This is a genomic window from Virgibacillus sediminis, from assembly GCF_042643265.1.
Classification (GTDB): domain Bacteria; phylum Bacillota; class Bacilli; order Bacillales; family Amphibacillaceae; genus Virgibacillus_O; species Virgibacillus_O sediminis.
Genome location: NZ_JBHRRZ010000033.1, coordinates 1 through 55,924, shown reverse-complemented (window position 1 = coordinate 55,924; position 55,924 = coordinate 1). Strand labels below are relative to the sequence as shown.

Annotated in this window: 51 protein-coding genes and 2 pseudogenes; 42 read left to right on the top strand and 11 right to left on the bottom strand. The window is 42.3% G+C overall.

Going from position 1 to position 55,924, the window contains the following annotated elements:
• Positions 1–188: 188 nt before the first annotated feature.
• A complete protein-coding gene (locus tag ACFODW_RS12965; RefSeq protein ID WP_390307118.1) occupies positions 189–1,091 on the bottom strand; it encodes a glycine betaine ABC transporter substrate-binding protein in 903 nt (300 codons plus the stop codon).
• A 371-nt stretch (positions 1,092–1,462) separates the two neighbouring features.
• On the opposite strand from ACFODW_RS12965, the gene ACFODW_RS12960 reads away from it, so the two are divergent.
• The 3 genes from ACFODW_RS12960 (at position 1,463) to ACFODW_RS12950 (ending at position 2,847) form a co-directional block, all read left to right on the top strand.
• Positions 1,463–1,939 carry a hypothetical protein gene (locus ACFODW_RS12960; RefSeq protein WP_390307116.1) on the top strand — a complete coding sequence of 159 codons (477 nt, stop codon included), beginning with the start codon at positions 1,463–1,465 and terminating at the stop codon, positions 1,937–1,939.
• Between the two features lie 162 nt (positions 1,940–2,101).
• Complete coding sequence (locus ACFODW_RS12955) at positions 2,102–2,293, top strand: DUF6366 family protein (protein WP_390307114.1); 192 nt, start codon at positions 2,102–2,104, stop codon at positions 2,291–2,293.
• A 119-nt stretch (positions 2,294–2,412) separates the two neighbouring features.
• Positions 2,413–2,847, top strand: coding sequence for a hypothetical protein (locus tag ACFODW_RS12950; protein WP_390307112.1), 435 nt, complete (start codon positions 2,413–2,415; stop codon positions 2,845–2,847).
• A 170-nt stretch (positions 2,848–3,017) separates the two neighbouring features.
• Here ACFODW_RS12950 and ACFODW_RS12945 read toward each other — a convergent pair whose 3' ends face one another.
• Positions 3,018–3,407 carry a hypothetical protein gene (locus ACFODW_RS12945; RefSeq protein ID WP_390307110.1) on the bottom strand — a complete coding sequence of 130 codons (390 nt, stop codon included), beginning with the start codon at positions 3,405–3,407 and terminating at the stop codon, positions 3,018–3,020.
• 362 nt (positions 3,408–3,769) lie between these two features.
• On the opposite strand from ACFODW_RS12945, the gene ACFODW_RS12940 reads away from it, so the two are divergent.
• Positions 3,770–5,173 carry an alkaline phosphatase gene (locus tag ACFODW_RS12940; protein WP_390307108.1) on the top strand — a complete coding sequence of 468 codons (1,404 nt, stop codon included), beginning with the start codon at positions 3,770–3,772 and terminating at the stop codon, positions 5,171–5,173.
• A 250-nt stretch (positions 5,174–5,423) separates the two neighbouring features.
• Here the strand turns inward: ACFODW_RS12940 and ACFODW_RS12935 are convergent, their stop codons facing one another.
• Positions 5,424–6,491, bottom strand: a complete 1,068-nt coding sequence (locus tag ACFODW_RS12935; RefSeq protein WP_390307106.1) for an NAD(P)-dependent alcohol dehydrogenase — start codon at positions 6,489–6,491, stop codon at positions 5,424–5,426.
• Between the two features lie 533 nt (positions 6,492–7,024).
• On the opposite strand from ACFODW_RS12935, the gene ACFODW_RS12930 reads away from it, so the two are divergent.
• From ACFODW_RS12930 to ACFODW_RS12910, 5 genes are all read left to right on the top strand, one after another.
• A complete protein-coding gene (locus tag ACFODW_RS12930; RefSeq protein WP_390307104.1) occupies positions 7,025–7,378 on the top strand; it encodes a lmo0954 family membrane protein in 354 nt (117 codons plus the stop codon).
• A gap of 19 nt (positions 7,379–7,397) precedes the next feature.
• Positions 7,398–8,033 (top strand): PspA/IM30 family protein, encoded by a 636-nt coding sequence (locus ACFODW_RS12925; RefSeq protein WP_390307101.1) that lies wholly within the window; start codon positions 7,398–7,400, stop codon positions 8,031–8,033.
• A 65-nt stretch (positions 8,034–8,098) separates the two neighbouring features.
• Positions 8,099–8,830 (top strand): cell wall-active antibiotics response protein LiaF, encoded by a 732-nt coding sequence (gene liaF, locus ACFODW_RS12920; RefSeq protein ID WP_390307099.1) that lies wholly within the window; start codon positions 8,099–8,101, stop codon positions 8,828–8,830.
• On the top strand, positions 8,827–9,867 hold the full coding sequence (locus tag ACFODW_RS12915) for a sensor histidine kinase (RefSeq protein ID WP_390307096.1): 1,041 nt from the start codon (positions 8,827–8,829) through the stop codon (positions 9,865–9,867). Before liaF ends, ACFODW_RS12915 begins: the two co-directional genes overlap by 4 nt.
• Positions 9,860–10,492: a response regulator gene (locus ACFODW_RS12910; protein ID WP_390307094.1), complete on the top strand. Its 633-nt coding sequence runs from the start codon at positions 9,860–9,862 to the stop codon at positions 10,490–10,492. Before ACFODW_RS12915 ends, ACFODW_RS12910 begins: the two co-directional genes overlap by 8 nt.
• A gap of 382 nt (positions 10,493–10,874) precedes the next feature.
• Here the strand turns inward: ACFODW_RS12910 and ACFODW_RS12905 are convergent, their stop codons facing one another.
• Positions 10,875–11,945: a C40 family peptidase gene (locus ACFODW_RS12905; RefSeq protein WP_390307092.1), complete on the bottom strand. Its 1,071-nt coding sequence runs from the start codon at positions 11,943–11,945 to the stop codon at positions 10,875–10,877.
• Positions 11,946–13,123: 1,178 nt separating this feature from the next.
• Between ACFODW_RS12905 and ACFODW_RS12900 the strand changes: the two genes are divergently transcribed.
• Together ACFODW_RS12900 and ACFODW_RS12895 are read left to right on the top strand one after the other, a co-directional pair.
• A complete protein-coding gene (locus ACFODW_RS12900) occupies positions 13,124–13,783 on the top strand; it encodes a response regulator (RefSeq protein WP_390307090.1) in 660 nt (219 codons plus the stop codon).
• A gap of 139 nt (positions 13,784–13,922) precedes the next feature.
• Positions 13,923–14,585: a helix-turn-helix transcriptional regulator gene (locus tag ACFODW_RS12895; RefSeq protein ID WP_390307088.1), complete on the top strand. Its 663-nt coding sequence runs from the start codon at positions 13,923–13,925 to the stop codon at positions 14,583–14,585.
• Positions 14,586–15,237: 652 nt separating this feature from the next.
• Here the strand turns inward: ACFODW_RS12895 and ACFODW_RS12890 are convergent.
• On the bottom strand, positions 15,238–15,738 hold the full coding sequence (locus tag ACFODW_RS12890) for a hypothetical protein (RefSeq protein ID WP_390307086.1): 501 nt from the start codon (positions 15,736–15,738) through the stop codon (positions 15,238–15,240).
• A gap of 475 nt (positions 15,739–16,213) precedes the next feature.
• Between ACFODW_RS12890 and ACFODW_RS12885 the strand changes: the two genes are divergently transcribed.
• From ACFODW_RS12885 to ACFODW_RS12835, 11 genes and pseudogenes are all read left to right on the top strand, one after another.
• Positions 16,214–17,194: a hypothetical protein gene (locus ACFODW_RS12885; RefSeq protein ID WP_390307084.1), complete on the top strand. Its 981-nt coding sequence runs from the start codon at positions 16,214–16,216 to the stop codon at positions 17,192–17,194.
• A gap of 442 nt (positions 17,195–17,636) precedes the next feature.
• Complete coding sequence (locus ACFODW_RS12880) at positions 17,637–18,668, top strand: hypothetical protein (RefSeq protein ID WP_390307082.1); 1,032 nt, start codon at positions 17,637–17,639, stop codon at positions 18,666–18,668.
• A 62-nt stretch (positions 18,669–18,730) separates the two neighbouring features.
• Positions 18,731–18,976 (top strand): hypothetical protein, encoded by a 246-nt coding sequence (locus ACFODW_RS12875; protein WP_390307080.1) that lies wholly within the window; start codon positions 18,731–18,733, stop codon positions 18,974–18,976.
• A 387-nt stretch (positions 18,977–19,363) separates the two neighbouring features.
• Positions 19,364–21,250, top strand: coding sequence for a XylR N-terminal domain-containing protein (locus ACFODW_RS12870; protein WP_390307078.1), 1,887 nt, complete (start codon positions 19,364–19,366; stop codon positions 21,248–21,250).
• A gap of 326 nt (positions 21,251–21,576) precedes the next feature.
• Positions 21,577–22,782, top strand: coding sequence for an acyl-CoA dehydrogenase (locus tag ACFODW_RS12865; RefSeq protein WP_390307075.1), 1,206 nt, complete (start codon positions 21,577–21,579; stop codon positions 22,780–22,782).
• 51 nt (positions 22,783–22,833) lie between these two features.
• The gene (locus ACFODW_RS12860) at positions 22,834–23,808 is read left to right on the top strand and encodes a catechol 2,3-dioxygenase (RefSeq protein WP_390307073.1); all 975 of its coding nucleotides are present in this window, start codon (positions 22,834–22,836) and stop codon (positions 23,806–23,808) included.
• A 76-nt stretch (positions 23,809–23,884) separates the two neighbouring features.
• Positions 23,885–24,550 carry an alpha/beta hydrolase gene (locus ACFODW_RS12855; RefSeq protein ID WP_390307071.1) on the top strand — a complete coding sequence of 222 codons (666 nt, stop codon included), beginning with the start codon at positions 23,885–23,887 and terminating at the stop codon, positions 24,548–24,550.
• Between the two features lie 16 nt (positions 24,551–24,566).
• On the top strand, positions 24,567–25,391 hold the full coding sequence (locus tag ACFODW_RS12850; protein WP_390307069.1) for an alpha/beta fold hydrolase: 825 nt from the start codon (positions 24,567–24,569) through the stop codon (positions 25,389–25,391).
• 31 nt (positions 25,392–25,422) lie between these two features.
• Positions 25,423–25,836 carry a flavin reductase family protein gene (locus ACFODW_RS12845; protein ID WP_390307067.1) on the top strand — a complete coding sequence of 138 codons (414 nt, stop codon included), beginning with the start codon at positions 25,423–25,425 and terminating at the stop codon, positions 25,834–25,836.
• A gap of 188 nt (positions 25,837–26,024) precedes the next feature.
• Positions 26,025–26,581: pseudogene (locus tag ACFODW_RS12840) on the top strand (FAD synthetase family protein).
• 3 nt (positions 26,582–26,584) lie between these two features.
• Positions 26,585–26,758: a hypothetical protein gene (locus ACFODW_RS12835; RefSeq protein ID WP_390307065.1), complete on the top strand. Its 174-nt coding sequence runs from the start codon at positions 26,585–26,587 to the stop codon at positions 26,756–26,758.
• A gap of 462 nt (positions 26,759–27,220) precedes the next feature.
• Here ACFODW_RS12835 and ACFODW_RS12830 read toward each other — a convergent pair whose 3' ends face one another.
• Positions 27,221–27,721 carry a toxin-antitoxin system TumE family protein gene (locus tag ACFODW_RS12830; protein WP_390307063.1) on the bottom strand — a complete coding sequence of 167 codons (501 nt, stop codon included), beginning with the start codon at positions 27,719–27,721 and terminating at the stop codon, positions 27,221–27,223.
• Positions 27,714–28,472 (bottom strand): DNA-binding protein, encoded by a 759-nt coding sequence (locus tag ACFODW_RS12825; RefSeq protein ID WP_390307061.1) that lies wholly within the window; start codon positions 28,470–28,472, stop codon positions 27,714–27,716. The genes ACFODW_RS12830 and ACFODW_RS12825 overlap by 8 nt, the downstream gene beginning before the upstream one ends.
• 618 nt (positions 28,473–29,090) lie before the next feature.
• Between ACFODW_RS12825 and ACFODW_RS12820 the strand changes: the two genes are divergently transcribed.
• From ACFODW_RS12820 to ACFODW_RS12810, 3 genes are all read left to right on the top strand, one after another.
• The gene (locus ACFODW_RS12820; protein WP_390307059.1) at positions 29,091–30,830 is read left to right on the top strand and encodes an ATP-dependent nuclease; all 1,740 of its coding nucleotides are present in this window, start codon (positions 29,091–29,093) and stop codon (positions 30,828–30,830) included.
• A 950-nt stretch (positions 30,831–31,780) separates the two neighbouring features.
• Positions 31,781–32,950, top strand: coding sequence for an amidohydrolase (locus ACFODW_RS12815; protein ID WP_390307121.1), 1,170 nt, complete (start codon positions 31,781–31,783; stop codon positions 32,948–32,950).
• 65 nt (positions 32,951–33,015) lie between these two features.
• Positions 33,016–34,188 (top strand): hypothetical protein, encoded by a 1,173-nt coding sequence (locus ACFODW_RS12810; RefSeq protein WP_390307057.1) that lies wholly within the window; start codon positions 33,016–33,018, stop codon positions 34,186–34,188.
• A gap of 265 nt (positions 34,189–34,453) precedes the next feature.
• Here the strand turns inward: ACFODW_RS12810 and ACFODW_RS12805 are convergent, their stop codons facing one another.
• Complete coding sequence (locus ACFODW_RS12805) at positions 34,454–35,026, bottom strand: biotin transporter BioY (protein ID WP_390307055.1); 573 nt, start codon at positions 35,024–35,026, stop codon at positions 34,454–34,456.
• A gap of 228 nt (positions 35,027–35,254) precedes the next feature.
• Between ACFODW_RS12805 and ACFODW_RS12800 the strand changes: the two genes are divergently transcribed.
• Positions 35,255–35,533, top strand: a complete 279-nt coding sequence (locus ACFODW_RS12800; RefSeq protein ID WP_390307052.1) for an AbrB/MazE/SpoVT family DNA-binding domain-containing protein — start codon at positions 35,255–35,257, stop codon at positions 35,531–35,533.
• A 773-nt stretch (positions 35,534–36,306) separates the two neighbouring features.
• Here the strand turns inward: ACFODW_RS12800 and ACFODW_RS12795 are convergent.
• On the bottom strand, positions 36,307–37,131 hold the full coding sequence (locus tag ACFODW_RS12795; protein WP_390307050.1) for an HpcH/HpaI aldolase/citrate lyase family protein: 825 nt from the start codon (positions 37,129–37,131) through the stop codon (positions 36,307–36,309).
• Positions 37,132–37,188: 57 nt separating this feature from the next.
• On the opposite strand from ACFODW_RS12795, the gene ACFODW_RS12790 reads away from it, so the two are divergent.
• The 12 genes from ACFODW_RS12790 to ACFODW_RS12735 all read left to right on the top strand — a co-directional run bounded on the left by ACFODW_RS12790 (position 37,189) and on the right by ACFODW_RS12735 (position 51,162).
• Entirely contained in the window at positions 37,189–39,114 is a 1,926-nt protein-coding gene (locus ACFODW_RS12790; RefSeq protein ID WP_390307047.1) for a sigma 54-interacting transcriptional regulator, read from the top strand.
• Positions 39,115–39,371: 257 nt separating this feature from the next.
• Positions 39,372–40,589, top strand: coding sequence for an MFS transporter (locus ACFODW_RS12785; protein WP_390307045.1), 1,218 nt, complete (start codon positions 39,372–39,374; stop codon positions 40,587–40,589).
• A gap of 23 nt (positions 40,590–40,612) precedes the next feature.
• Complete coding sequence (locus ACFODW_RS12780; RefSeq protein WP_390307043.1) at positions 40,613–41,887, top strand: TRAP transporter large permease; 1,275 nt, start codon at positions 40,613–40,615, stop codon at positions 41,885–41,887.
• Positions 41,888–41,978: 91 nt separating this feature from the next.
• Positions 41,979–42,986: a TRAP transporter substrate-binding protein gene (locus tag ACFODW_RS12775; protein WP_390307041.1), complete on the top strand. Its 1,008-nt coding sequence runs from the start codon at positions 41,979–41,981 to the stop codon at positions 42,984–42,986.
• A gap of 37 nt (positions 42,987–43,023) precedes the next feature.
• Positions 43,024–43,503: a TRAP transporter small permease gene (locus ACFODW_RS12770; protein ID WP_390307039.1), complete on the top strand. Its 480-nt coding sequence runs from the start codon at positions 43,024–43,026 to the stop codon at positions 43,501–43,503.
• A gap of 10 nt (positions 43,504–43,513) precedes the next feature.
• Positions 43,514–44,161 (top strand): isochorismatase family protein, encoded by a 648-nt coding sequence (locus ACFODW_RS12765; protein ID WP_390307037.1) that lies wholly within the window; start codon positions 43,514–43,516, stop codon positions 44,159–44,161.
• Positions 44,148–45,035 (top strand): carbon-nitrogen hydrolase family protein, encoded by an 888-nt coding sequence (locus tag ACFODW_RS12760; RefSeq protein WP_390307035.1) that lies wholly within the window; start codon positions 44,148–44,150, stop codon positions 45,033–45,035. Before ACFODW_RS12765 ends, ACFODW_RS12760 begins: the two co-directional genes overlap by 14 nt.
• 231 nt (positions 45,036–45,266) lie before the next feature.
• Positions 45,267–46,643 (top strand): MmgE/PrpD family protein, encoded by a 1,377-nt coding sequence (locus ACFODW_RS12755; RefSeq protein ID WP_390307033.1) that lies wholly within the window; start codon positions 45,267–45,269, stop codon positions 46,641–46,643.
• 15 nt (positions 46,644–46,658) lie between these two features.
• Positions 46,659–47,819, top strand: a complete 1,161-nt coding sequence (locus ACFODW_RS12750) for an acyl-CoA dehydrogenase family protein (RefSeq protein ID WP_390307031.1) — start codon at positions 46,659–46,661, stop codon at positions 47,817–47,819.
• 21 nt (positions 47,820–47,840) lie between these two features.
• Complete coding sequence (locus tag ACFODW_RS12745; RefSeq protein ID WP_390307029.1) at positions 47,841–48,338, top strand: MaoC family dehydratase; 498 nt, start codon at positions 47,841–47,843, stop codon at positions 48,336–48,338.
• A gap of 13 nt (positions 48,339–48,351) precedes the next feature.
• Positions 48,352–49,503 carry a CaiB/BaiF CoA transferase family protein gene (locus ACFODW_RS12740; protein ID WP_390307027.1) on the top strand — a complete coding sequence of 384 codons (1,152 nt, stop codon included), beginning with the start codon at positions 48,352–48,354 and terminating at the stop codon, positions 49,501–49,503.
• A gap of 189 nt (positions 49,504–49,692) precedes the next feature.
• On the top strand, positions 49,693–51,162 hold the full coding sequence (locus ACFODW_RS12735) for a xylulokinase (RefSeq protein ID WP_390307025.1): 1,470 nt from the start codon (positions 49,693–49,695) through the stop codon (positions 51,160–51,162).
• Positions 51,163–51,413: 251 nt separating this feature from the next.
• Here ACFODW_RS12735 and ACFODW_RS12730 read toward each other — a convergent pair whose 3' ends face one another.
• Positions 51,414–51,848: a Fur family transcriptional regulator gene (locus tag ACFODW_RS12730; protein WP_390307022.1), complete on the bottom strand. Its 435-nt coding sequence runs from the start codon at positions 51,846–51,848 to the stop codon at positions 51,414–51,416.
• Between the two features lie 517 nt (positions 51,849–52,365).
• Between ACFODW_RS12730 and ACFODW_RS12725 the strand changes: the two genes are divergently transcribed.
• Positions 52,366–52,824, top strand: coding sequence for a DUF2306 domain-containing protein (locus ACFODW_RS12725; protein ID WP_390307020.1), 459 nt, complete (start codon positions 52,366–52,368; stop codon positions 52,822–52,824).
• A 12-nt stretch (positions 52,825–52,836) separates the two neighbouring features.
• On the opposite strand, the pseudogene ACFODW_RS12720 reads toward ACFODW_RS12725, so the two are convergent.
• Positions 52,837–53,073, bottom strand: a pseudogene (locus ACFODW_RS12720) (IS1595 family transposase); the annotation flags it as partial.
• Between the two features lie 249 nt (positions 53,074–53,322).
• Between ACFODW_RS12720 and ACFODW_RS12715 the strand changes: the two are divergent.
• The 3 genes from ACFODW_RS12715 (at position 53,323) to ACFODW_RS12705 (ending at position 55,719) form a co-directional block, all read left to right on the top strand.
• Positions 53,323–54,273 carry a zinc-binding dehydrogenase gene (locus ACFODW_RS12715; RefSeq protein WP_390307018.1) on the top strand — a complete coding sequence of 317 codons (951 nt, stop codon included), beginning with the start codon at positions 53,323–53,325 and terminating at the stop codon, positions 54,271–54,273.
• A 171-nt stretch (positions 54,274–54,444) separates the two neighbouring features.
• Positions 54,445–55,215, top strand: a complete 771-nt coding sequence (locus tag ACFODW_RS12710; RefSeq protein WP_390307015.1) for an SDR family NAD(P)-dependent oxidoreductase — start codon at positions 54,445–54,447, stop codon at positions 55,213–55,215.
• A gap of 51 nt (positions 55,216–55,266) precedes the next feature.
• Positions 55,267–55,719, top strand: coding sequence for a GNAT family N-acetyltransferase (locus ACFODW_RS12705; RefSeq protein ID WP_390307012.1), 453 nt, complete (start codon positions 55,267–55,269; stop codon positions 55,717–55,719).
• Positions 55,720–55,924 lie beyond the last annotated feature (205 nt).

Below are 55,924 nucleotides of genomic sequence, written 5' to 3'. Positions count from 1 at the left end.
TTAGAATACATATGCACGCAACTCCTATCCTTCTTGTTTCTCGTCAATTCAAGTGTAAAGGATATAGGAGTTTGCGTGTTTTTTTATGCTTAAGTTTTTGGAAACCCCAACATATATTTTAGAGCCAGAAAAAAGGGCCACACATAGCGAATATGTGTGGCCCTTTTACGATGATTTCTCCCAAGAGCTTATTCTTTTGGCTCTAAGTCTTCAATGGAGTCAATATCCATGTATGCTGGGACGGCTAAGCCGATCTTCGCACCATCCACGTTAGGGCCTAAATCTTCAAATTGACCCTCATACTCAGCGTATAATTCCCCGTGTGTGGATGGCATCCAAGGTGCTAGAGATGCATCAGCACTGCCATCTGCTATTGCTTCGAACATCACAGCCGGGTCAACTGGTGTAAGTGTGACACTGTAACCTTGTTGTTCTAAGATAACCTTAGCTATATTGTTGGTAAAAGTTTCTGCATCCCATGGAGTTAAAACCAATTCAATTGGGGTACCATCTACAGGATCTACTCCTTCTGTCCATTCTGCAACTGTTTCTTGATTTTCATTTACCCACTCTTGTGCTACTTCTTCAAAGCTTTTTTCCTGGGCTTCCAACAAGCCGGATTCTACGTCTGCTAGCTCCCACTCGAACCGGTCAAGTATGGTATGAGCTTCCGGCATGTCTTCCTTTAATCCTTTTCTGGCAATTGTGGTGATGGATTCTTCTTCTCCATAGATACCTTTAGGATCTTCAAGGTACTTTATATCCCAATTGGCAAACATATAATGGGGAGACCATGCACTAATGACGATTGGTTCTTCCTTATCGATCGCATCGTCCAATTCCGTCAGCATGGCACCTGTTGAGGACAGTTCCTGCTGCCAACCAGCCAGGCTATCGTATTCAGACAAAGCGATTTCGTTGGTTTCCGTTTGACCGGCCCCAGGCTCTATCCCCGTAATGGTATATTCCATTTCTTCACTGACACTTGTTTCTGTTTGTGCGTCCCCACCACTGGTTCCGCAGCCTGCAGCTATAAGGGATAAGGATAAACCAGCGATTACCCCCAACTTCTTCCACTTGTTGTTAAACATGTTGTATAACACTCCTCTTCTTTATGCATTCTATTTGGTAAAAGTTCTGGAATACTGTGCTCCATGCTTGCTTAAACACAACATGTTTAATGTTATATGTTTCAGGTGAATGAATCAAACAGCAAATTCAGTTATTTCTGTACAAAAAAAACGTACAGTTATCAATAAACGAGGATTTTTAGGATAAACTAGTACATTTTGTACTGTATCCTCCGTATAACACCCCCAACTGATTTATTTATCGGAAATTTTTGTGATTCTCACGCGAATAATCACTTGAAAGACAGAGAAAGGTGAAACCATTTTCTTTTGAATACGTACGAATTTAGCAGAAGGAAGTTACTGGCATTCATTATCGGAGGGTGTGAACTGTGAAGAAGATTTTATGTTTAATACCAATGCTTTTCATTATGGCCGCTTGTACGGAGGATGAATCCATGGAAACCAACTATTATCTATCCCTGATGGGGGAGAGTGATACGTGGGAATTGACTGGGTATGAAATGATGCTGACTTCCGATGGAGAGAAGGCAGGAAACGGCAAACTGTCCATGAAGGAGGTAGATGAATATATATCAGACTCCTTCAGTTTCAGGACGCATGCGGTGGTCGGCAGGGAAGACACGGTCATTCATGGCAGTTCCGTATCTGGACGGACGGATATAGCACAGCAAACCACAGGAACGGTGGAAGGAAAAGGCGGAAACCCCATTACGCTGGATAATGTAAGCAACATCTACATGACGGTCGAGTGGTGGGATATGGATAAAAATGAAAAGGTGCAGGAACGCATAGAATTATATAGGAAACCGGAAAATGGGGGGACGTTTTTGGATGGGGAAGGATGATGCAGGGGGGAGCATAGTATCTCGAACTCTAGTTGAAGGCATGGGGGCTGACTGGAGTTAAGGACTACTATTTTACGTAACTAGCATTAAAAAAGAGATGGTTAAATCGGTGTTTACATGCATTTACTGATGATTGCTAAAAGAGTTGGGAGGAGTGGGAGAATGAGTGGAAATCATGAAACACCTGAAGAAAGAAGAGAACGGATGAGACAGGAAGAGTTAAAGAAACCTTCGAGCAGTATCCAAGGAAGCAACCTGGCAGACTTAGTCGGTGGTTTGGAGTGGAAAGGTACTGGGATCCTTGTTCTATTATTGATTGGGGGCTTCCTTATTTATTCTGTTTTCTTCCGTTGATTTGAAGCGGGTGCTGCCGACAGAGCGATAGGAATTTGTTTTTATAGGTGGGGGCGAACAGTTTAGCTGATGATATAGTCCCCTTGGCAGAGAACGAACGGGGGAAGAGGAGGTTATACATGATTAAAAAACTATTATTTTTTGTACTATTCTTATCTGTTATGGGGGCGTGCAGCCAACAAGCAACAGAAGAAGATCCATCTAAAACAAACCAAATTACTTTAGATGATGTAGAAACGGTTATAACAGATCACGGATTTGAATTAGAAAGAGAATCAGATTTACCAAGTGAGAACGTCTTTATGCAAGAGTTAAATGGTATGACACCTGAAGTATATAAGTTAGAAGGGAACACATTATCAGTTTATGTATTTCCTTCTGAGGGTGATAGAGCAAAAGGAATTCAAGAGTTTGAAGAGAGAACAGCCACTGCAGACGTAGTAGAACATAAAGCATATGGATTAAATAACATATTGGTTTTTTATGTAAGTGATGATGAAAAGATCCAAAATAGATTGTTTGACACATTACAAAATTTAATTATTCCAGAATAAAAACGTATTCGACTAATGGTAGTAAAGGAACCAACTGACCGGTGCCTTATGGCGGGTGGTATAGGTGGTGGCGGGATTGCAGGCATAGCTTTATGACCGGAACTGGGTCGGTTTTGTGTTGATTCACATTCGACTTCACTGTCCAGACTGACTGCTTATCCCACATTCCCCTACACCTCCTTTACGGTAATTGCTGGAGAATACTTACTTACCTTGCATCCATCCAGGTCATGCTCGTTTAGCAGGCCGAGCTCGATGGCGGCGTGAATTTTCTCGCCGTCCGGCTTCTTCACCACTTTGATCAAATCCTCCATATTCAATTCCTCGAGGCGAGAGATGGTTCTGTCATCCACGAATTTATCCGAGCGGCGGATTTGCCGCTGTATTTTATAATTTCCCTCGATCAATTCACCTTTCGCATTGGTTCCCACCCGCTCATCAAAATAGGCATGGAACGCTTGCTTGAGCTGGCTTATTTCTTGATCGATTTCTTTCTTTTGACACTGCAGCTCATAATAACGAGCCAACATGTCCTCGGTAATTGCGTCCGTCTTTGTCATTGAACCCCTCCCTGGAAATGGCTTGTGTTATATTCTATTGGGGATGGACGGGGATTATGACGGGAAAAATAAGTACATACCAAAATTTTACTATGTTACCCGTTCTTCAGACTAAAGTCCTCGTTGATAGGTTGGAAATAAGGTGTAAATCCATAATAGGGCAAAGGGTAGAAAGGTAGCTCGCAACCTTCGAGAAAGGCGCTGAATCACCGACAACCTGCATCACGTCCTGACATACTAGGACAAAAAGTAACGGGTATTTAGTAGGGAAAAAATTCAAATAACCTTTATATAAGCTTAATCTTTTCTTAATCTTTCCCTGATAAACTTGAACTATAGCAAATTTTGAGAGGAGAGATTTTATGATTAAGAAATTAGGTGTTGCCGCACTGAGTACCGGATTACTTTTTTCAGCGGTAGCAGGTGCCGGCGCACATCCGGGAAATGGAAATGGCAACGGAAATCCGCCGGAATGGGCCGGACAGCCTGGAGGGCCTTGGAGTGTAAATGAAGATGAGAGGGGCAACCCGGAACAAGAAGTGGAAAATGTGATTTACATGATCCCGGACGGATTCAATACGGATTATGCAGCTAACTACCGCATGTTTAAAGGGGAAGAAGCGGTATGGGATGAACATTTGAAAGGCATGTTCAGTACATATTCTGCTAGCTCTAATATTACCGATTCAGCAGCAGCAGGTACAGCAATGGCCACCGGTGTGAAGACGAATAACGGAACCATTGGATTGGATGCAGATGGAAATGAAGTGGAGACAATCCTGGAAACATTAAAGCAGGAAGAGGATAAATCTGCAGGGCTTGTCGCAACATCAGCCATCACCCATGCGACCCCGGCAGCATTTGCCTCCCATAATGAAAGCCGCAATAATGAAACAGAAATCGCCTCCGATTTACTGGAAAATGAAGTAGATGTCCTGCTTGGTGGCGGGAAAAACAACTTCCTTCCTGAATCAGAAGGCGGCAACCAGCCAGAAGACAATCTGTTGGAGCAAGCACAAGATCAGGGATACCAGTTTGTAGAAACCCCTGAGGCATTGAGTGAAGCAGATGTAGACGTAGAAGAAGGAGAAAAACTGCTAGGACTGTTCGCAGATGGAGCTCTTTCCCCAGAAGTACTGCGTGACGAAGCAGAAGAGCCAAGCCTCGCTGAAATGACCGAAACAGCAATCAGCACACTGGAACAAGACGAAGACGGATTCTTCCTGATGGTGGAAGGAAGCCAGATCGACTGGGCTGGCCATGACAATGATGCAGGCTGGGCTATGACTGACGTTGCTGCATTTGAACAGGCAGTAGAAGAAGCTATCGAGTTTGCGGAAGAAGACGGTGAAACACTAGTAGTCGTTGCCGGCGACCATGAGACTGGCGGCATGACAGTTGGTGCCAACGGATCCGCAACAGCTAACCCTGAAGTGTTGCGCGACATCACAGCAACAGGCGACTACATGGCCTCCGAGCTGAACGAAGACCGCAGCAATGTCGCTGACGTGCTGAACACCTATACTGGATTTGACCTGACCGATGAAGAAATCCAGTTCATCCAGGAAGCAGATGACGCAGCAACTGCCATCAACCAAGTAGTCAGCGACCGCGCCAATATCGGCTGGACAAGCACCAACCACACCGGCGTTGACATCCAAGTCTACGCATATGGCCCAGGAGCAGACGAATTCTCCGGCTATCATGACAACACTGACCTGCCGAAGATCATTGCAGATGTATTGGATGTGGAATTTGGAGAGTAATTGATTGAGGCTGATGGGATTGCTGGGGCCCGAGCGTGACTGCTCACTATCACTAAGCAGCCAACCTTATTTTCCAAAGAGCATTTTATAAACATTCTTTTGATGGGTGTGGAGCTTCTTCCACGCCCATCTTTTTTATTTTAAAAAATGACTCTAAGATTAAAGTAGGGGTTTCCAAAAACTTAGGCATAAAAACAGCACCTTTCAAACAGCTATTAACTGCTTGAAAGGTGCATTTCCCATTTGAGATTTATTGATTAATTTTTAAAACAGGTTTGATAACTGAACCATTCTCTGATTCTTCAAACGCCTTATTTATTTCATCAAATTCATAGAATTTTACCATGCGGTCGAATGGAAATTGTCCCTTTTTATAGTAGGAAATCAATTCTGGAATAAATTTCTGTGGAATAGCATCACCTTGACTTGTTCCTACGATACTATTTCCTCCTAGTGCCAAGGCTTCCAACGGTACAGTGAAACCATCATCAGTAACGACAGTGGCTAGCTTTCCGAACGTATCTAATGATTCGACTGCTTGTTTGATTACCGCATCTACTCCCGTAGTATCCAGTATATTTTGCACTCCTGATCCAGTAATTTCTTTGATCTTCTCTGCCACATCTACATTACCACTTTTAATAGAAGCTGTTGCACCCAATTCTTCAGCAAGTTCTAAACGATTTTCATGGAGATCAATGGCGATAATATTTTCGCAACCGGCAATTTTAGCAGCCATAATTGCACTCAATCCAACGGCACCGACTCCAAATACCGCAATAGAACTACCTGACTCCGGTTTTAGCACATTTAAAACAGTACTAGCACCTGTTTGCAGGCCGCAACCAAGAGGAGCCGCTAAAGCTAAGTCGATATCCTTATCAATTTTTACAACATTCCTTTGGTTAACGAGTGAGTACGTAGCAAAAGAAGATTGTCCGAAGAACCGTGAAACTAATTTATTTTCCTCATCGATATGGCTATTCAAGTTAAGTTCAGCATAATTTTCACAATGGGCAGGGTGATTGGCTAAACAATTATCACATTTTCCGCAACTTGCGAATGAGACAACCACATGATCTCCTTTTTGAAGATCAGTAACTTCAGCCCCTACCTCTTCAACAATTCCAGCACCTTCATGGCCAAGTACCGATGGTGGATTGACCATACCTGTGTCTCTCCCTGAAACATCCGTATGGCAAATTCCAGATGCTGTTACTTTTATTAAAACATCGTTCGAATTTAGTTCGGGTAACTCTACGTCTTTGAGTTCAAAAGGTTCTCCCCTTTTAGGGGTTACTGCTGCCTTAATTTTCATGATTATATTCTCCCTTTTTTGAAGTTTGTTTCCAGTTTCTTATAGAAGTTTCATTATAACAGTAGATTTATACATAACCCAAATTTAAGCCTGAGGTCAATTTAAAACAGTACGTTTAAAATTTCCCCTATCTGGGCCATACTGTAAATGGGTCACATCAATTCCTCCTTTACAATTTTTTCGACGGTAGAAAACATGTATGGAGGATTGATGTTTTTTTTATGCAATTTTATGGACTAATCGCCACCCTACCGCAATAGAATGCCAGCATTCGGGCGCCAAGCATCATCACTTGGCCTCGTGCCACTCACTCGTGCCTCGCGCATTCCCACTCGGGCGCCAGCACCGCAACTCAATTCACACCCAACCACACCAAACTCATCCACCATACTCTACCCCAAACAAATCCCTCAAAAACCCCCCCATATCCTTCTAAGCCTCAAGACCTATCCAAAGATATAACCCAGGCTCATTACGGAGCGTCGGCATTCCCGGTAAGATGGAATCAAGATAAAGAAAGGAGGCGGTAGTGTATGAGGAAGTTTCTATTATTTGTCAGCGGCTTGGTTGCGCTGTTGGTATTACTGGCGAACCTTGGGCCGATGGTGCTGCTGGCAGTGAGCGGCTGGCTGTTGTATGTGGTATTTAAGAAGTTTGTAAAGAGTGATTCGACGGCCGCGAAGGTTGGCTGGGTGATTGTCGGCTTGATTGTTCTGAGCATTGTGTTTTCCAATATTTATGCGGTGATTGGTGTGGCGGCTGTTTATGCGCTGTATTGGATTTACCAGAATTGGAATAAGGATGAGCGTGATCCGGTGGTCGAGACGGTGGAAGATGATGATCCGTTCACCAATTTCGAACGCCAGTGGGCTGAACTGAATAATTAATGAAAAGGAGAGAATGAGCATGACAAACACAAACATTTTCACTCGGATAAAGGATTCGATTTCCGCAGATTTGCACGATATGATGGACAGGAAGGAACAGAAGAACCCGATTGCGGCGCTGAATCAATATTTGCGGCAGAGCGAGCAGGAGACGGAAAAGGTGCGCAGGCTGATTGGGCGCCAGCATAAGCTGAAAGAGGAGTTTACCAGAGAGTATGGGAAGGCGCAGGATCTGGCCGATAAACGGTCAAGGCAGGCGGACATTGCTGCTAAAGCCGGGGAGACGGACATGCAGGAGTTCGCCTGGAAGGAGCAGGAGGAATATCAGGCACGCGCGGACCGGATGAAGGCGAGCCGGGACGAGGCGGCAAGTGAGCTCGAGACACTAGAGCAGAAATATGAGTACATGAAGCACCGGCTGAAGGATATGCATCTGCGCCGGATGGAACTGATGGGGCGGGAGAATGTTGCCCACGCCAATCATCAGATCAATAAAGTGGTCGATGACGCGTCAGACCAATCTTTTTCTAAATTCGAGGAAATGGAGCGGTATATCGAGGGGCTTGAGCATCAAGTGAACAGTGCGCATTACCGAAGCACGTTCGACAGCAAAATAGCCAAGCTCGAGAAGGAATTGAACGAAAAAGCCAACTAAAAAATGGTATACTGTAAAAGGCGCAGCATCTGCGTCTTTATTACATAGAAAGGGAGGGTTGCCTCATGTTCAAACGATTCCAAACTGACACATTCAACTGGATCCTGATTATTGGGGCAGTCCTCTTTGTATTTGAAATTATCTTCTCTTTTGGCGGCACCCTGATCCCAGCGATACTTTCCGGGCTGTTCATGTACCTGGGCTGGAAGAATTTCTCCGCTTTGTGGGGGAAAATTGTTTTCTGGATTTTTCTGATCAGCCTGGTGCTGTCCATTTTAAATCTGCTTGCCGTCCGTTTCCTGATTGTTGCGGCGATTGTTCTATTCATCCTCAACTACCGAAAAAAGACGAAAGAAAAGGATGCGTTGGAGCCGATCCTCCCCGGGATGGATGAGCAGCGAGCTGAGCCGGTAGTGAAAGTGGATCCATTGTTCGACCATAAAATTTTCGACGACCAGCGGACAGAGGATACCGCCTATCAATGGCGGGACATCAATATCCATGGTGTGTTCGGCAATCGGATGATCGACTTGAGCAACACCGTGCTCCCGAGTGATACAGCGGTCATCTCCATCCGCCATGTGATGGGCAATATCGAAATTTATGTACCGTATGAAGTGGAGGTCAGTGTCCATCATAGCTCCGTCTTCGGCAGGGCGCATATCTTGGGGGAGCATCATTGGAAACTGATGAATCAATCCCTTTTCTATCAAACGGAAAACTATGACAAGGCCGGCCCGCGCGTGAAAATCATCACCTCATTATTCTCCGGAGATCTCGAGGTGAGGCGCATATGAAGACGATCATTCGGCACGTGATTGCCGCCGTACTTTTCAGTGTGCTGCTCGCTGTTATTCTGGTCGGCATCACACTGGCCACATTCTCCATCACCGACTGGTCCACCATCTGGGAACAGAAAATCGGCGACTTTTCCTTTCTGGCCTCCATCCTCGGTATTGTAGCGGTCATCGGGGTCATCGCCGGCATTTCCACCGGATGGTACTGGAAGGAGCGGCTTTATCAGATTGACCGGAAGCTGGTCCAGATGGTGAAGGGGCAGAAGGTAGACGAGGAAGAGGCCTATCGAGAACTGGACAGCATCCAGAAACATATGAGGGAGTTACAGGAAAAAATCAGGCAGCAGGCAGAATACTCACAGCGGCTCGCTACAGAGCGGGCAACCGAGCGGGAAAAGAGCCTCCAAGAAATCGTCGTTCAGGAGCGGAACCGCCTGGCCAGGGAGCTGCACGACTCCGTCAGCCAGCAGCTGTTCGCCGCCTCGATGATGATGTCGGCGATCAATGAATCAAATCCGCCGGAGGACACTGCCATCCAAAAGCAGCTGCAAATGGTGGAAAAAATGATCCACCAATCCCAGCTTGAAATGCGTGCACTGCTGCTTCATCTGCGGCCGGTGGCATTGAAAGGGAAATCCCTGCAGGAAGGCATCCAGGAACTCTTATTGGAGCTGACCCAGAAAATACCGATTGAAATCGATTGGAAAGTGGAACAGTTCCCGATCGATAAAGGGGTGGAGGACCAGCTCTTCCGCATCCTACAGGAATCCGTATCCAATACACTCCGGCATGCCGAGGCAACGACCTTCCACATCATGCTGATCGAGCGGGATGCGACGATTATCATGCGGACAGTAGATAATGGTGTCGGCTTTGATATGGAAAAAGTGAAAACAAGTTCCTACGGCCTGCAGAATATGCGTGAACGCGCCTATGAAGTCGGGGGCACATTTAAAGTAATCAGCTTGAAAAATGAAGGAACCAGGCTGGAAGTCAAGGTTCCAATACTGGCAAAGGAGGGGGAAAACAATGATTAAGGTGCTGTTTGCCGATGATCATGAAATGGTACGGATCGGTGTGTCCGCCTACCTGTCCGCACAGCCGGATATCGACGTCGTGGCAGAAGCGGATGACGGAAAAGCCGCCGTCGACACGGCACTCGAAATGAAGCCGGACGTCATCCTGATGGACCTCGTCATGAAAGAAATGGATGGGATCGAAGCGACCCGGCTCATTATGGAGCAGTGGCCCGGGGCGAAAATCATTATCGTTACCAGCTTCCTCGACGATGAAAAAGTCTATCCGGCACTCGAAGCGGGGGCGACCAGCTATATGCTGAAAACCTCCAAAGCTAGCGAAATCGCAGAGGCCATCCGAGCCACCCATCAAGGCCAGTCCATCCTGGAGCCGGAAGTCACCGGAAAAATCATGAACCGCATGCGCGAGAAACCATCCGACGAATTGCACGACCAACTGACCGAACGGGAAATGGAAATCCTCCTGCTCATCGCCCAAGGCAAAACCAACCAGGAAATCGCCGACCAATTATACATTGCGTTAAAAACCGTAAAAGTACACGTCAGTAACATATTAGGCAAACTGGAAGTCCAGGACCGCACCCAGGCAGTCATCTATGCATTTAAACATGACTTGGTGAAGTAGGGGGCTTCAGCCCGTACCCACCACTCGGGCCGCACAGCAGCGCACTCGGGCTTTAGCAACTCTCACTCGGGCCGCGTGGCAGTGCACTCGGGCGCCATCCCCCTCCACTCGGGTCGCGCAGCAACGCACTCAAGCCCCAACCCCGCCCACTCAACCCCCCACCAGCCCCAACAAACAAAAAAATTCCAAAAAATATGTTTATCCTCCACCAACCCGGGGTACAACAATACTACAAAGCTCCCATTAGGGGGAGTGTTACTATTCCTTAGAAACCTTCCCTTTTCCTGGCTGACTTGTGAATTACATCTTTCCCCCTAATGAAAAATCCCCTCCAGCAATGAGCTGGAGAGGATTTGTTTTACATATTCATAGAAATCTTTGATTAGTATAGACGCTTGTAGCTGTCGAATTTAGCGCCCCAGTAGTATGGGTCGTTTACGTCAGCGATGGCTACGCCAGTGCTGGATGCAGCATGGATAAATTTGCCGTTTCCAAGATAGATTCCCATGTGGGAGATTCCTGGACGGTAAGTATTCTTGAAGAATACGAGATCCCCTGGCTGCGGGTTGCTTACATAGTGAGAGCGGTCAAAGTATCCGTCAGTGGACGTACGTGCGATATCTTTACCAGCTTGTTTGTAAGCCCAGTAGATGAATCCGCTGCAGTCAAAACCGGATGTAGAAGTTCCGCCCCATACATATGGAGTTCCGATTTGGCTTTTCGCACCGCTGATCAGCTGGTCTACATTGTATCCTGCAGATACATTGGAAGAGCTGCTGGAGCTTGAGCTAGAACTTGCAGTAGAAGTGCTTGTGCTCTTGCCATTGATGCTCAGTTTCTGTCCGACACGGATCAGATCAGAGCTCAGGTTGTTCCAGCTTTTCAGGTCGGATACACTCACGCCGTGATTGGTAGCGATACGATACAAAGTGTCACCGGATTTAACAGAATAGATAGTAGTAGAAGCTACAGATCCACTGTTAGATGAAGTGCTGGTGCTTGTGCTCGTATTAGAGCTGGAAGAACTGGTGCTTCCGGATTGGCTTACAGTCAGCTTGTCTCCTGGATAGATCAAGTGGCCACTGATGTTGTTCCAAGACTGCAAGTTAGAAACTGAGATATTATGCTTGGAGGCAATACCGTGCAAAGTATCTCCGCTTTTCACGGTGTAAGTAGTAGTGTTGGTTGAAGTAGATGCTATGCTGGAGTTTGAGTTTGATGTAGTAGTTGTATTGGATGTTTCGATTACTTGATTTGGGTATATTGTATTATTTGATAGACCATTAATAGACTTCAACTGGTTTACACTTGTATTATATTGTTGTGAAATGCTCCATAATGTTTCTCCGCTTTGTACTTTATGTGATGCCGCGTCAACCTCGTCTGCTGCGAAAATTGCTGAAGCGATGGCTGCCGATGCAGTAACAGACATGATAAATTTCTTGTTAGTCAATTCCGTTTTCCCCCTGTATATTAAGTGAATAATATGAGTAATTTTTTTCTATCAATCTGGAAGAATTACTTGTTTCTACCAACCTTGCTAGAATTTAACTTAAGTATATACCCGGTTTCGTCATTTCGCTAGATAGTTAGGCCATTTGTAATGCAACTGTAATACAACGTAATACACTGTAATACAAAGTCTGCCGGCATTCGGCAAAAAGCCCCAGCAATTACCGCCATAATGGCAGGGCATATGCACTGGGAAAATAGACATACATATTATATAGAAGAAACTAGGGGCTGCCGGGTAGATCGGCAGTCTATTTCATTGCTAATGTGGAAGACTGGAGTGTTCCGGAAAGCCTCTAAGACTGGCAGAAGAAAAAACGGAATGTAATAAATAGGTAATACAAAAGAAGCCTGGTGGATGAAATCTGCTGCGTGGCCCGAGTGGGGAGTCCTTGTCCCGAGTGTCGGCTACTAGGCCCGAGTCAGCGCACCCGCGGTCCGAGTACCAGCATCCCGCACCCACTCAATCATAAGATCTTAAAATCTCTAAACCCTATTGAATAGGTGAATATTATCCTTTCCTTTAGAGCATAATTACCAAAATATATCAAATAGTTTGTTGCCAATTTAGTGGTAAAGTGCGGTATATTTTTGAATAGAAATTTTTTACTAAAATATTTTGGAGGATGGATACTTTATTAGGTTTTTTGCGGTCCCTGTATGGTCGGCTAATGGGACATATATGACGGCAGCAGATGATATACACAGAAAGGTCTGTAAATAGTTACAAAGCTACATATTTCCATGGACTATGGCGCACGAGACTGTCGAAAAGGCAACTCTATAGGTGTAGCAACACCCCATCATCAAAATATTCTTGTTTCCTGCCCAGACAATATCTCCGCAGGTACGTTCCCTGCTGTATTTAACATTTAGGTAATCTACTGTGGCAATAAAATGTTCCTTCTTACTTTGATAAGTATTGATTAGAAAATTTTGGTAGACAACTGTTAATTGTATCTATTACAATGAAAAAAACGTTCTTAAAAAAAGGAATTAGCCGGCTATATCTAGAACCTAGATAGTAGATGAATATCCTTTTAATTGAAAATTCAGTTTATTTTCTTTAAATCTTACTCGCGTGCTGATTTGGTGTAGGAGAAAGGGGGTGCCAGGCGCATGGTAGATCTATTGCTCGTAGAAGATCAGCGGCTGTTTGCAGATGGATGGAAAGGGATGTTCCATGCAGCTGGCGATATCCAGCTGGTCGGATGTGCCAGGGACGGACAGGAAGCGGTCAACCTTTGTGCTGAATTGCAGCCGGACGTGGTGCTGATGGATATCGGCAGGGCGCAAATGGACGGAGTTCGGCTGACCGTTCAGATAAAGGAACAGTTCCCCGATGTCAAGGTGCTCCTCCTTTCTTCTGAAGTGGATGAGGAGTTGGTGATCAGCGGGGTGAATGTAGGAGCGGACGGCTTCCTGCTGACAGAACTGCATGCCGATGTGCTGCTGGAAACCATACGGAATATTCACCGCGGCGACAATGTCCTATCTGGAAAAGCGGCACGAATCCTCACCAAGAAAATTCGCGAACTGACCATGGATAAGAAGCAGCTCCTCGAAAAACAGCTCGACAAGCATGGCCACGAATTTACCAAGCGTGAGCTCGATATCGCTTACCTGTTCATGGACAACCTCTCCAATAAACAGATTGCAAAGCGCCTCTACTTGGGCGAAGGAACGGTAAAGAATTATATTAGCGGAATCTATCAAAAATTGGACATCAAAACACGAGCACAAGCCATTAATTATTTTCAATCTCTGCTCAGAAAGTAAAATAAACTGGGAAATAATGACACTTTCCACGAAAAGTAACTAAATTTGTGACTAAAGTTATAGTACGATAGAATCACATTCCTTTTGGGGGTGTGATTCTATTTTTTTACCAAAAAATACGACAGGCGGACACAGCCCCATGCAAATCATTTACTTAAGCAAGGAAGAATTTATACCGGAAATTGAGGAAGGGTTGAGAGCCCAGTCCGACATCATACTAGTTGGCAGCCTGCATTATAACAAGGATGCTGGCGAATTGGCCATTATGCTCGGGGTAGGAGGGGTCATCTGGGATGTCGATGGTGTCCCGGCAGAGGAGGTAGATTTTCTTATCAAGTACCTGAAAGGCAGGAAACCCGATATGGCTGTGGTACTGGTGACAGCATGTACAGACGACACTACACTTTACCAGCTGCTCTGTACCGAGGCCGATAGTCTCATCATCAAGGACGAGCAGGCACCGGTGGAAGCCGCCCGGGCCATTCGCTCTATCCAGTCAGAATGCTATTACCTTTCTGCCGAGAAAATCCCTTTATTCCTTACTCGACTAGATGAATTGGAAAACATGAATAGGAATATCTTCCACCAGAAACTGGGGAAGAAACATCCGGAGTTGTCGAGGAAAGAGGCCGAGATTGCCTATTATTTAATGCGCGGCTATAAAAATCCGGCAATTGCCCGGAAGCTTAATATGAATCCAACTACAGTAAAAGTGCATGTCAGCCATATCTATAATAAGCTTTCGATCAAGGGACGTAAAAATCTGACGTCCTTTTTAAAGAAAACACAGAATACGCACTAACCGGATATCTCATACTTAGCAAACGTAAAGCTATTTCCTTGGAAAAATTTTAAGCCTCAGATTTCATAGAGAGTCCTTTTATCGATTTGGAGTAAATTAGGTGGTTGAGCTTATTCAAAGTGATAGTTATAAAGGACTCTTGACTAAACATGACTTCATTTTTATTTTGTTAGGAAAGGCTCTAGAGATTGCGAATAGGCTGAGACCTTGTCTGCTTATTATCAAATAATGGAAGAAGATGAGATTCTAGGTGATTTAAACCTAAATACGATAAAAAATTACACATAGATGACCAGCAAAGCGGGAAAGCAAACAATGTTGAAATAAAAAAGGAAGAATTATTTAATTGAGATTCTGGAGTATGCAGATATTTAATAGAGGATTGTAATATGAGAGAAAAATTGTCCCTTTATATTGCTTATGGCAGCTATAATAAAACATTTTAGCGGTAGTGTATTATTTCGAATGAATAATCATTATGATTTCGGTAACCTGGGCTTCTATTCCTTGTAAAAATTATCAACGATTCCCTTTAGCCACCTTACCATTACATCTTTAAAATTAATTGCTTGGTTTAAAACCTTCTTTTGATGATGTGGAGGTAAAAGATCGAATCGAAAACGATCTTCTTTTAAGTATTGGTTTATAATTTTCATACTTTCATAGGTGAGGCGCTGTAGGTTATTTTGAGGTAATCCAGCTCGTTCAAATAGAAATTTTTCAGTTTCTTATTTAGCTTTAGTCCTATAATCCAATTTGCAGTTTTAATCGCAGTATAATCAGTTATCCATTCAGAATCTATATCTTCGTGGAATTCATATTCATTTCGAATCTTACTGGTTGTAAACCCTGTTTTCCTTACAATTTCCAATAATTTTGTATTCCCCTTATTTAAAAGGTTTAACAAGGTTAGCTTATTTTCTTTTCCAGTATCTCCTTTATTAAAGAGTCGTCTTAACAACTTTAAATTACGAACACCAGTAGTAGCGCTACCTTCTTCAACAATACATGGCGCTTCTTTTCTGTTCGTGTGATTAACCAAAAAATAATACCGATCTACCCCTCCTACAAGGTAATAAAAATCGTCCTTATGGTCTTTCTCCACAGCAAGAAGAAAGTCATATTCATCCGAGTCTTTATAATATTTTTTCATCCTAGAACGGGTCAGATGGTCGAGTTACAAAATCAAATATATGGATTTAAAGATGAAGAGCAAAAGTGCCTCGAAGCAGAAAAAGATCTTAAATGATTTCTGGAGGAGTTAAAGGTTATTCAGGAGTTTAAGCCAGATAAGGAACGAATAGAGTTTCGACGGATATTTTAGTAGGGTTGTTGAAAAGGGAATAATTCATCCAGACAGAAAAATTGTTTAAGATTTGAAGTTTGACATTAGGCTCACAGCTACTGGGAATGAAAAAATGGCGTGGCGATTGAGGAAGAGAGGAAAGCCTCGTAAGAAGAATAAGTGAATAAGAAAATGGAGCAACCCACTAGTTTGATTATTGTATTTTAATACAGCTACTTGGTGTTTTTTTGTATCTGACGTTAACCGTATTTCTTGAATTTATGATATGGTAAAATTATCCAACTTGACAGTTACAACTTGTCCTTTTTGGGAGGCAATTTATATGTACAATATATCCAATGATAAGGTGACAAAAATTGGTGCAACTACTTTTGCAGAACTTAATTTTAAAGAAAGTGATATTGAAGAATTGCTTAGAAAAAATATCGATATGATATGTGATGAAGAAGAATCGATGCTCATTGTTGGAAAGCAAGTTAGAAACGCCCAGCACGGTATTAGTGATCTTACTGCAGTTGATAATAAAGGGAACGTTGTTTTAGTTGAGATTAAAAGAGACCGGAAAGACATTGAGGCCAGGAAAGAAGCCTTTGAATTTCAGGCTATTCGATATGCAGCCAGCTATGCAACAATTGAAGATCCAGAGGATTTAGTGAACAAAATATACGCACCATACATAGAAAAATATCGTAATGAATTTGAAGAGAGCTCCTTAACAAGTGCTGAGCTTGGGACTAGAAAACTGATTGGGTTTTTGCGGGAAAATGGTGCGGAGAGCAACTTTAATAAGAATCAAAAAATCATATTGGTAGCTTCCGACTTTGATGAACAAACTTTATCGGCTGTTGCTTGGCTGAATAGAAATAGTGTTGATATCAGTTGTTTTAAAATAATACCATACAAAATTAACGATCAAGTGTATACAAACATTGAAAAGGTTTTACTATTAAGTACATATAGAGATTACTATGTGAATTTCTTAGATAGCCCAATAAAAAGTAGTTCGCAGAAAAAAGGCTTCACACGGAGAGTACTGCCTAAAATTAATGAAATGCTCGAATGGGGCGCTGTTAAAGCCGGTGACACGATCGTTGCAAAAGGACGGGAAGATGAAGGGACACTTTTAGCTAATGGAAACGTAGAGGTTAATGGTGAAGAAATCTCCATGCAGAAATGGCTGAAGGAGCTTTTTGGCTGGTCTAGTATTCAGACCTATGTGTTTGCCGTTCATAAGGGTTCTGGAAAGACACTATCGCAAATCCGTGAGGAATATATGGAGCGGGAGCAAGAGGAGAATATTTAAGTGGTTATAAAAGGGGAGAATTGGAGATAAAACAATATCTTGATGACATTGTTAATGATATTAGGGGATTTGCTCCGGGTATTGCTTACTTAATCTAATTTGGTATTTCATACGCACCAGGTCTAGGAAATGTATTAAACCAAATGAAGTTTTATAGATTAGGTGAAAGGTAAAAGCTCAGGAGAAAAAGTAGAGGAAATAAATGGCTTAGTAGTGGACTAAGCTTTCTACAGATTTTATAAATAAACATGTATTTCCTATAGTATTAAGTGATTTAATAGAAGAACACGAGGAGGCAAAATTCAATCTTATCCTTAATGGATTTGCAAACGTTTTTATTGATGAACAAACAGATGAGTCAATTATACTTACACACTTTGATACTTTAACGCTTTAAGGATGGAATAAAAATTAGTATGTTAGTAGAGAAAGGAGAAATGACATGAGTGAAATACATTACTTTCCTAGGTACTCGCAAAAGGAGAATATGGTGACGAACAATACTCTCTTATTGTTCAGCCGTCTTTACCAGAACAATCCTAAGAAATTCACCCTTTTTATCAACTCCATTCTGGATGATGATAAGAAACAGCTGAATACCACGGTGAACTTCACTCAACAAGAAAGTTCCAAAAGCGGCCGTATAGCAGATGGAGTGATCAGTCAGGATAGTTTTAAAGTGGTGATTGAAACAAAGCTTTATGGTCAAGAACAAATTGTCCAGATCATAGGGCATTGGGATTCCTTTAAACAGGAGGACAACCAGGTCTTTCTTTGGATTAATAAGGAGCCTATTCCTGGGGATTATTATGATAAAATTATCGATGCATTGGTTGATTACAATAACAAAAACGGAACGAATATAAAATTTGCTTCAACCACTTTCAAAGAAATTTGTTATGCGTCCAAAGGCGTTCTTCAGGATTATGACCTGGAGATGGCCGCATTGATCGAAGACTATGAAAACTTTTGTAATGACACGGGTCTGATTGATAACAATGATAACAAGGTACGGGTGGTGTTGACCGGTAAAACTTTCGCAGAGAATGTGAAGTACAAACTCTACTTTCACCCTATGAAGCGAGGGTATCAGAATGCTAAATACATAGGTTTGTATCAGGATAAAGCGATTCGGGCGATCGGAGAAATTTCTGGCATCGTCGATATGCAATATGATGAAGAGAGCGATGACTTTGTCTTTTATAAAGATATCAAAGGGAAGTCCACCCAGCAGACCAAGGACCACATCAAAGAGATTACAAAGGTATCGAAGACAAAACACGGGTATCCAGCAGAAGAGGAAAGAAGGGTTTTTATTGTAGAAAAATATTACCAAACAAAATATAAGAAAGCATCTTCCGGCGGTTTGCCCGGGGTCCGTTATCTTGATCTTACCGAGATAAACGGTTATCAAGAAGGTATGGATGCAAAGGAAATTGCTGAGCTACTTGATGGAAGAGAGTGGGGGATATAGTCAATAGGCTCAGGTATACTTTTCAAATCTTGAAGTTAGCTATTGTCTAGGAGTTGATTAGGATGGCCAAAAAGCAGTTTGTTAGAGAAGAAGTATATAAGTCAGATAAAGAAGGTTCTAGTACTATATCTTTTGTCGTAAACGTTTATCAAGATAGAAAAGATAAGGAAAAAATATGGGTGGTTTCGAAAGATATACTGAACCCGACAGAAATTAACAACCACGTGGAGTCAGTTAATTATCATCCTAAAATGTTCCAAAGGCTGAGAGAAGTCTTAATTAAAGAAGGGCGTTGGAGAGAGGAATAAAGAGACTTTTGAAAAGGTAATGGAAATAAGGGCTTCCATCGCTACAAGGTGGAAGCCCGTCTATCGTTATGTTCATCCCTTGATCCGTCATGCTGATTGAAAGTAATGAAATCCGTGGTAAATCCTCTCCCTTCACACACTCCCAACTAAAAATCTACCTAATCCCCTACCTAATTAGCACAAACCAGCTATTGTTATTTCAGAAAATTATATTTAAACTGACTGATAGACGTACTTTTTTGATAGATTCTCAGGCAAAGAGTCCATATATGGAAAGGGAGATGGTTTGCTATTGAGCCATCGTCTGATTCAGTGTTCCATCTCTTTTCCCGGCGCAGTCCAGGTTCTTCTACGGAAAGGATATTATGATAAGAGGTGGTGTAGGGGATGAAATTGGAAGATATAAAGATTGAACGGTTCTATAAAAAGGTCACAGAGCCAACTTTTCAGCGTGGCTATCATGAACGGATCGTCTCAACACCGACAAATACGATAGGTACCCTAAGAAAAGAGTTGGTGGGCACGATCGGGCAGGAGCGGACCAAAGGTTTTCTATTACGATATGGTTGGCATGCAGGCGCTGCAGATGCCAAAAAAATGATAGACTATTTCGGTGAGAGAGCAGAAGAGTTGAATTGGGCCGGCCCTAAAATGCATGTGTTGCATGGCTGGACCACAGATATTGATATTCTCATCAACAATATAGATTTTAACGATAAAAAGCTTCATCTCGAAGCAATATGGAAGGAGTCCTACGAAGCGGAGGAGTATAGAAACCACTTCGGTGAAAGCGATCACGTCGTCTGCCATACGATGACCGGTTATGCCAGTGGGTACCTTTCCACCATCCTGGGCCATCAGGTCATCGTGGTGGAGGAAGAATGTGAAGCAAAAGGGGATGCCCGTTGTCGGTGCACCTGCCGAACGGTAGAAGAGTGGGGAGAGGAGATAGAAACGGAACGGGAGTACTATGAACCGAACAGTCTGATCCGTGAATTGCGGCTGACGTACGATGAGTTGAAAGTGGAAAGGGATAATCTTAAAAAGGCTTTCGATGCACATGAATTAATGATGAACGAGGTTCATACTGGTAAAGATATTTCCTCTGTCATCCAACTGCTGAACAAACTCGTCGATAAGCCGGCAATTTACGTGGACAAGTATGAGAAAGAGATTGTCTCATCGGCAGGCATGGACGAAGTACTCGATACCAATATCGGGCTGGGAAAAGAAGGAGTCGATGCTACGACACTGGTCAAGTTTGACGGCTGCCAGAAACTCATCACCCCTGTGTATGTCCAGAAACAGGTCGTCGGCTACTGTTGCTTAATGATCGATGGGCATGATCGGGTTAAAGAGCTGGATCAAATGATTTTAGAGAGAGCTGCCTTGACCTGTGGCAGTGTCCTGTTGAATGAAAAGACCAGCCTCGACACCAAGCAAAAGATCGGTGGGGACTTTCTGGAAGAAATTCTGACAGGAGGCATATCCGATGCAGAATTGAATAAACGTGCCTATTATCTGGGGTTTGAACAATTGACACCCTTTTTTATCATGACATTAGATGTAAATGCTTCCCTAGAGGTCAAACGAAAGATTGAGTGCAATGAAAAGATCATTGATCAAATCTATTTCTATTTTGAGGGCAGCAGGAGGGGAAAGGGTAGAAAGGTGCTGGTTGAGCAGAAGGCTGAGAAAATCGTAGTCCTCTGTTATCAAGACACCACATTGCAAAGCAGCTCGTCGAGGGGAAACATGCTGGAGCAGCTGATGAAATACTGCCACCAGCGTTTTAAAAACTACCCTCTCCGTGGCGGAATCAGTTCCTGTGCTTCTTCCCTGAATGATGCTGCTGATATATATCGGGAAAGCTTGGCCGCCCTGAAGGTGACTAGCAGCAAGCGGCCCATCGTCAGCTATGAGCATCTTGGGGTAGAGGGGCTGTTGTTCCAGCTTGATGAAGATAACATGATGGATAAGATGATCGATAAGAGCCTAGGAAAGCTCCTGCGCGAAGATAAAGATATGGAATTGACGAAGACGCTCTATTATTACCTCAAAAATGGCTGCAACCTCCAACAAACTGCGCGCAGCATGAATTTCTCCGTTAGTGGCCTGCGGTACCGGCTGCAGCGGATCAATGATGTACTGGAGACCAAGGTGAATAACCCGGATATCAGCTATCAACTGTTTTTAGCATTAAAAGCACTTATCTTCCTCGGAAAACTTGAAATTGATATGGATATCAATCTATTGGAAGAACAGGATATATAGAAAGAATAAATAGGAACCAGGCGGGACGCTCTTATGCAGCGTCCCGCCTGGTTTTTTCGTTAGGCTGTTTTCCTTGATGAAAGCGGATTCACTCGTATCCTATGAAAATACATCATGAAATAAGTGATTTTTCGTACGAATTGGTTCTATATTATGAATATTCAGCTTGGTATCATGTACTTAAGTTAAGAGAAAGGAGGCATTTCACACGGATAACCGGGAATGCACAGCCTTTCACTGACTTGATCAATGGATAGTTAGGAAGTAACAAAGTATTTATAGAGTCAAAAATGAAAGCGGTTAATTTACCTAAAGGAGGGCGTAATGTGTCAATAACACAAGCAAGTAATGCAATTTCGAGGGAAGAATGGATCAAACGAGCAAGAATGATTGGTGAGACAGCAGAAGCCGAGTCACAGGAAGCAGAGCAGAACGGACATTTTTCTGATAAAGTAGCGAAAGCAATTGAAGAGGCAGAAATCCATAAGTTAATGCGTTCCCCAAGGTATGGCGGTTACTCAAAGGATCTGGATTTGAATACGTATGTGGATATTGTTCGCACGGTAGGTTTTTATAGTATCCCAGCTGCCTGGCTTACTTACTTTTATTCCATCCACGATATTTGGGCACATTATCTTCCGCCGGAAGGGCGAGATGAAGTGCTGGGTACAGGCGGACTTCTAGCCGATGTTCTTGCTCCGGTCGGCCGGGGGGAGAAAGATGGAGAAGACGGTTTCCGGATTACTGGAAAATGGAATTTCTGCAGCGGCGTCCTGTGGAGTGAATGGGCAGGACTTGGTGCGTTAGTAGAGTTGGAGGAAGGACAGGGAGAAGAGGTTTGCCTGGTTGCAGCGCATGAGTCTGAGTTCGACATCATCAAGAATTGGGACACATTAGGCTTGCGTCCTACCGGAAGTAACGGCGTATCCCTTGATAACGTCTATATCCCTCGCTCAAGAATCCTTCCAACGAAATACTTGATGAAACTAGGGGAGCCGATGGGAGGGGATTATGACGAGAGTGATCCGATTTTACGGATGCCATTTATCCCGTTTTTCCTACTCGGATTCATGCCAGTAGCATTGGGTGGCATCGACAGGATGATGTCCGTGTTCCATGAGAAAACGTCTAACAGGGTCAGGGTCTTTAAAGAAGGATCGAACGAAAAGGAATCACCAAGCAGCCAGAGGTTGTATTCGATTTGGAAAACTGAATTGAGTTCCCTGGAGGGCTTGACGGATATATATGTAAAGAAACTGGAGGCTTACAAGAGGGAAGGAAAGACGGCCATCAGTGACAAGGAACGGGAGGAATTCTTCGCATTACGGGGGCAGGTATCGAGAAAATCAGCTAATTTGATTGTAGAAATTATGCTGAACCTTGGAGGAACCTCTATTTATAAAGGGGATGCTGTAGAAAGGTTTACGAGAGATATTTTAGCCTTTGCTGCCCATCCTAATCATTCCTATGAAGATTCCATGGCAGCATTTGGCCGGACCAATTTTGGATTCCCGGGAGATCCTGTCTGGTAATACCATAAATATTTTGCTAGAACGACCAATAAAAACGGGGAGGAAATATAAATGAAACCAGAACCAATTTTTGATGTAGCCCAACTTGCCCATGTGGAGATCCTGACACCGAAACCGGATGAGACGCTATGGTTTTTCAAAGAGCTGCTCGGCTTGGAGGAGACAGCAAGGGAAGGGCAGTCTGCATACTTGCGGGCATACGAGGATTTTTATCATCACACACTGAAAGTCACCGAAAGCAAGGAGCCGGGGCTAGGGCATGTTGCATGGCGGACCACTTCCCAGCAGGCGCTGGACCGCCGGGTGAAAGCAATCGAAGCAACGGGGCACGGAAAAGGATGGACGGAAAATGATTTAGGGCAGGGAGCGGCCTACCAGTTTGCGACTCCTGATGGGCATAATATGGAACTGCTGTGGGAGGTCGAGTATTATAAAGCGCCAGACCATATGAAGACCCCGCTTTTGAACCGCCCGCAGAAGCGACCGACCCGCGGGGTGCCTGTCCGCCGGCTGGATCACGTCAATCTGATGGCCGGCGACCTGGAAACAAGCAGCGATTTCATGCAGGAGCAACTCGGCTTCCGTCTGCGTGAGCGCATCCAGCAGAATGACGGCAAGAACATTGCCGACTGGCTGAGTGTTAGCCCGCTGGTGCATGAAGTGGCGATGATGCAGGATCAGTTGGCCGGCAGAGGCCGTCTGCACCATATCTGCTACTGGTATGGCTTCCCGCAGCATATCTCGGATATTTCGGAAATCCTGAATGAGCATGATATCAAAATTGAGGCAGGCCCAGGAAAACACGGTGTCAGCCAGGCATATTTCCTCTACGTCATTGAACCGGGCGGCAACCGGGTGGAATTATTCGGTGATCCTGGATACCTCATCTTCGACCCGGATTGGGAGCCGGTAGTCTGGAAAGAGGAAGATTTGGAGAAAGGGATCATCTGGTATGGTTCCCAGCTGCCGAGAGACTTCTTCCAATATGGAACGCCTAATATTAAGAAGCCAGTGGTTACCAAGTAGATTTTTAAGTAAAGCAGGGTGTTATCAGGTATTCCTACGGTAATGCCCTGTTTATATAACCAAGGGGGATAGGACAATGCACAACACTTACCATTACGACGTGAAAACTCCTGATCAACTGCGGGAAGGCATCCAGTACCCGTTGTTGATTGCCTTGCATGGAATCGGCTACAACGAACAGTACATGCTGGAGGCATTCGACGGGTTGGCGGATGAGTATATCGTGGTTGCACCACGCGGGGATCTATCCTATGAAGGAGGATACGCCTACTATTATTTGCAAGACTATGGGAGACCGGATATGGAACAGTTTGATGTAAGCATGGAGAAACTGCAGACATTCATCCATGATGTGGTGGAAGAATACCCGGTGGACCGGGAGCATGTATATTTAGCTGGCTTCAGCCAGGGGGCCATCCTTTCCAACTCTTTGGCAATGGTGCTCGGGCATCAGGTGCGCGGCATTGTTTCTATGAACGGCTATGTGCCAAGCTTTTTGAAAGACAGATATCCGGTGCAGCCGATTGATCACCTGGCTGTTTTCCTGTCGACCGGAGAAGCGGATGAAATTTTCCCGCCGGAAGTCGGCCGGAAAAATGAGATGTATTTCCAAGAAGAGGGTGCTTCTGTTCGATACCGCATCTATTCCATTGGGCATGAAATAGGAGAAGAGGCTAAAAAAGATGCCGTCCAGTGGCTTCTGGCAAACTATCAATCAGACAAACAATTAAACCAATCATAATGGAGGGTGGACATTCATGAGTATAACCATTGAAGGAAAGCGGGCGACTTTTGCAGGAATTGATACGCATTATTACGAGGAGGGGCAGGGAGAGCCAGTCCTTTTCATCCATGGAAGCGGGCCAGGGGTGTCTGCATGGGCGAACTGGCGGCTAGTCCTTCCGCGTTTATCTAAGAATTTCCACGTTATCGCACCAGACCTCGCAGGATTCGGATCGACCGAAAAACTCGAGGAGGGAGCATATGGCATGGATGTTTGGGTCGACCAGCTCTCCGCGCTGATAGAGGACAAAGGGCTGGAACGTGTATCCCTTGTCGGCAATTCCCTGGGAGGGGCGATTGCCCTGCACCTTGCCAAAAAGAGGCCGGAACTCTTGGATAAATTGGTGTTAATGGGCACGGCCGGGGTTCCATTCGAGCTGACAGAGGGGCTTGATAAAGTGTGGGGCTACACTCCAAGCTATGAAAATATGGCGGAATTGATCGATATCTTTTCCTATGACGACAAATATAAGAAAGATAAGGATCTAATTGAACTGCGGTATCAAGGGACACTTGATAAAGAAAACCAGGATGCATTCGCCTCGATGTTCCCTGCCCCGCGTCAAGCCCAGGTAGATAAGCTTGCCCTGAGCGACGAAGAGCTTCAGGATATCAAACATCCCGTCCTCGCGCTGCATGGAAGAGAAGATCAGGTCATCCCGGCAGAAAACAGCTGGAAGGCATTCCAGGCACTGCCGAATGCTGAAATGCATCTGTTCAGCAAGTGCGGCCATTGGATCCAAATCGAGAAGACAGAAGAGTTCTGCCAGCAGGTGGAGATGTTCTTGAATCAGGAATAGTGAGGATTGATGGTGCCACTGAAACGGAAGATTGGATGGAAAGGTGCACGGCATGACCGCCAATGCTTTCATGTCTGTATCCCTGGATCCCGAGCTGGTGGTTATTTCGATTAAAGAAGATGCCAAGATGCTCGAGATGATCAAAGAAAGCGGGCGTTTTTCGGTCAATATTCTTTCGGAAAAGCAGAAGAAAGAATCCATGACATTCGCCGGGCAGATCGATAACGAAGAAGAAATCGTATTTGACGAACTTGCAGGCAACCCCGTCCTGCCAGGATCACTCGTCCAAGTTTCCTGTGAAGTTTCCGGAGAGTATGTGGAAGGTGACCACACGCTGTTTATAGGCGGAGTCAAAGATATTTGCCTCGAGGATGGGGAACCGCTTATTTTCTCTTGTGGCAAGTATAGGCGTTTGAATGAAGGTGAGTTGCAGGAGTCTGGGTGATTTGAGGATGGCTGAGGGGTGATTTGAGGGTGGTGGCGGGGCCCGAGTTGAGGGTGCTGGCGACCGAGTGGATGCTGTGGCCTCCAGGTTCTTAACAGCATTCTTTCTATTAATTATGGGTTTCCGAGGGGCATGTGGAAGAATCATCAAGTTCCCAACTGGGCATCACTGGAGAGGGGAGAATAATCATGGACATCATATACTTGAATCAAGAAAGCCTGAGTTTTTGGCAGGAAGAGCCCGAGCGCAATGTCCTTGCGTTAGGTTTTTTCGATGGGGTTCACTTGGGTCATCAGAAGGTCATTCTGGCGAGAAAAACCATTATATATGCCAATGGCGGAAAAAAGTGAAGATTTTGCAGGACCTGGGTGTCGATCGATTTTACGTTGCGGAATTCGATAAAGATTTCTCATCCCTCTCTCCAGATATGTTTGTTAAAGAATACCTTCTCAAGCACAGAACCATCCATGTCGCCGCTGGCTATGATTTCAGATATGGACAGCGAGGAGCTGGAAATATCGATTGTCTGCGTGAGGATTCAGGGGGAGAATTGGAAGTTACAAAGGTAGCGAAAGTAGAGTATTCGGGCAGGAAAATCAGTTCCACCTGGATACGGGAGATGTTGGCAACAGGAGATCTGGACGAATTGCCCCATCTACTCGGAAGAAATTATGAAACAAAATGTACTTGGGATGGAGACTCACTGGAGCTGTTGCCCAATTATTTACTGCCAAAAGCTGGTTGATATATGGCGACCATTCAAACTTTGAACGACAGGTACATGACCAATGTTTGTGTGGAAGGGGAGTACGGCAGAATTTACCTTCCAGGCAATGTGCGTACGCAGATAGATGTGGGTGAACGGGTTGAACTGGTATGGTTGAACAGGGTTGGTAAAGGAGCAGTTTACGCTTATTATTGAAAGATATGATTTTTTGAAGGGGCATTCCACTGATAACTAGGGATTAGCCCTTTTGATTCAGGAGCTGGAACGGAGTAAGCAGATCTAAGGTCCGGGCAGTGTATACTGAGGTTTGAGTGACCAGCAGAGTCATTGGCAAGGCTGTCCAATATGCTGTCAATAAGGATGAGTAGAAAATTGACAATGTCTATTCGAAGGAAAACAGAAGAAGTTAGCGTCTACACAGCATATTATGGATCGTTTAACTGGCGAAATGAACCTGCATATGTTTTCCTCGCCATACGATCTTACAGTCAGTCGTTAGTTATCAGGAACATTTTTAATGTTAATCAGCTAATTGGCTTACCGTCTGTATACAGTCGCCGAATTGACTCATCCGGATATCCATTTTATCCATAAGTATCCTTGATTTCTTTGATAATTTTAATGTCTAAATGAAAGAAGACACCCTGGAATGTCTTCTTATCCTTTATATTCCTTACCGCTAATTAGATAATAGGATATAAATTCGAATGCTTGTTCAAGTGTACGAACATCATAATTCTCTCTTCTTTTTTTGCGATCATTTAGGTCATAATGATGATGATGGGGTTCAGTCTCAATTTTAAACTCTTCTGGTGTACCAGGATCGTCATGTGGTTCATTTCCCCAACCCGATATATGATGTTTTTGCACTCCCATTTTAGGGATTATTATTTTCCAATTGTAATTATATGTTCGTACATAACCAGCTTCATCATATTTCTCTAATGCATGCAAACCCGTTATTCCATGAACAGGGTGTTCAATAAAAGGAAATAAGACATCCAATCTTTTAATAGTTCTTTTATAATTAGCGTAAACTGCATTTTTTTGATTGGGATAAGTCTTTAGTAAATGATTATACTGTTCCAGAATTTCATCAATATCAGCTGGTTTCAATATGTCTGATTTTGTAGAACTACTTTTCTTAGAATCAGTCAAGATCAACATCTCCCAGCTGTTTTAGCAGCTCTTCTCGTTCTTCCTCTAAATCACGCCATAAATAATAGTCAGTAGGATCCTCCAAATCATCCCCACTAAGATGGCCAAATGCATCATTAAATGAATACTTTTTATATTTGATGTGCAGTTCAGATAGTTCTTCATTAATTTCTTTATAACGCTCAATTGGAGATTGGTTCAACATTTTCTTTTGTTGGGCAATCATTTGAATCTTGATACTATAAACAGGGTCTTTCCAGAGTTCTATTACATACATAGGTATTTTATTATGAGAGGATGTTTCTAACGATTCTAACCCTTGTTTAATATACTTATTTAAAGTTACTTTGGATATACCCATCTTTTCAGCCGTGTCTTTGGGAGTTAGTAAATATTCATCCTTATAGTGAAATTGTATTTCTTCTCCACCCATTTCGTAATACCAAATCTCAAGATCAACTTTCAATTTACCAAACTCTAAATCGGAAGAAGGATATTTAATTTGTACCAAACGATTTAGCCATTTTAATAAATTCTTTTGGTGTTTTTTCGAAAGCAGATAATCATTTTTAATAGCGACTCCATAGTGATCAAATGTAATACCTTCAATTTTATCTGAGAAAATTGATAACATAACCGCAACAGTTTTGTTTAGAATAAAATCAGTTTCTTTTTCAATCAAATCACGATCTTTCTGTTGGAAGCCTAAATTAATTTGTTTTTCTGTTAAATCATATACGGCTTTACTCATTATACTCATCCTCCCACCTCCATTATAATAGATGTTAACGATTTGTCAATATAGTTAATTTATGTTATTCCCCTTTCGTTAACATCTTATTCAGTTCTGAAAGAAAAATGATTGATACTTTTTCAACGTCTAAATTTTGTATTTCAAAATTCGAGGTGTTTGGTATTGGCAAAATTGCTGATCTAATAAGTCTAAAGGAGGGCGGTGACTGTAAACTCTTGTTTATCGTTTACAGCAAGTTTACAAAGAAGACTTAGGCGGTGATTTCTTGCTTCAGTATGCTATAAAATAGTTCTCAATAAGAGAAATAACTTCACTCCGCGTATCGCCAATTCCCTATGAACGTACTCACAATCTAGCCTATTCCGGCAGTTGACTACATCTCTCAAGGGGGCCAGAAGAGGCCTTGAGTCTCATCCGCTGTACGCTATGCTCCAAGCCGACACTCTAATGCTCCTACATAATAGATTTACACCATGGTGGAACTTTCCCGTATCTTTATTCAAGAGATGGGAGATCTTGATGATGAATATAAAAAAAGTAATATTCTGTAAAAATACCCTTAATAAAAGGTTAAATATGGTAACATTAAACTAATATAATAAGGGAGATGATATAATGAGATTATTGAAGTTTAGTGTAACAAACTATAAAGTTTTTAAAGACACGTTTAGCATAGATTTCTCTAAAGACTCTATTGCGATTTTAACTGGAAGAAATAATACTGGTAAATCAACGATATTAGAAGCTATTAACTGCTTTTTTAAAAGAGAGACTAAACCAACAACTATAAAAAATGATTGCTTCTCTGTACGTAATGAAAAAATTGAATTTAAAGCCGTATTCGAAATTGATGAGGGTGAAATTACAATTGTAAAGAAATATAAGGAAGAGTCTGCCCCGAAGTTTTATGATGAAAGCAATATTGAAATCAAAGCCAACCATGATTTAAAAGAAACCTTAGATGAAATTTTAAACAATAAACCTTTCTATATAACCCCATCTATGTTACCCGACGATATTAATGATTTAATCCAAGAAATATACTCAGAGATAATTAAAAGTGACTTACAAAAACTTGAAGACATTGAAGGAGGGTCTAGGCAAACAGATGAAATGTATGAATTAGCAAAGGAGTATTCTGAAATTAAAAAGTCCTACCCTGAGTTTTTGAGAAAGCTAAAAATAAACACGGATAAGACGCTTGAAGAAGTAAGTAATGATGTTTCTTTAAATTTACGAAATCTCTTTTCAAATGATCAGTTATCTTTGAATGTTATAGGCGGCGAAAGTGAAGGCTTTTCTTCGAAAGACATTTTAAAGTCTACAAATTCAGTTGTTAATATCGACAGTCAAAAGCAGTCCGAGATGCCATTATCAAATCAAGGAACAGGCTTACAACGAATGAGCTTAATATACCTTATCCAAAATATGATTGAAAAAAAGCTAATGGGTGAAGGGGATAATAAGTTATTATTAATAGATGAACCAGAAGCTTTCTTGCATCCAGAAGCGGTACGAGCACTTAGTCGTTCTCTATATAAAATTGGGGAAAAGATGCCACTTATGATCTCAACTCATTCACCTATACTTATAGATTTATCTGAGAGACATACTCCTATTCAAGTTTTTCGGGTAGGTGAAAAAGAAGCAATTCAATTATATAAATCTAAAAATGATCAATTTGACGAAGATGACATACAAAATATGAAGATTTTAAACTATGTAGACTCATATGTAAATGAATTCTTCTTTGCTGATAAAATATTGATAGTTGAAGGTGACACAGAGTATATTGCTTTTAAGCACCTTGCTAAAACAGTGAAAGAGAACGTACACATCATTCGTGCAAGAGGTAAAGCGACGATATGTACCTTAATGAAAATACTAAATCAGTTTAATACTAATTACGACGTTTTACATGATGTGGACAACCATAAAAGGTATTCTTCTAGTACTCTAAAAGCTCAAAAAACCAATTGTAAAAACATATATAGGCTTAAGGGGGATAGTGACGTTAGAATTTTTTCTTCAATCTCCAACTTTGAAAATGCCATTGGTATTGGAGATGTATCTAATGAGAAGAAAACACAGACTATATATAAAATAATACATGAACCTACTGGGGGGGATGAGTATGCCGAAGCTAGAAAACTAATAAATGACTTATTTAAACATATGGTACTCCATGATGAAGATATAACTATTGGCGATGGATTTTGTAGAGTAATCCAAGAAGAAAATTTTGACGATCTATTCGATGACCTAATTAGTGAAAAAGTTCAAGAAGAATTAGAGGAGAAACAGAAGAAAGAAAGAAAGGAAAAGTTGGCTCTTCAGACTGATGACAGTCATTGACACCGGTGAGAATCGGCCGAGTTTCCATCGTGGAAACAGCAAATAGTCTGCCCGGAAAAAACTTGAACGAATTGAATAAAATTTTGGCCGAATCGGAAGAAAGGTGCAAAACAGTGTGACCAATAGTTAGCCAGGTTCTCTTCCGTACTAGACATCATTATAGGAAAAATTTGCAATTTGCAATCAATGGAAGAAACCTACTAGTCCTCATCAAAAGATTGAAAGGCTATAAACCTAAATGCATTCTAAAAAATAAAGGCGGCCATCCCCGTCATCCTCTATTTTTAAAAAGGGAATTGGAACTGATAGCATTTTAGCGTGACAGGCTGCATGTTGCTGTTGTTAATGGAGTCTAATTGAAACAAGGGGGAAGGGGAGTGAACAGTGCTTTTCACTATGAAGTGAAGACACCTAACTCCTTACAGAAGGCTCAAAAATACCCGGGCCTGTTGCGCTGCATGGAATTGGTGTAGCGAATAGGACATGATGGAGGCATTTGACGGGGGTGGCGGGTGAGTACATTCTCGTGGCGCCGCTGGGTGATCTGACGTTTGAAAAGATTTCGCCTATTATTATCTAGAAGATTATGGTAAGCCTCCTCAGCTCTGTGCCTGGTAGCAATGAAGTTAAAAGACGTTAGCAATTCCTTTACTCCCTGTTTGAGATGAGATGAAAGAGCCTGTAATTTTAAAATTTCAGGCTCTTTTCGTCTGTTCATATCTCCATCCACTTCCTGCAGAAAATCCTTTGCTATGTCCGAGTTCTCGCAAAGATTTTTCTGAAATACAAAACTTATATATCTTAGATTGTAAGATTAAAAGAAATAATTCAAATTTTTGTCGTAATTTGACAAATAACCAAAGAGGGTATATAGTATAAACATTCAAAAAACGGTATACTTATGCAATCTAATTTCAGTAAATTATAATAGTTTTAAAGTGTTAAGGGGGATAAAAGTGAGTAATAATGAATTAACGGATCTGAATGAAAGGGTCAAAGGGTGGAGAAGATATCTGCACATGAACCCAGAATTATCTTTCCAAGAAGAAAAAACTTCACAGTTTGTATATGAAACACTTTTATCGTTTGGAGGGCTGGAGGTAAGTCGTCCTACAAAAACGAGTGTAGTTGCAAGATTGATAGGAAGCCAGCCAGGTAAAGTCCTAGGATTGCGTGCGGATATGGATGCCCTTCCAATCCAGGAAGAGACTGATCTGGAATTTGCTTCAAAAAACCCTGGAATTATGCATGCTTGCGGTCATGATGGCCATACTGCAATGCTTCTTGGTGCAGCTGAATTTTTAAGTCATAGGAAAGATGAAATAATAGGAGAAGTCAGATTTATATTTCAGCACGCTGAGGAATTATTGCCGGGCGGTGCGCAGGAAATGGTGAAAGCAGGAGTAGTGGATGATGTCGATTATATAGTAGGTTTGCACCTGATGACGACACAATCTGTTGGGAAAATTGGTATTGTTTATGGGCCTGCAACCGGTAATACAGATCTATTTGACTTAACAGTTATTGGCAAGGGAGGACATTCCTCACAACCTGAAAATTCAGTGGACCCTATCGCTATAGGTGCTCAAATAATTACCAATATACAGCATATTGTATCTAGAAATTTGGCTCCTTCTAATCAATTAGTCATATCGACAACTGAACTCAACGCTGGTACAGCTAAAAATGTCATCCCGGAAACGGTGAAGATGGGAGGCTCGGTCAGATCGTATGATCAGGAAGTGAGAGAAAAAGCTGTTAAGTTAATAGAGCGTGTTGCAAAAGGGGTAACTGATGCTCATGGAGCTTCGTATGAATATAAATATACTTATGGCTATAGTTCCGTAGTTAATGATGAGAAAATAACCAGATTAGTTGAAGAAATGATAGCAGATGAGTTTGGTAGCGAATATATTGAGTATGCAGAACCTTTTATGGGCGGAGAAGATTTTTCTGCCTTCCTTGAAAAAGTACCTGGTTGCTTTGTAACCGTGGGAGCCGGTAATCCAGAAAAAGGATTTGATTTCCCTCACCATCATTCGCGTTTCGGCATTGATGAAGATTCTTTGGAAATCGGACTTCGTATTCTAGTAAACTTGCCCAAGAAAATTCTTGGATAATTAGAACGTATAACTTTATACACGATTATATTTCTAGATCGTATTTTGAAGAAAGGTAGTGCTTTATGGATCCAGTAATTGCAGCACTGATTATTATAGCGATTATTGCATTAGGTGAAGTAATTTCTATTCAAACGAGAGCAAAAGTACCGATGATGCTTGTTGTAGTGGTGATTGTATTTGTTCTATTTCAAGTGGACATTCTTCCAGAAGGTATCATTGAAGCATCTACATTTACTGTGGTAGGTGCCATACTGCAACCAGCAATTATGATACATATGGGAACGTTAATCCCGATGAGTGTTTTAAAAAAGCAATACAAAGCAGTAATAATATCCTTGATTGGACTATTATGTTCCATCTTGTCACTTATTCTAGTTGTACCGATATTCTTTGATTATCCAACTGCTGTAGCGGGGGCTGGCCCATTAACAGGTGGTTTGATTGCTTTTCTTGTCACAGAGGAGGCACTTCGAACAGCTGGGCTGACAGCTCTTATTGCAATTCCAATCATCGTATTTACCATTCAACAAGTGGTTGGAATGCCACTAAGTTCATTACTGTTGCAAAAATATGGTATAAAAATTCGAAATGCTATGGATGCAGGAACGTATGTATCTGAAGAAGCCTCCATTGAAGATACACTGGAAGATAATCCTAAGAAAAAACTTCTTATACCTGAAAAGTATTCACAAAGTAGTTTTGTTTTATTATTCCTGATTTTTGTTGGATCTGCCTTAGCTGTTTGGTTAGCAGACATTACAGGCATCAGCTATAGCTTATTTGGATTAGCTATAGGAATTATTGGTGCTTACGTTGGTTTTTATCCTTCGAAAGTCTTAGAAAGAGCAAATGGATTTAGTATTGCAATGACCGGGCTAATATTCATTGTGCTTGGCGCTGTAGTAGGTATTACTTGGCAAGATATCCTTAATGTGCTGCCTGCAGCTGCGACAATCCTTATTGTTGGTACCATCGGCTTGATTATAGGCGGATTCATTGGTTCAAAAATCTTTAAATGGGACCCTTTAAAAGGGATTCCCGTAGCATTAACTGCAATGTTTGGTTTTCCAGCCGACTATTTGATTTCACATGAGGTCTCTCGAAGTGTTGGTAGGAATGAGGAAGAAAAAGAAATAATCCTAACAAATATATTATCCCCGATGCTTATTGGAGGCTTTACCTCCGTATCTATAGCTTCCATAGTCATCGCCAGTATTTTAGTTGCTACATTATAGTTTGATAAATGGACCGCGGGAATGCGGTTCATTTTAATTGGAAAAAGTCTCCAAGCGTTATATAGAACTTGGCTATGAACAAGGCAATTTTATAAACAACAAAACGCTTGGACATGATTATCCAAGCGTTTTGTATGCTGTTTATGGTGTTATTCATGGTGCTAAACATAACGTGTTTTCGAATGTTATTTCATTTTTATTTTAGAATTTTTCCACAGTATCGGGACTACTTAGCATGTTCCCCGCTCTTCCTTTCTTCTTCTTTTCATGCAATCTCTTCCTTTGTATCCGCAATAAGTTTTGCCTGCAGCAGCCGGTTCCTCACGGTAATGCCGATCCAGCTTGCCAGGAAAGCTTTGACCAATCCTACGGCAATGAATGGGTAGACACCGGCAGCGAGTGCTGCATTCCAACTGAGATCCATCACGATTTTCAACTGGATGGTTCCGAAGATCAATGTGACAATCATCCCGACAATGTTTGCTACCAGTGCCATTGGTAGGGTGAATTTGGTCTTTTCCAGGACCAGGCCGGTGAGATAGGCGGCCGCAATAAATCCGAATATGTATCCGCCTGAAGGTCCTACCAACACCTGAGGGCCGCCACTGAACCCGGCAAATACTGGCAGGCCGATAGCACCTATCGTAGCATATACAACCATGGCGATTGCCCCGTGCCGGCTTCCAAGGATGGTTGCGGCGATACCGACCGCTAATGTCTGGCCGCTGATTGGAATGAGCGGCAAGGGAATTTCCACTTGAGCGAGGATAGCAGTAATCGCGGCAAAGATGGAACAGTTGAGAAGTGTTCTGAGCTTTTTGCTGTTTTCTGTCAACATAATCAACTCCTTATTTATTTGATTTTTGAAAATTTACATAGTTTGAATTATAAAATGTCTAGCAGATATTGTCAACTTATTATTATAATAGGTGACATTATAATAATGAGTAGGTGGAAAATATTTGGGATAAATTGGAAGTTAAATACTGCCAACTATATCCTAATAAACTAGTTTCCGTTTACGTAATATGTTAGTGAGTATGTTTATTAAAGGAGACTAATCATTATGTTGAGATCAACGGGAGTTACGAGAAATGTAGATGACCTGGGAAGAATCGTCATTCCGAAAGAAATCAGACGGACCATGGGAATTGAAAATAGAGATCCAGTTGAATTTCTGCTGGAAGATAACTTCATAGCCATTCGCAAATATAGCCCTGATAAAGAGTGCGCCATTACGGGGAAAGTCTCAGAGGATAATTTCCGAGTCGGGAATATTTGGTTGAGTGATGAAGGAGCAGAGATTTTGAAACAGCAGATGGAAAGTAGATCGGAGAATAAATAGGATAGATTTAGATGAAAGCGACTGCTGGGGGGCGGTCGTTTTTGTTATGTGCTGGGCATGTACACATGCTCTAGGATTGAAGGCCTGAGAGGTGAAGGTCATTTTAGCCGTTAGCTGAAGGAAAGGTTATCCGGGGTTACCCGGAATCTAAAGGAAGTTGGCGGCAAATCTCCAATCCGAGGGACACAAATCTCATAGAAGGCTGTCTTTCTAGAAGAAGGTGGCAACACACACCAAAGCAATCCACCTTCTCCTGTAGGTTTCTATCTCTTTTAAATTCATCTTTCATCCAAAATTAAACAGGCTTACTTTCTATAAGACTTTCCGTGGTATCTTTGCTGGTTGGAGTTTCGATTATGATAATAGCTCCTGCAATATAATTATTTTGAATTGAAAAATATTTACTAAGCACCCGGATTCCAAGTGATTAAACGTCTTAAAAAAGGTTGATTTTAGTAGAATAATGTTTCTTTATGTTTCAAAGTTATTCATCTAAGAACAATTGATGAATCAATTGTCTTATGTCGTATTGACAGATAAGTATTATAAACTTATATTATATTTATAATATTTAAAAAATATAAAAATTTAGACTTGGTCTCCAGTAGCTAGTTATTGGTTAGAAAAGGGTTCGTTTTCGAAGGTGAAGTGGTGGTTGTAATAGGTATTTTTCGTAAATAGAAGAACTGTGTAAGGCTAATTTTTTGGCAAATAAGTGATCCCCCATCTCTCAGAAAACAAGAAATGGGGGAAGAGGGGGCCTGATGGCTATATCATTTGGAAGTTTCTAAATATCTTCTCGCAAGTAAATAAACTGGTAGGTCTATTAACTTGCCATCTAGTGCAACTGCACCTTTGTCGTCGGATTCCTCATAGATCTCAACAACTTTCCTATACCAATCGATTTCTTCTTTTGATGGAGAATAAATTTCGTTTACCCATTGGGCTTGTTTAGGATGTATTACTAATTTGCCGAAAAACCCTACCTGTTTTCCTATTAAAGTATCTTTTTTAAAGGATTCTTCATCATCAATCTGAGGGAAAACAGCATCAATTGGAGGTTCACCCTCAGCTGCCCTGGAAAGCACGACTATTTGAGACATGGCATATCTCCTTTCTATCCCGGAAGGAGTCCATTCCGCTCCTATATCATAGGCAAAATCAACCGAGCCAAAGGCAACCCTCTTTACCCATCGGCTAGAATCGATAAGTTGTTGTGTATGCAAGATGCCACTGGCGGTTTCAATTAAAGGGACAATCTCCAAGTCTAATGACAACCTATTTTCGATGGACCTAATATTATACGCTGTTTCACATTTAGGAAGCATGATTCCATCTAGACTTGGTATTTGGTTGATTAAAAGGAGATCTTCATCATGCCAAGGGGTGTGTTCTGGATTTATTCGCAACCATAATTTTTTGTCAGAGAACAATCTAGGGTTCTCTTTTAATGTGTCTATAATTGTATTTCTCGCCAATACTTTTTTATTGGGAATCACGCCATCCTCCAAGTCGATAATGACTGTATCCGCTTCGCTGTTTAAGGCTTTTACAATTCTTTTACCGTTATCTCCAGGTACAAAAAGAAATACACTCATATTTAGACCTCCCAGATATTCGTATAATAATTAAAAGCTATAGAAGGGGGAAACAATGTGGCAGTAAAAATATTGGTTATCACCCACAGAAACTTTGCCAGCTTGGTTCATGACGCTAAAGAGATGGTCAATCTACCCGTTGAATTGGACATACTGGAAGTAGAATTTGGTGAACTGAACAACTTTATCGATACGGACACTATCATGAAATATGATTTAGTCATCACAAGTGGTGCCCATCTAGAATTGATATATAAAGAGTTTGAAGAACTTACTTATCATGTTTCTTTCTATCCTCTAGAGTTGATAGAGGCAGACCTGGTACGTTCACTAGTTAAAGCCAGCTCGATAAGCAATAAAGTCATATTGATGACCTATGCGAATAAAACCCATGCATTAGAAGAGTATGTGCAAATTCTTCGGTTGGACTTAGTGCAATTAGGTTTTAAAGATTTGAACGATGCGAAAGATCAGCTTAACAACTATAAATCCATGGGGTATCAGACAGTGATAGGAACCAGTTCCGTTTGTCAAATGGCTAAAAAACTTGGGATGAATGATATTCTCATCTATTCGTCGGAGTATTTAAAATTGGAATTGATTAAAGCTTATCAACTTGCTTCTACTAAACACAAAATGATTAGTTTTGGAAAGGTAAAGAACTCATTTTTCCTACATACAGAAGGTCCAGTATTCATGTTAGATAAGGAAAATATGATCATCGAAATGAATAAATCAGCCCTAAATTATTTAAAAAAGACACAGAAGCACGAAATAATCGGAGATAAACTTGATGATTATCTTCACCTGCCATCTCTCTCGAAAATTGCTCCACTTAAACCTTATGAATATAAGAATCTGATGATAGATCCTATTGTCATCAATTCGAAAATAGATGGCTATATAATTTATGTGAGAGGGTCAATGAACTCCACTAAACCTGGATCTGCTGGGAAAATCGGATCCTTAAAATCCAAGTATAAATTTGGAAATATTATCCATCAGTCGCAAAAAATGAAGAAGGTAATCTTAAAATCTAAACAGTATGCTACTTCTGATGCCCCTGTCCTTATATTCGGTGAGTCAGGAACGGGCAAAGAGCTGTTAGCACACAGCATACATCAGGAAAGCAATAGAAACTCCAAACCGTTCCTTCCAGTAAATTGTTCAGCGATCCCTCAAAATATTTTGGAAAGCGAATTATTCGGTTACGAGGAAGGCGCGTTTACCGGTACAAAGAAAGGCGGCAAGCCCGGCTATTTCGAGTTGGCTCAGGATGGAACGATTTTTCTGGATGAAATTGGTGAACTTCCGATAGACATCCAAACCAAACTGTTGCGTGTCCTTCAAGAAAAGGAAGTCATCAGACTTGGCGGCACGCAAATTATCCCTTTGAACGTAAGAATAATTACTGCTACGAACCGATCACTGGTTAAACTGATTGAGCAGCAAAAGTTCCGGTCCGATTTCTATTATCGAATCAACGTATTGCAGATAGACATTCCTCCATTACGTGAACGCAAGGAAGATATCGTTGGCATTCTAAAGAGTTTATTGAGTAAAAACGGTTTTACCAAAACGGAATCAGAGTACTTGGTCAATAATTCGAAGAGCTCTGTTGTCCTATATAGCTGGCCAGGTAATATAAGAGAATTGGAAAACTTTGTGCAGCGATTTGCAGCATTGAAATCGATCGCCAACACATCTCTCGACCTCCTTAAGACGTTCAATGACATTCTGTTTGAGTTCCTGGAAGAAAAAGGGCATCAAGATTCACTTCTTCACATACCATCTCCCTCCTTATCACTGGAAAATGAGAATAAATTAACAAATGATGAGTTGGAAAAAGCAAAAATTAAAAACGTATTGCTTCAGACTTCCGGTAACCGCAATAAAGCAGCCAAAAGTTTAGGTATGTCACGTACAACTTTATGGAGAAAAATTAAACAGTATAATCTAGAAGCCGAAGACACACTCAAATAATTTACGCCTTTCCCGTTCAATGGTTATACATGCAACTTTTATGCCATATGTCAGACTCCCTTAAGCAAGGGTACCTTGACATTAGTCAGTCAGCGTATAGCTTTCAAAAAGAAACACCAATGAAACGGGTTGAAACGTTTCATCAAGATAAATGCCAACGGAAATAGACTGATCTCCTATACAACGCCGTTTTTAAAATTTTAATTATTGGCACAATTTTTGCAGTATATTTGCAAATAGTTGGTGGGAGGTCCTATATGCAAGTAGAGAACCAGCAGACCGCGAAGCTTGATACGTTGTGGAACAAATATCTCCTTTGGCTTTTATTGATTCAAACTTGTACAGCCCTGGCCTATTACGGCTATGTACCTCTTATCCCCTTTATGGAGAGGGAATTCTCGTTGACAAATACTCAAGTAGGATGGATGACCTCAGCTGTATTTCTGGGAGCTTCCATCATAGCTGTTCCTTCTGGAGTAATTACGGATAAATTGGGTACGAGAAAATCTTTGTTTGTTTTTTCTTCATTACTTGCCGTAGTGACCGCACTCTTTTATTTTTCCACGGGCTTTCTTTACTTGTTATTTCTCCTCTTCTTGCTGGGCTGTGGCTATGGCGGAATTACTCCGGGGACAAATAAAAGCATCATGGAACATTTTAATGCTTATAACAGAGGGACGGCCATGGGTATTAAGCAAACCGGTGTGTCTCTAGGAAGCGTGCTTGGAACCTTGCTTCTTCCTTTCCTGGCAACTTATACCAGCTGGAGAATCAGCTTGCTGATCATATCTTTACTATTGTTAGCGTTATGTATCTTTCATTTCAAAGTGTTGGAAGAAAGCAAGATGGAATACAAACCGGTCAAACTCTACGAAGGAATAGTGGAAGTAATTAAAAACAGAAGTATGCTGAAGATCATATCGCTCATTGTTTTTTTCATATGGGTGCAATTGAGCGTAATGACCTACTTAGTATTGTATTTGCTGGGGCATGACAGGCCAGCAGCTTATGCCCTGATCTGTTTAGGATTATTACAACTGGGAGGAGCTGTTGGAAGGTCCATTTGGGGGATTGTAAGTGATCAATATTTTAATAGGAAAAGAGGAGCGATTTTGGGGATCATCGCTATCGTTTCAAGTCTTTTATTATTTTCATTTAGTATGATTACAGACCAAGTTGCGTTTATGATAGTTGCCTGCCTCTCCTTTCTACTAGGTATTACTACCCAAGGTTGGAATGGTATCTTTGTACTGCTAGTGTCAGAAGTGGTCAGAAAAGAACAGATTGGTCTTGCGAGTGGTGTAGGGTTGGCTGCTGTTTACATAGGGGCAGTCATAGGTACACCGATTTCAGGTTGGATTATAGACCTGACAGGAAACTATGAGGTCATGTGGATCATATGCTCTTTAACTATGCTTCTGATTGGGATTCTCACTTTCTGGTTTAGGCTGGATAACCATAAAGAATATTATTAACTTTGAGGAGAAAGGAGTCATATATGGAAATCACCTTATTCATTTTTATTTTATTGACACTATTGGTGCTGGGGACCCATATTGGGGTTGCTTTAGGGTCAAGTGCATTGGTAATCTTGCTTATCTTTGAGGGGACTAACCTTACTGTAATTTCCCAGCAAGCCTTTGAATCCATTAACGATTATGCCCTGGCGGCCATTCCATTTTTTATTTTAGTCGGGGACATTGTAATGAAAGGGGATCTAGCTAAAAGGTTATTAGATCTCGCTGATTTAATATTAAGGAGAATACACGGAGGAGCTGCTATTGCTGCCATGATTGTAAGCGTTTTCTTCGCTTCTATCTCTGGTTCAAGTGTAGCTTCTACAACCGCACTGGGAAAAAATGTGGTGAACCTACTTGGGGAGAAAGGCTATCCCAAAAGGTTTATTGCTGGTTTGGTAGCAACTGGTGGAACCATAGGTTTGTTAATCCCGCCTAGCTTAAGTTTTATTTTGATTGGCAGTATGATGGGAATTCCTATTATCGATTTATTTACGGCAGGTATTGTACCTGGGATATTACAAGGTGTCATGCTTATCTTGGTAACTTGGTGGATCAGCAGAAAAAATAGATGGGAATCCGAGTTTCATAACATTAAAGTAACACCAAAAATGATAGGTGAGAGGTTCAAATCCTCCTCCGGTATATTGTTTCTCCCGGTTCTTATTCTTGGAGGGATTTACTTAGGGATCTTTACTCCTACTGAAGCAGCAGCCGTAGCAGTGTTTTATGCTCTATTATTAGTCATCATATTGAAGAAGACGAATATGAGAGGAGTCTGGACCATGTTTAAAGGAGCGCTCCTCCAATCAGGGATGGTATACCTGATTATCATCGGGGGAGCACTCACAGCGTTTATGTTGCAAAGCTTAGGATTGACCCAAGGGTTAATTAATCTGATAGCTGGATCAGGACTTGAAGCTTGGCAATTTCTATTGATAACCAATCTGCTGATCATTTTACTCGGGCTTTTCTTGGATGGTATCTCAGTCATTGTTCTTGTCAGCCCTCTGCTATTTCCGGTAGCTATAGCGGCCGGTATAGACCCTATACATTTTGCTGTGATTCTAACATTGAATATTGAAATAGCTGCAGTTACACCTCCTGTAGGGCTTAATCTTTTTGTTATGAGTGGTTTGACGAAGATTCCGGTCGAAGATGTAGCGAAAGGAGTCGGGCCCTATTACTTTGTATTGATTATTTCTTTGCTGCTTGTTACTTATTTTCCTCAGCTAAGCTTGGTGCTGTTGAAATAATTGTTCAATATATAAGGGGGGATGCTATGGGGATAATTTAAAGAGTCTATGAAAGAGAGAGTATAGTTTCAACTATAAAAGGAGGATTTTTATGAAAAAGAAATTATTCACTTTGTCCATGTTACTGATTTTGGCATTTGTACTCGGAGCATGTAATTCGGAAACGAGCGGCAGTGAACAGGAAACCCACGAAATTATAATGACTCATGAATTGCCTGAATCCTTCTTCAAACATGAATATATGGAGCAATTTAAGGAATTGGTAGAAGAAAGAAGCGATGGAAGATTGGAGGTTACCATTCATCCTTCCGGCCAGCTGTATACAGATGGCGAAGCAGTACAGAATTTAGGAACTGGAAGTGTTCATATGGTGTGGCCGGTAAGTGTACATTTAGAAGCATTAGCAGATGAATATGGGGTAGTGAACCTTCCTTTTTCTTTGGAAGATGAGACAGTTCTTCAAGATCAGCAATACAGAGAAGAATTGACAGGGCTGCTTGATTCATTTGTTGAAGATAACGGGATTAAAATTTTAGGACTAATGAGAACAGCAGAAGGGATTATTTTGACAAATGATAGGGAGATTAATGATATGCAGGACCTGTCTGGTTTGAAGATTCGATCGGTGGGAGGGCATGTTGCTAATGAACTTCTAGGGGCTTACGGTGCAACAGCCGTATCTATGCCTGCAACAGAAATTACAACTTCCCTGTCTCAAGGGGTTATAGATGGAGTAAATACCTCACCAGATGGGTGGATTGATGTAGTAGGATCGGCTGCAAGTCATGGCTTTGTCGTACCAGAAATGCAGATTTTCACGTACTCCTTGGCTGCAGATAAGCAATGGTTTGAAAGCCTTCCAGATGACTTACAACAAATTATTCAAGAAACATTAGATGAACTTATTGTAGACCAATGGGAAGAATCCATTGAAATGGATAAGCAATTCCTAGAAGAAGTATCCAATGACTTTGGAGAAGTCGTGCGGGTACCTGAGGACGAGGTAGCGGCATGGAGAGAAAAGGCGAAAACTGTCCATGAAAGCTTTGAAGAGAAACATCCGGATGCCATGAAAAAATTTAACGAGATAAGAGATTAGCCTCAGGCTAGTCTCTGTATGTGGGAGGAGGCTTTCAATGAAATTACTATCCTTCATCCAAGATAAATTTGTTATTGGTGTTGGAGTTGGGTTTTTTGTTATTTCAGCAGCTTGGATGATTATAGAGGCAATCAGCCGACAGTTTTTCTCCAAATCTTTTGCCATATCTGAAGAGGTGGTTGTTTTCTCACTCGTATGGGCCATTTTGCTGACTTTGGGTGCGAGTGGCAAGAAGGGCTTTCATGTGTCGTTGGATTTATTTACAAGTAAATTCAGACCTAGATTCTTGAAATTAAGTAATATATTTACATGTATTGTAGGTATATGTTATGCGGGGTTCATTATGTTTGCAGGAATAGAGTATGTCCAACATTTATTGAGAACCGGAATCACGTCTCATTCCCCATTAAGGCTGCCTATGTCTTACGTATTTTTGGCCGTACCGATTGGAATGTTTTTCCTGGCTATGTACTATCTTCAGTCATTTATAAAGGAAATAAAGTCAAAGGGAGAGTGAGGGAGGATAAATGGAAGAGCGATTTGACTCAACTTATTCAGAGGCAGGATATGGTTCAGGCAGCATAGGGGTTGGAAGTAAACCTGCCCTGTTAATTATTGATTTTCAGAAAGCCTTCACCTTACCGGAATCACCATTAGGAGGAAGTGACTTGGTGACGAAGGCTGTGAATAATACGGTACCTTTACTGAATAAAGCCAGAGAAGTGAACATACCTATATTTCACACAGTAGTAGCATACAGGGAAGATCAACAGGATATGGGCTTATGGCCGAAGAAGGTAAATAGCTTATCACTCGTTCAATTAGATTCAAAATGGGCGGAGCTTGATGGCCAGTTGAGGGCTGAGAAACATGAAATTGTATTAACCAAAAAAATGCCGTCCGCTTTCTTCAATACCGATTTACTAAGTTTATTGGTAACTAAAAGAATAGATACCCTCTTTGTGTGTGGTTGTACTACAAGTGGCTGTGTTCGTGCCTCGGTAATCGATTCTTTTTCCTACGGATTCCGGACCATTGTAGTGGAAGATTGTGTCGGAGATCAGGCTGAGGGACCTCATCGGGCTAACCTATTCGATATCAATAATCGGTATGCGGATCTTCTTACTTCATACACAGTCATGCAAAAAATGGAGGTACTATATGATGCAAAATAAGGTGCAAGTGAGCGGAATCCAATTGGGTCCCTTTCCAGGTGACCAAAAGAGAAATTGGTATAAGATTGAACGAGTATTAGAAGAGGTGGTGACTAGAGAAACACCTTATCTGGTGGCCTTTTCCGAGTTGATGTCAGCTCCTTATTTTGCAACCAGCAGAAATGATAAGTATTTTGAGGATTATTCGGAGACGATGGAGGGAGAGACGGTCAGCAAATGTATGAATTTGGCTGTAACTTATAACACACATATCATCGGGACTCTTTTCGAACGAGAAATGAACAGAGGGCAGTCTCATTATTTCAACACTGCATTTGTGTGTTCCCCGACAAAAGGGTTGATCGGGAAATACCGGAAAGTACACCTTCCTAAAATAGAGTCGAAAAGCTTATCGACTGATGAGAAGTATTACTTTGAACAATATGGGGATGGAGGGAGCGAATTTCCTGTATTTGTTCTTGATAACGGGCTTCGAGTGGGGATTCTCATCTGTTTTGACCGCTCTTTTCCTGAAGCTTGGAGATGCTTGTCTTTGCAAGGAGTCGATTTGGTTGTAGTCCCTACAGCCACATATGGTTTCAGAAAAGATTTGTACCTTCAGGAATTGAGGGTTCGAGCTATGGAGAATAACGTCTATGTACTAGCTGTGAATAAAAGTGGAGAGGAATCGATAGAAGGTGAGGCGGAGCCTAGAGATCACTTTGGAAGAAGTTGCATTATCAATCCGTTTGGAGACGTAATCAGCCATTTGGAGGACAGTACTTGGTCCTATGTAACTGGGGGTGTGCAGTCCGAGCTTGTTGATTTGGCTAGGGAGAGAATTAATTGGTTGGATGAAAGAAAAACGGATGTCTATAAAAAATACAAAATATAGTGGCCATTCCAGAATCACCTGTTTACAGGTGATTCTTTGTTTTATGTGCATTCTACTGTTTCAGGGGCGATCCAGACGAAACGTTCTTGAAACAATATTAGATTGCTGGGTATCAAGGAGACTTGAATAGTAACGCCTTTAACTCGCTGTAAAACACTCGTAAACCTGAAGTGGGAGAGGTTGGCATGAATTTTGCTAATTATTAGTAAAATGTTCGAAGGAGATGAATGTATGCCTCAAACGGAAACGGTTTCATCTGAAATGTCTTTTTTCCAATTGAATTTTGAGGATCTGAGTACTACTGTGATCGATCGAGTTAAGTACTTAACATTAGATTTTATAGGGTTAGCAGCGAGGGGGAGCATGTTTGAATCCAGCAAACCTCTTCAGAACTTCATCCATAAAGCAGGAGGAGTGGGAGAAGGCAGTGTGATTGGGCAGCAGGGTTTAAAGCCTCTGCCTCAATATGCAGCCCTTGCCAATGGAGCAGCGGCTCATAGTTTGGAGCTGGACGATGTTATCAACGAGTCATCTCTCCATCCGGCAGTAGCTGTTTTTCCAACAGCTTTGGCTGTAGGGGAAGAGGGGCGAAAAAGCGGTAAGGATTTTATTATCTCCAGTGTTATAGGCTATGAGTTGATGAGCAGGCTGGGAGCGGCTTTGAAACCTTCTGAAGTGTATAAAAAAGGGTTCCATCCAACCGGACTTATGGGTACTTTTGCGGCTGCAGCCACCAGTGCAAAACTTTTGAATTTGTCTGCGGAAAAATTATCTAACGCTTTAGGGATAGCCGGTAGCCAAACATCATCTTCCATGGAGTTTTTGCAAACGGGAGCTTGGACAAAAAGGCTCCATCCAGGATGGGCTTCCCATAGTGGGATAATAGCTGCTCAATTGGCAGAGGGAGGCTTTACAGGTCCGGCATCCATTTTTACTGGCAAATACGGCTTTGCTCAAGCGCATTCCGATAACTACGACCTGTCGCAGCTGAATCAAGCTTTTGACATGAATGAGAATGCTATCTTAAAAACCAGCATAAAACCGCATGCTTGTTGCCGGTATAAGCAGGGTCCGTTGGATTTAATTCTAGATATGGTAAAGGAAAACGATCTGACCCCCGAAGATATCAATGAAATTAAAATTCATTTGGTGGGCACGGCGTTACCAATTGTAGTGGATCCACAGGAGGAGAAACGCCGGCCAAAATCTTCTGTAGATGCTCAATTTAGCATGCATTTTGGCGCAGCGGTCGCTACTGTTTACAGAAAAACATTGCTCGAACAATATAGCAATGAGGTTACAGAGGATCCCACGGTCGTTTCCATGATGGATAAGGTGATATGTGTACGGGATGAGGAACTGGAGAAAGAGTTCCCTCTGAAATGGCCAGCCCGTGTCATCATTGATTCGAAAAAAGGTGTAATGGACAAAAGCATTGACTACCCAAAAGGCGATCCAGAAAACCCATTGTCTTGGAAAGAGATGATCGAGAAGTTTAAATATGTAACTTCTCCTGTTTATAGTGAAGAACAGCAATCATTGATTATCGATAAAGTTAGGGGAATGGAAAAGTTGGAGGATATAAACGAGTTGGCCAATATACTATAAGGAGGCTATAAGTGTATGGCATTATTCACTTTAACCAATGAGCAAACGCAAGTAATAGATATGGTGAAAGATTTTTGCAAGAAAGAGATTGACCCTGTAGCAAGAGAATTGGAGCAGAACGATGAATACCCTCATGAGATTGTGGAAAAAATGAAGGAACTTGGCTTCTTTGGCTTTACTATTCCGGAAGAATATGGCGGAATCGGGATCGACTTTGTGACGTACAGCTTAGTGATAGAAGAAATAACAAAGCACTGGATGAGTGTTGCAGGTATTTTGAATAGCCATCTGATTATGGCGCATATAGTAGAGAAGTTTGGGACGGAAGAACAGAAAAGGTCATTTCTACCAAGGTTTGCCACAGGAGAATGTCGTGGGGGATTAGCACTTTCAGAAGCAGAGGCAGGAACAGATGTCCAAAATATCTCCACCAAAGCGGTAAAAGAAGATAATCATTATGTTGTCAATGGAAGCAAAATGTGGATTACCAATGCGCGCCATGGGAATACTTTTATTCTCGCTGTGAAAACGGATACCAATACTTCCCCGAGGTATAAAGGCATTAGTCTCTTTCTTATTCAAAAAGGAGAGGAAGGATTTATCGTACAGAAAGATATAGATAAATTGGGATACAAAGGAGTGAAAACCTGTGAAATAGTTTTCGAGAATTTCAAAGTACCTGCTAGCCATCTAATCGGCGGACAGGAAGGAAAGGGTTTTAAGCAGGTTCTAGGCGGTCTTGAACTAGGTCGTGTAAATGTAGCAGCAAGAGGGCTAGGGCTCGCTAGAGCAGCTTTTGAAGACGCTATACGATATGCACAAGAAAGAAAGACATTCGGTAAACCGATAAGTGAACACCAGGCAATACAATTGAAATTAGGAGAAATGGGAACCAAGTTGGAAGCTGCCAGGCTGTTGACAATGAACGCAGCTACCAAGCTCCAAAATGGAGAGAGATGTGATTTAGAAGCCGGCATGGCTAAATTATTTGCGACTGAAGTAGGTTTTGAACTAGCCAGTGAGTCAATGAGGATACATGGAGGCTACGGGTATACGAAGGAATTCAATGTCGAAAGGTATTACCGTGATTCACCTTTGATGTTAATTGGTGAAGGGACCAATGAAATTCAGAAGATTGTGATCAGCAAGGGCCTGGTAGAAAAGTATAAAATTTAAAAACTTAGGGGGAGATTATACATGGCTGAAATTCATACACCGTTTGGCAGAGCCTTTGAAGACTTTGAAGTTGGGGACATTATTTATCATTGGCCCGGGAGAACTATTACTGATGCAGATGATATGATATCAAGCTTAATGGCTTTAAACCAGCATCCGCTTCATATAGATGCCCATTATGCATCTCAGACTCAATTTGAACAAAATCTTGTGAATGGTACGCTGGTTTTTTCAATTGCTGTCGGCATGACCGTCAATGATATCAGTGGGGCTGCAATTGCTATGTTGGAATATGAAAATGTTAAACATTTGAACCCTACCTTCCATGGAGATACCCTCTACTGCCGTACAAACATTTTGGATAAAAGAGAATCTAAGAGCAAGAATGACCGTGGAATCGTAAGAGTGGAAACGATTGTAAGCAACCAGAGAGAAGAAGATGTAATGAGCTATAAGAGGAAACTACTGGTTCCGAAAAAGGAATTTGCCAAACGCCCTTATACCCATTCTAAGAAATAGGAGGTGATAGCGTATGAAACCTTTGGAAGGTATAAGAATACTATCTATTGAGCAATATGGGGCAGGCCCATTCGCCACTTCCTTATTAGCTGATATGGGAGCAGAGGTAATTAAAATTGAAGACCCGAACACCGGTGGAGATGTGTCGCGGACGGTTATACCGTATGCAGAAAATCAGGATAGCCTATTCTTTCAATCTATAAATAGAAATAAAAAAAGTGTTTCTCTTGATATGAAGTCAAGGGAAGATAAAGAAATCTTCCATTCATTGGTTGAGACGTCGGATGCGGTATTTAACAATTTACGAGGTGATGTGCCCGATAAACTTGGAGTCAACTACCATCACTTAAAGGAGATCAATCCAAGAATCGTTACTTGCTCTCTGTCCGGTTTTGGGAATACTGGATCCATGAGAAAAGAGCCTGCCTATGACTATCTTCTACAGGCCATGAATGGACATATGTCGCTAACAGGAGAACCGGGAGGGCCTCCTTCAAAGTTTGGTATTTCGATTGTGGACTTTTCGACTGGTATGATGGCAGCTTTAGGATTAATGATAGGAATTGTTCAAGCACAGACTCATGGAAAGGGCAGTGATATAGACGTCAGCTTGTTCGATACTTCTTTATCCGTTTTGAATTATTTAGCTATATGGCATCTCAATAAAGGATATAAGCCCGAGCGGAACGCTTATTCCTCCCATCCAACCCTAGTACCGTCGCAATTGTTTCCGACACAGAATGGTTATATGATCCTGATGTGTAACAAAGAGAAGTTTTACCAGATACTCACTACTGAATTAAATCGGCCGGATTTAGCAAAGAATGATAAATTCAAAGATTTTCAAGCAAGATTGGATAACAAAAAAGAACTTATCGAAATACTGAATGATATCTTCATCCAACATGATACCGACTACTGGCTTAAAAAATTGAAAGGGAAAGTCCCCGTTGCCCCAGTAAACACAGTAGAAGAAGCTTTATCACAGCCTTTGGTTGAAGAACGGAATATGATTGTTGATGTTGCTAGTAAGACGTTTGGAGACATTAAAATGTTGGGAACACCAATAAAGGTCTCCGGTTATACACCAACCTATGCTGAAGGGCCAGCACTTGGAGAACATAATGAAGAGATATTAGAAAGTATATTAAATGGAAGTAAGTAGAAACTAAGTGGTGAATGATATGAGAATGCTTGAAATCAGTATTGTTTCAAGCATTCTATTTTTTTGAATAACTATAGTGGGAATGCTAAGCACCCTCACTCAGGCGCCACCACCCCACAATCTCCCCATCCCTTTCCTATATTTGGTAGACTTATAGTATGAATATTTAAAATGGAAGGCGGATGCGGAGTGGAATATATTGCGGTTTTCGATATTGGGACGACGTCGATTAAGGGAGTATTGCTTGATGATAAGGCAGCTTTTACTGGTGCATCATCTGTTAAATTGGAAACCTTTTACGGTGCGGACGGAAGTGTGGAACAGGGCCCGGAGGATTGGTGGGAAGGCATCCTCCATATCACCTCCAGGTGGTGGAACGAGTGGAAGGTAGAACCTCGCCATGTAGTGATGATCACTTTCTCCGGCCAGATGGAAGATGTGATTCCTATTTCGTCTACTCCTGAGCGGGCTATTTTATACTCGGATACAAGGGCCGATGAGGAAGCGGCGGAGATAAGGGGAAAGTTTCCAGACATTCAGGAGGTGCTGTGGAATACGGTGCGTGCTTCCACTCCAGCAGCGAAACTGCTATGGATGGACAAGCATCGTCCTGACTTAGCTCAGAAGGTGGAGCACTATGTATTCAGCGCCAAGGACTATATTATTTATAAACTATCGGGGGCGGTTGTAACAGATAGGACGACCGGTTCCACGACAGGTATGATGAATCTGGAGACGGGTCAGTGGGAGATGGATTACATAGAATCATTGGGTATTGACTTCGGTAAACTGCCGGAGTTTCATTCTGCGAAGGAGGTTGCCGGCCATGTGTCTAAAGAGGGATCCCTTGCCAGCGGCTTTTGTGAAAATACACCGGTGCTATGCGGAAGCGGGGATGCAGGCGCTTCGACCATGGGGGCAGGTGCAGTCAGCAAAGGCGATGCGTATTTATATATGGGGACGACCGGCTGGGTTGCGAGGATCCAGGGGAACGATAGGCAAGATGAGGTGGTAGAGGGTGCCTTTCAACTGGCCCACATTCCTGATGATTCGGTCATTTCCATTGCGCCATTATTGAATGTCGGTAATGTTCATCAATGGGCTGTACAGACGTTTGCCGGCGGTGATTTTAAAAAGTTTGAGGATATGCTGGAAAACTCTCCGCCGGGGGCAAATGGACTGCTTTTCCTTCCTTATCTGCATGGGGAGAGGTGCCCGGTGAATGACCCTGATTCGAAGGGGGCCTTCTGGGGGATCCATCCTAATACAGAGAAAGCGGATTTTGCCAGGGCTGTGGTGGAAGGCATCTGCCTTTCTTTTAGGCAGGCAGCTGGTCAATCTGCAGCTGCTCAGACGGGCAACATGACGGTGATCGGAGGAGGCACGAAAAGCAGGATGTGGTGCCAGATACTCGCCGATTGCCTTGGCAGACCATTAAGCGTCGGGAAGGAAAGTGAATATATGGCCGCACTGGGCACTGCTTCCTCCGCCTTTATCCAGCTCGGCTGGGCCGCTGATCATAATGACTTTGCGGAGCGGTTCATGGCGCCTGAGGAACCAACTGTCTATGAGCCGGATGCCGAGAGGGCGCAGTTGTATGCGGAGGTATATGAACGGTATCTGAAATTGTATCCTGGCTTGCGGGGAGTATATGCGTGAATTACTAGATTTTCTTCAGGCCGTTGAGCGTCCGAACTGCGCAGCATCGAACTCGGGCACCAGCACCCGCCACTCGGGCCGCACAGCATCGCACTCGGGCGCCAGCACCTCCCACTCGGGCCGCGCAGCAGCACACTCAGGCGCCAGCACCTCTCACTCGGGCCGCACAGCAGCACACTCGGGCGCCAGCACCTCCCACTCGGGCGTCAGCCTACACCACAAAAAAGCCTGAAACCACCATGGTTTCAGGCTTATTCCCGCTCAGCTGCACAGTCTTCACATTCCCCGTAAATCTCCAGGCGATGGTGGCTGATTTGGAAGCCGGTGGTCTGCTGGGCCAGGGCTTCCATTTCTTTTAGTAAGGGGTAATGCAAGTCGACAATGCTGCCGCAACCCGTGCAGATCACATGGTAATGCTCGGACGGATCGCCGTCAAACCGGCTGGAATGGTTGCCGAATGTCAATTCCTGAGCCAGCCCGCTTTCGCAAAGGGTATGCAGGTTGTTATAGACAGTTGCCTGGCTGATCGTCGGAAATTGCCTTCCGACCTGTTGATAGATCTGGTCCGCTGTTGGATGGCTCTTTGAATTCAGCAGTGCTTCAAGGACTGCGACACGCTGGGGTGTCATCCGGACGTTCGAGTTCTTGATTTTTGTGATGGCATCTTGCCCACTGTGTTTAGCCATTGCTCTCACCCGCTTGTTAAATTATTAGTCATCTCATAATAATAATGTCAGCCGGGCTTAGAATATGCCACCTTTTTGTCTTGTCTCCAGTCTTTTTTGATTTATTCAAGCAGTTGCCGAACCCACATGATAACAAAGCTTAAGAAATCGATAACCTTTCAGAATATATCGGCCGCAGCCCGGTAACATTTGAAGAGGTTGATTATTTTCTTGTGAATTTAACCGGTATAGAAGCAGATTTTTTTAAGCAATATCAGTCCCAGCGGGCTCGCCAATTTACTATTAAAGATTTGAATATGAAAGCGGAATAAGTTATGCGCACAGGAAGAAGTGTCGGGAAACTATCTAAAGGAGTTTCCCGGCATTTTTTTGCCCTATTGATCAACTGATTCGAAGTTGAGTTGCGACACCGCCATATTCATTTGTTAACGCTGTTTTCGTAAATATTGTTGTTTTATAGGATATTTAAATTTACACTAAATATATTTAAAATATAAGTTTTTTAAGTATTGAGGTGATGTTATTGTTTAATGCATTTTTAATAAATCATATACTCACAGGGACGATTTGTTTGATAAGCGGGATATTTGCAATGTCTTCTAAAAAGAAGAGGGGGAAACATACTGTATCTGGCGAGATATATCACTGGTCTTATGTCCTTGTATTTATAACAGCTTTGGTTATGTCGATAATCCATTGGGAAAAAAGCCAATATTTATTCTATATCGCTCTGTTTTCTTATGGGCTTGCTTTATTGGGATATTTAGCGGTCAAGAAGAAATGGAAAAATTGGATAGGTGCTCATATAGGAGGAATGCTAGGTTCTTATATAGGTATTGTAACTGCAACTTTAGTAGTTAATATTCCTAGTATACCAGTTTTAAATGAACTGCCTGTTTTGTTATTCTGGTTTTTACCTACAATAATAGGAACTCCGCTCATATTTAAAGTAGGTAAAAAATACGCTCCCAAATAAAGAAGATAATTTTTAAGCACTTCTTAACATTTCAACAGTTGAATAATTCGATTTATGAACAGCTTTTTTAGTTTGCTCCAAGTTCACATAAACGCTTTTACGCATATCGACTATTTCGTGTTGCAATCCCTTATCTTTTGCAAACTTTTTGTAGTTGGTCGCAGTATCACTGCATAACAAAGCAGAGGTGTCGATATACGAGCCTAACACCTTATCAATATCCGTAGATTTATTTCCTGCCATTTGTGAACCCGGATTGCATTTTTGCCAATTGGAACCCCGGTTAGGAAAGAAGTGAATCAGATGATCTATGACCCCATAGCGAAAATCAGGAAATGATAAAAAGAACTCCAAACATGCTCATTAACTCACAAAAATTTCACATTTCTAGTAATATTTCTATTTCCCAGACCAGTTAAATTGACTAGTAAATTAGCCCTAATCTAAAATAGAGATGTAAGCATCTATGAATAAAAAACAAGAAGTGAGGGGTTACACATGAAAGGTTGGGAATTTACTACAACGAATGAACCTTTGAAACTGGTAGAAAAGCCGGATCCAGAGGCAACAGAAGGTCGTGTATTAATAGAAGTGAAAGCTGCTGGGTTATGTCACTCGGATGTTGGCGCATTACGCGATGAGAAATGGCTGGACATTATCGAGCATACGCCAATTATCATGGGGCATGAAGTGGCTGGTGTCATCAAAGAGGTAGGACCAGGAGTTACCGATTACAAAGTTGGCGATCGTGTTGGCGTGTGTCCTGTAAGTAAGGTTGGTTTGGGACCTGGTTACGGGTATGATGGCGGTTATGCAGACCTGGTGTCAGCTCCTGCTGTTGACTTGGTTCCAATGCCAGAGGGAATTACGTTTGCCCAGGCTGCGGCCGGCACAGATGCTGGAATGACATCTTATCATGCCATGTTCCAAACTGGTGGAGCTAAGCCAGGTATGAAGGTCGGGGTTATCGGTATCGGAGGTCTTGGTCAAATAGCAGCCCGGGCAGCGGTTGTCCAAGGTATTGATGTCTATGCGGTAGACGTCAGCCCGAAAGCGCGTGAACTGGCCAAGGAACTTGGGGTCAAGGAAGTTTTTGAAGATGTAAAAGAACTAGCAGATATTGCACCCGATTTGATCGTTGACTATGCTGGGTTTGGTACGACGACTGCGGGAGCTATTGACGTCATTGCTCCGGGCGGGACGGTCGTTCTTGTCGGTATGGGTAAATTGGAATCAACCATCAATACCGATCCTCTTATTCTGAAAGCCGCCACATTGAAAGGCAGTGTCGGCGGCGATGTTCATGACATTGCAGAAGTGTACAAGCTGATGGCTTCTGGGGATATAGATCCAACTATCTCAGAAATTACATTTGATGAAATTTGGGAAGGCATTCTCAAATTGGAACGCCATGAAGTTACAGGTAGACTCGTTGCGATCATGGATTAATAGATTTATAAGAATACAGCTCTTCCCATTCGAGAGAGCTGTTTTTTTGATTTGGTTGTATGGGGAAAGGAACAGAATCCGTGGACTGAGAGGTATTTTCCCTTTTAATAAAAGGAAAATATTCTTACTCTGTTGAACCTATATATAAGCATACATAAGGAGGTTTTCCATTTGGATTTGCAGCTAAAAGGAAAAAGAGCACTCGTTACCGGAGGAAGCCGGGGGATCGGCAAGGCGATTGCGCGAGCACTTGCGATGGAAGGTGTCGATTGCACCATTTGTTCGAGAAATGAGGAGTCTATTAAGGAAACGGCCGCTGAACTCGAGAAAGAGACGGGGAGGAATATTTACCCGATTGCGGCGGATATGGGAGATCCTGCATCCATTTCCCAGCTGGTGGAAAAGGCAGCGGAAGCAATGGGAGGGATTGATATCCTGGTGAACAACGGAGCACGTGTGAGCGGGGGAGAGCCGGAAGATTTTCACAACGTGCGGGATGAGCTGATTTTGAAGGACTTCGAGGAAAAGTTCATGGGCTACTTCCGGAGCATCCGGGCGGCGAGTCCTCATATGGTGAAAAATAACTGGGGGCGCATTATTAATGTGAGCGGCATGGCTGCCAGGAATGCAGGCAGCATGAGTGCCGGTGCGCGGAATGTATCTGTCGTCCATTTGACCAAGTCCGTATCCAAGGAGCTGGGGAAACATGGAATAACCGCTAACGCCGTCTACCCCGGCGTGACGGAAACGGAAACAACGAGAGAACGGTTTCCGGATGAGGAGAAGCTTGAGAAGATTGCGGAAGGCAATGACATCGGCCGGCTGGTAAAAGCGGAGGAGGTTGCCGATGTGGTGGCATTTTTAGCATCCCCGCTGTCTGTCTCGATTACGGGTGATGTCATTTCTGTAACCGGTGGGGCCGGGAATGCCGTGCATTATTGAGGATTCTGGGGGAACTGGCCGAAAAATCCTAAGGGGATTAAGGAGAGCAAGATGAAGATTCGATTACTCCACAAAAATGAAGAACCGCCGTATGATTTATTATTATCGGCAGACCCCTCCAAGGAGAGTATTGACGACTATTTGAGGAGGGGTGACTGCTATGTTGCTGAACATTCACATCAAATAACAGGTGTGTATGTACTGCTCCCGACAAGAACGGGTACGGCGGAACTAGTAAACATCGCGGTGGATGAAAGCCAGCAGGGGAAAGGGATGGGGAAACTCCTAGTGAGGGATGCCATCCAAACAGCAACAGAGAAAGGATACAAAACCATGGAAGTTGGTACGGGGAATTCCAGCATCCATCAGCTTGCTCTTTATCAAAAATGCGGTTTTCGAATAACCGGTGTGGATCTGGACTTTTTCATTAGGCATTACGAGGAAGAAATTTTTGAAAACGGCATCCAATGCAGGGATATGGTCCGGCTGTCTCAAGATTTATAGTATTAATAGCTACAGTCGGCGAGGTGGTCGTTTTTATAGAAATATAGGATAGTTAGCAATCAGGTTGAGTGAGGATAGCCGCTGCGGAAATATACTGATATGAACGAAACTGTCAAGCCTATATAACCTCAGGATAATTTGGGCAACTTTAAATTAAGAGTCACTTTTCAACTCTTTTTTGTCTACTGTTATTGAGTAGTAAACT

Coding starts and splice junctions, on each gene's coding strand:
- ACFODW_RS12965 (WP_390307118.1), bottom strand. CDS start 1,091: ATGTTTAACAACAAGTGGAAGAAGTTGGGGGTAATCGCTGGTTTATCC.
- ACFODW_RS12955 (WP_390307114.1), top strand. CDS start 2,102: ATGAGTGGAAATCATGAAACACCTGAAGAAAGAAGAGAACGGATGAGA.
- ACFODW_RS12950 (WP_390307112.1), top strand. CDS start 2,413: ATGATTAAAAAACTATTATTTTTTGTACTATTCTTATCTGTTATGGGG.
- ACFODW_RS12945 (WP_390307110.1), bottom strand. CDS start 3,407: ATGACAAAGACGGACGCAATTACCGAGGACATGTTGGCTCGTTATTAT.
- ACFODW_RS12940 (WP_390307108.1), top strand. CDS start 3,770: ATGATTAAGAAATTAGGTGTTGCCGCACTGAGTACCGGATTACTTTTT.
- ACFODW_RS12935 (WP_390307106.1), bottom strand. CDS start 6,491: ATGAAAATTAAGGCAGCAGTAACCCCTAAAAGGGGAGAACCTTTTGAA.
- ACFODW_RS12930 (WP_390307104.1), top strand. CDS start 7,025: ATGAGGAAGTTTCTATTATTTGTCAGCGGCTTGGTTGCGCTGTTGGTA.
- ACFODW_RS12925 (WP_390307101.1), top strand. CDS start 7,398: ATGACAAACACAAACATTTTCACTCGGATAAAGGATTCGATTTCCGCA.
- liaF (WP_390307099.1), top strand. CDS start 8,099: ATGTTCAAACGATTCCAAACTGACACATTCAACTGGATCCTGATTATT.
- ACFODW_RS12915 (WP_390307096.1), top strand. CDS start 8,827: ATGAAGACGATCATTCGGCACGTGATTGCCGCCGTACTTTTCAGTGTG.
- ACFODW_RS12910 (WP_390307094.1), top strand. CDS start 9,860: ATGATTAAGGTGCTGTTTGCCGATGATCATGAAATGGTACGGATCGGT.
- ACFODW_RS12900 (WP_390307090.1), top strand. CDS start 13,124: ATGGTAGATCTATTGCTCGTAGAAGATCAGCGGCTGTTTGCAGATGGA.
- ACFODW_RS12895 (WP_390307088.1), top strand. CDS start 13,923: ATGCAAATCATTTACTTAAGCAAGGAAGAATTTATACCGGAAATTGAG.
- ACFODW_RS12890 (WP_390307086.1), bottom strand. CDS start 15,738: ATGAAAAAATATTATAAAGACTCGGATGAATATGACTTTCTTCTTGCT.
- ACFODW_RS12885 (WP_390307084.1), top strand. CDS start 16,214: ATGTACAATATATCCAATGATAAGGTGACAAAAATTGGTGCAACTACT.
- ACFODW_RS12880 (WP_390307082.1), top strand. CDS start 17,637: ATGAGTGAAATACATTACTTTCCTAGGTACTCGCAAAAGGAGAATATG.
- ACFODW_RS12875 (WP_390307080.1), top strand. CDS start 18,731: ATGGCCAAAAAGCAGTTTGTTAGAGAAGAAGTATATAAGTCAGATAAA.
- ACFODW_RS12870 (WP_390307078.1), top strand. CDS start 19,364: ATGAAATTGGAAGATATAAAGATTGAACGGTTCTATAAAAAGGTCACA.
- ACFODW_RS12860 (WP_390307073.1), top strand. CDS start 22,834: ATGAAACCAGAACCAATTTTTGATGTAGCCCAACTTGCCCATGTGGAG.
- ACFODW_RS12855 (WP_390307071.1), top strand. CDS start 23,885: ATGCACAACACTTACCATTACGACGTGAAAACTCCTGATCAACTGCGG.
- ACFODW_RS12850 (WP_390307069.1), top strand. CDS start 24,567: ATGAGTATAACCATTGAAGGAAAGCGGGCGACTTTTGCAGGAATTGAT.
- ACFODW_RS12835 (WP_390307065.1), top strand. CDS start 26,585: ATGGCGACCATTCAAACTTTGAACGACAGGTACATGACCAATGTTTGT.
- ACFODW_RS12825 (WP_390307061.1), bottom strand. CDS start 28,472: ATGAGTAAAGCCGTATATGATTTAACAGAAAAACAAATTAATTTAGGC.
- ACFODW_RS12820 (WP_390307059.1), top strand. CDS start 29,091: ATGAGATTATTGAAGTTTAGTGTAACAAACTATAAAGTTTTTAAAGAC.
- ACFODW_RS12810 (WP_390307057.1), top strand. CDS start 33,016: ATGGATCCAGTAATTGCAGCACTGATTATTATAGCGATTATTGCATTA.
- ACFODW_RS12805 (WP_390307055.1), bottom strand. CDS start 35,026: ATGTTGACAGAAAACAGCAAAAAGCTCAGAACACTTCTCAACTGTTCC.
- ACFODW_RS12800 (WP_390307052.1), top strand. CDS start 35,255: ATGTTGAGATCAACGGGAGTTACGAGAAATGTAGATGACCTGGGAAGA.
- ACFODW_RS12795 (WP_390307050.1), bottom strand. CDS start 37,131: ATGAGTGTATTTCTTTTTGTACCTGGAGATAACGGTAAAAGAATTGTA.
- ACFODW_RS12785 (WP_390307045.1), top strand. CDS start 39,372: ATGCAAGTAGAGAACCAGCAGACCGCGAAGCTTGATACGTTGTGGAAC.
- ACFODW_RS12780 (WP_390307043.1), top strand. CDS start 40,613: ATGGAAATCACCTTATTCATTTTTATTTTATTGACACTATTGGTGCTG.
- ACFODW_RS12775 (WP_390307041.1), top strand. CDS start 41,979: ATGAAAAAGAAATTATTCACTTTGTCCATGTTACTGATTTTGGCATTT.
- ACFODW_RS12770 (WP_390307039.1), top strand. CDS start 43,024: ATGAAATTACTATCCTTCATCCAAGATAAATTTGTTATTGGTGTTGGA.
- ACFODW_RS12765 (WP_390307037.1), top strand. CDS start 43,514: ATGGAAGAGCGATTTGACTCAACTTATTCAGAGGCAGGATATGGTTCA.
- ACFODW_RS12760 (WP_390307035.1), top strand. CDS start 44,148: ATGATGCAAAATAAGGTGCAAGTGAGCGGAATCCAATTGGGTCCCTTT.
- ACFODW_RS12755 (WP_390307033.1), top strand. CDS start 45,267: ATGCCTCAAACGGAAACGGTTTCATCTGAAATGTCTTTTTTCCAATTG.
- ACFODW_RS12750 (WP_390307031.1), top strand. CDS start 46,659: ATGGCATTATTCACTTTAACCAATGAGCAAACGCAAGTAATAGATATG.
- ACFODW_RS12745 (WP_390307029.1), top strand. CDS start 47,841: ATGGCTGAAATTCATACACCGTTTGGCAGAGCCTTTGAAGACTTTGAA.
- ACFODW_RS12740 (WP_390307027.1), top strand. CDS start 48,352: ATGAAACCTTTGGAAGGTATAAGAATACTATCTATTGAGCAATATGGG.
- ACFODW_RS12730 (WP_390307022.1), bottom strand. CDS start 51,848: ATGGCTAAACACAGTGGGCAAGATGCCATCACAAAAATCAAGAACTCG.
- ACFODW_RS12725 (WP_390307020.1), top strand. CDS start 52,366: ATGTTATTGTTTAATGCATTTTTAATAAATCATATACTCACAGGGACG.
- ACFODW_RS12715 (WP_390307018.1), top strand. CDS start 53,323: ATGAAAGGTTGGGAATTTACTACAACGAATGAACCTTTGAAACTGGTA.
- ACFODW_RS12705 (WP_390307012.1), top strand. CDS start 55,267: ATGAAGATTCGATTACTCCACAAAAATGAAGAACCGCCGTATGATTTA.